Origin of the sequence: Clostridium sp. AF34-10BH (assembly GCF_003478095.1) — a bacterium.
Taxonomy (GTDB): Bacteria; Bacillota; Clostridia; order Lachnospirales; family Lachnospiraceae; genus Acetatifactor; species Acetatifactor acetigignens.
Genome location: NZ_QUEC01000010.1, coordinates 57,672 through 109,737, shown reverse-complemented (window position 1 = coordinate 109,737; position 52,066 = coordinate 57,672). Strand labels below are relative to the sequence as shown.

Annotated in this window: 49 protein-coding genes and 3 tRNA genes (1 of these 52 running past the window's edge); 42 read left to right on the top strand and 10 right to left on the bottom strand. The window is 45.4% G+C overall.

What is annotated here, in order from left to right:
• Positions 1 to 275 precede the first annotated feature (275 nt).
• The 9 genes from DWZ61_RS08975 to DWZ61_RS08935 all read left to right on the top strand — a co-directional run bounded on the left by DWZ61_RS08975 (position 276) and on the right by DWZ61_RS08935 (position 9,888).
• Positions 276 to 1,076, top strand: coding sequence for a FlxA-like family protein (locus DWZ61_RS08975; protein ID WP_117918503.1), 801 nt, complete (start codon positions 276 to 278; stop codon positions 1,074 to 1,076).
• A 21-nt stretch (positions 1,077 to 1,097) separates the two neighbouring features.
• Positions 1,098 to 1,853: a hypothetical protein gene (locus DWZ61_RS08970; RefSeq protein ID WP_227061396.1), complete on the top strand. Its 756-nt coding sequence runs from the start codon at positions 1,098 to 1,100 to the stop codon at positions 1,851 to 1,853.
• A gap of 95 nt (positions 1,854 to 1,948) precedes the next feature.
• Complete coding sequence (locus tag DWZ61_RS08965) at positions 1,949 to 2,716, top strand: hypothetical protein (protein WP_117465020.1); 768 nt, start codon at positions 1,949 to 1,951, stop codon at positions 2,714 to 2,716.
• A 75-nt stretch (positions 2,717 to 2,791) separates the two neighbouring features.
• Positions 2,792 to 3,823, top strand: coding sequence for a DUF4885 family protein (locus DWZ61_RS08960; RefSeq protein ID WP_118538121.1), 1,032 nt, complete (start codon positions 2,792 to 2,794; stop codon positions 3,821 to 3,823).
• Positions 3,824 to 3,885: 62 nt separating this feature from the next.
• On the top strand, positions 3,886 to 4,521 hold the full coding sequence (locus tag DWZ61_RS08955) for a DUF6033 family protein (protein ID WP_243026378.1): 636 nt from the start codon (positions 3,886 to 3,888) through the stop codon (positions 4,519 to 4,521).
• Positions 4,522 to 4,631: 110 nt separating this feature from the next.
• Positions 4,632 to 5,300 (top strand): DUF3879 family protein, encoded by a 669-nt coding sequence (locus DWZ61_RS08950; protein ID WP_117465022.1) that lies wholly within the window; start codon positions 4,632 to 4,634, stop codon positions 5,298 to 5,300.
• A gap of 152 nt (positions 5,301 to 5,452) precedes the next feature.
• On the top strand, positions 5,453 to 6,994 hold the full coding sequence (locus tag DWZ61_RS08945) for a hypothetical protein (protein ID WP_118538119.1): 1,542 nt from the start codon (positions 5,453 to 5,455) through the stop codon (positions 6,992 to 6,994).
• Positions 6,995 to 7,124: 130 nt separating this feature from the next.
• Positions 7,125 to 8,450: a diguanylate cyclase gene (locus tag DWZ61_RS08940; RefSeq protein ID WP_022312763.1), complete on the top strand. Its 1,326-nt coding sequence runs from the start codon at positions 7,125 to 7,127 to the stop codon at positions 8,448 to 8,450.
• Between the two features lie 85 nt (positions 8,451 to 8,535).
• On the top strand, positions 8,536 to 9,888 hold the full coding sequence (locus DWZ61_RS08935; RefSeq protein WP_022312764.1) for a replication-associated recombination protein A: 1,353 nt from the start codon (positions 8,536 to 8,538) through the stop codon (positions 9,886 to 9,888).
• A 22-nt stretch (positions 9,889 to 9,910) separates the two neighbouring features.
• Here the strand turns inward: DWZ61_RS08935 and DWZ61_RS08930 are convergent, their stop codons facing one another.
• Genes DWZ61_RS08930 through DWZ61_RS08920 form a run of 3 tightly spaced genes read right to left on the bottom strand, consistent with a single transcriptional unit; the run spans position 9,911 to position 12,570 of the window.
• On the bottom strand, positions 9,911 to 10,426 hold the full coding sequence (locus DWZ61_RS08930) for a DUF4364 family protein (protein ID WP_022312765.1): 516 nt from the start codon (positions 10,424 to 10,426) through the stop codon (positions 9,911 to 9,913).
• Between the two features lie 18 nt (positions 10,427 to 10,444).
• Positions 10,445 to 11,419: a TIGR01212 family radical SAM protein gene (locus DWZ61_RS08925; protein WP_118538118.1), complete on the bottom strand. Its 975-nt coding sequence runs from the start codon at positions 11,417 to 11,419 to the stop codon at positions 10,445 to 10,447.
• A complete protein-coding gene (locus DWZ61_RS08920) occupies positions 11,419 to 12,570 on the bottom strand; it encodes an NADP-dependent malic enzyme (protein ID WP_118538117.1) in 1,152 nt (383 codons plus the stop codon). Before DWZ61_RS08920 ends, DWZ61_RS08925 begins: the two co-directional genes overlap by 1 nt.
• 306 nt (positions 12,571 to 12,876) lie before the next feature.
• On the opposite strand from DWZ61_RS08920, the gene rho reads away from it, so the two are divergent.
• The 18 genes from rho (at position 12,877) to DWZ61_RS08825 (ending at position 26,743) form a co-directional block, all read left to right on the top strand.
• A complete protein-coding gene (rho, locus tag DWZ61_RS08915; protein WP_118504273.1) occupies positions 12,877 to 14,451 on the top strand; it encodes a transcription termination factor Rho in 1,575 nt (524 codons plus the stop codon).
• 103 nt (positions 14,452 to 14,554) lie between these two features.
• Positions 14,555 to 14,818, top strand: coding sequence for a type II toxin-antitoxin system Phd/YefM family antitoxin (locus tag DWZ61_RS08910; RefSeq protein WP_118538116.1), 264 nt, complete (start codon positions 14,555 to 14,557; stop codon positions 14,816 to 14,818).
• Positions 14,811 to 15,113: a type II toxin-antitoxin system RelE/ParE family toxin gene (locus tag DWZ61_RS08905; RefSeq protein ID WP_118538115.1), complete on the top strand. Its 303-nt coding sequence runs from the start codon at positions 14,811 to 14,813 to the stop codon at positions 15,111 to 15,113. The genes DWZ61_RS08910 and DWZ61_RS08905 overlap by 8 nt, the downstream gene beginning before the upstream one ends.
• Positions 15,114 to 15,233: 120 nt before the next feature.
• On the top strand, positions 15,234 to 15,434 hold the full coding sequence (gene rpmE / locus DWZ61_RS08900) for a 50S ribosomal protein L31 (protein WP_022153877.1): 201 nt from the start codon (positions 15,234 to 15,236) through the stop codon (positions 15,432 to 15,434).
• A 100-nt stretch (positions 15,435 to 15,534) separates the two neighbouring features.
• On the top strand, positions 15,535 to 16,530 hold the full coding sequence (locus DWZ61_RS08895; RefSeq protein WP_118538114.1) for a DUF1385 domain-containing protein: 996 nt from the start codon (positions 15,535 to 15,537) through the stop codon (positions 16,528 to 16,530).
• Position 16,531: 1 nt separating this feature from the next.
• Positions 16,532 to 17,410 carry a peptide chain release factor N(5)-glutamine methyltransferase gene (prmC, locus tag DWZ61_RS08890; protein ID WP_118538113.1) on the top strand — a complete coding sequence of 293 codons (879 nt, stop codon included), beginning with the start codon at positions 16,532 to 16,534 and terminating at the stop codon, positions 17,408 to 17,410.
• 151 nt (positions 17,411 to 17,561) lie between these two features.
• Positions 17,562 to 18,638, top strand: a complete 1,077-nt coding sequence (gene prfA / locus DWZ61_RS08885) for a peptide chain release factor 1 (RefSeq protein ID WP_118538112.1) — start codon at positions 17,562 to 17,564, stop codon at positions 18,636 to 18,638.
• A gap of 342 nt (positions 18,639 to 18,980) precedes the next feature.
• A complete protein-coding gene (locus DWZ61_RS08880; protein WP_118538111.1) occupies positions 18,981 to 19,229 on the top strand; it encodes a hypothetical protein in 249 nt (82 codons plus the stop codon).
• A gap of 52 nt (positions 19,230 to 19,281) precedes the next feature.
• Positions 19,282 to 20,448, top strand: coding sequence for a GDSL-type esterase/lipase family protein (locus DWZ61_RS20460; protein WP_337537286.1), 1,167 nt, complete (start codon positions 19,282 to 19,284; stop codon positions 20,446 to 20,448).
• Between the two features lie 171 nt (positions 20,449 to 20,619).
• A complete protein-coding gene (locus DWZ61_RS08865; RefSeq protein WP_172594764.1) occupies positions 20,620 to 21,123 on the top strand; it encodes a CarD family transcriptional regulator in 504 nt (167 codons plus the stop codon).
• Positions 21,124 to 21,509: 386 nt separating this feature from the next.
• Positions 21,510 to 23,273: a threonine--tRNA ligase gene (thrS, locus tag DWZ61_RS08860; protein WP_117465031.1), complete on the top strand. Its 1,764-nt coding sequence runs from the start codon at positions 21,510 to 21,512 to the stop codon at positions 23,271 to 23,273.
• Between the two features lie 347 nt (positions 23,274 to 23,620).
• Positions 23,621 to 23,941: a DUF1540 domain-containing protein gene (locus DWZ61_RS08855; protein ID WP_117465143.1), complete on the top strand. Its 321-nt coding sequence runs from the start codon at positions 23,621 to 23,623 to the stop codon at positions 23,939 to 23,941.
• Between the two features lie 390 nt (positions 23,942 to 24,331).
• On the top strand, positions 24,332 to 24,826 hold the full coding sequence (gene infC / locus DWZ61_RS08850; RefSeq protein WP_022153560.1) for a translation initiation factor IF-3: 495 nt from the start codon (positions 24,332 to 24,334) through the stop codon (positions 24,824 to 24,826).
• Between the two features lie 66 nt (positions 24,827 to 24,892).
• Positions 24,893 to 25,090: a 50S ribosomal protein L35 gene (gene rpmI / locus DWZ61_RS08845; RefSeq protein ID WP_022153561.1), complete on the top strand. Its 198-nt coding sequence runs from the start codon at positions 24,893 to 24,895 to the stop codon at positions 25,088 to 25,090.
• A 23-nt stretch (positions 25,091 to 25,113) separates the two neighbouring features.
• The gene (rplT, locus tag DWZ61_RS08840) at positions 25,114 to 25,470 is read left to right on the top strand and encodes a 50S ribosomal protein L20 (protein ID WP_022153562.1); all 357 of its coding nucleotides are present in this window, start codon (positions 25,114 to 25,116) and stop codon (positions 25,468 to 25,470) included.
• 86 nt (positions 25,471 to 25,556) lie between these two features.
• A complete protein-coding gene (locus tag DWZ61_RS08835) occupies positions 25,557 to 25,787 on the top strand; it encodes a hypothetical protein (protein WP_172594763.1) in 231 nt (76 codons plus the stop codon).
• A complete protein-coding gene (locus tag DWZ61_RS08830) occupies positions 25,784 to 26,572 on the top strand; it encodes an HAD family hydrolase (RefSeq protein WP_118538110.1) in 789 nt (262 codons plus the stop codon). The genes DWZ61_RS08835 and DWZ61_RS08830 overlap by 4 nt, the downstream gene beginning before the upstream one ends.
• A gap of 100 nt (positions 26,573 to 26,672) precedes the next feature.
• Positions 26,673 to 26,743 (top strand) — tRNA-Gly (locus tag DWZ61_RS08825).
• Between the two features lie 112 nt (positions 26,744 to 26,855).
• Here the strand turns inward: DWZ61_RS08825 and DWZ61_RS08820 are convergent.
• Both DWZ61_RS08820 and DWZ61_RS08815 read right to left on the bottom strand, forming a co-directional pair.
• Positions 26,856 to 27,251, bottom strand: coding sequence for a type II toxin-antitoxin system HicB family antitoxin (locus tag DWZ61_RS08820; RefSeq protein WP_118538109.1), 396 nt, complete (start codon positions 27,249 to 27,251; stop codon positions 26,856 to 26,858).
• Between the two features lie 23 nt (positions 27,252 to 27,274).
• Positions 27,275 to 27,463, bottom strand: a complete 189-nt coding sequence (locus DWZ61_RS08815) for a type II toxin-antitoxin system HicA family toxin (protein WP_118538108.1) — start codon at positions 27,461 to 27,463, stop codon at positions 27,275 to 27,277.
• A gap of 415 nt (positions 27,464 to 27,878) precedes the next feature.
• Here DWZ61_RS08815 and DWZ61_RS08810 point away from each other — a divergent pair, with 415 nt between their 5' ends.
• From DWZ61_RS08810 to DWZ61_RS08785, 5 genes are all read left to right on the top strand, one after another.
• Entirely contained in the window at positions 27,879 to 28,355 is a 477-nt protein-coding gene (locus DWZ61_RS08810) for a MarR family transcriptional regulator (protein WP_118538107.1), read from the top strand.
• A 110-nt stretch (positions 28,356 to 28,465) separates the two neighbouring features.
• Positions 28,466 to 29,797: an MATE family efflux transporter gene (locus tag DWZ61_RS08805; RefSeq protein ID WP_118538106.1), complete on the top strand. Its 1,332-nt coding sequence runs from the start codon at positions 28,466 to 28,468 to the stop codon at positions 29,795 to 29,797.
• Between the two features lie 127 nt (positions 29,798 to 29,924).
• Complete coding sequence (locus tag DWZ61_RS08800) at positions 29,925 to 31,379, top strand: aminoacyl-histidine dipeptidase (RefSeq protein ID WP_118538105.1); 1,455 nt, start codon at positions 29,925 to 29,927, stop codon at positions 31,377 to 31,379.
• Between the two features lie 137 nt (positions 31,380 to 31,516).
• Positions 31,517 to 32,560: a low specificity L-threonine aldolase gene (locus tag DWZ61_RS08795; RefSeq protein ID WP_118538104.1), complete on the top strand. Its 1,044-nt coding sequence runs from the start codon at positions 31,517 to 31,519 to the stop codon at positions 32,558 to 32,560.
• A 443-nt stretch (positions 32,561 to 33,003) separates the two neighbouring features.
• Positions 33,004 to 33,855, top strand: coding sequence for an alpha/beta hydrolase (locus DWZ61_RS08785; RefSeq protein ID WP_347475428.1), 852 nt, complete (start codon positions 33,004 to 33,006; stop codon positions 33,853 to 33,855).
• Positions 33,856 to 34,363: 508 nt separating this feature from the next.
• Here the strand turns inward: DWZ61_RS08785 and DWZ61_RS08780 are convergent.
• Together DWZ61_RS08780 and DWZ61_RS08775 are read right to left on the bottom strand one after the other, a co-directional pair.
• Positions 34,364 to 34,438, bottom strand: a tRNA-Pro gene (locus tag DWZ61_RS08780).
• Between the two features lie 147 nt (positions 34,439 to 34,585).
• A tRNA-Pro gene (locus tag DWZ61_RS08775) sits at positions 34,586 to 34,665 on the bottom strand.
• Between the two features lie 275 nt (positions 34,666 to 34,940).
• On the opposite strand from DWZ61_RS08775, the gene DWZ61_RS08770 reads away from it, so the two are divergent.
• From DWZ61_RS08770 to DWZ61_RS08740, 7 genes are all read left to right on the top strand, one after another.
• Positions 34,941 to 35,510 (top strand): TetR/AcrR family transcriptional regulator, encoded by a 570-nt coding sequence (locus DWZ61_RS08770; RefSeq protein ID WP_118504311.1) that lies wholly within the window; start codon positions 34,941 to 34,943, stop codon positions 35,508 to 35,510.
• A 151-nt stretch (positions 35,511 to 35,661) separates the two neighbouring features.
• Positions 35,662 to 37,641, top strand: coding sequence for an oleate hydratase (locus tag DWZ61_RS08765; RefSeq protein ID WP_118504313.1), 1,980 nt, complete (start codon positions 35,662 to 35,664; stop codon positions 37,639 to 37,641).
• A 341-nt stretch (positions 37,642 to 37,982) separates the two neighbouring features.
• Positions 37,983 to 40,607, top strand: a complete 2,625-nt coding sequence (gene ppdK, locus DWZ61_RS08760) for a pyruvate, phosphate dikinase (RefSeq protein ID WP_118538103.1) — start codon at positions 37,983 to 37,985, stop codon at positions 40,605 to 40,607.
• Between the two features lie 280 nt (positions 40,608 to 40,887).
• Complete coding sequence (locus DWZ61_RS08755) at positions 40,888 to 42,435, top strand: InlB B-repeat-containing protein (RefSeq protein WP_118538102.1); 1,548 nt, start codon at positions 40,888 to 40,890, stop codon at positions 42,433 to 42,435.
• Between the two features lie 272 nt (positions 42,436 to 42,707).
• Complete coding sequence (locus tag DWZ61_RS08750) at positions 42,708 to 44,003, top strand: ATP-binding protein (protein WP_118538101.1); 1,296 nt, start codon at positions 42,708 to 42,710, stop codon at positions 44,001 to 44,003.
• 360 nt (positions 44,004 to 44,363) lie between these two features.
• Positions 44,364 to 44,741: a TRAP transporter substrate-binding protein DctP gene (gene dctP, locus DWZ61_RS08745; protein WP_227734025.1), complete on the top strand. Its 378-nt coding sequence runs from the start codon at positions 44,364 to 44,366 to the stop codon at positions 44,739 to 44,741.
• 7 nt (positions 44,742 to 44,748) lie between these two features.
• Positions 44,749 to 45,066: a hypothetical protein gene (locus tag DWZ61_RS08740; protein ID WP_182427038.1), complete on the top strand. Its 318-nt coding sequence runs from the start codon at positions 44,749 to 44,751 to the stop codon at positions 45,064 to 45,066.
• A 53-nt stretch (positions 45,067 to 45,119) separates the two neighbouring features.
• Here DWZ61_RS08740 and DWZ61_RS08735 read toward each other — a convergent pair whose 3' ends face one another.
• Positions 45,120 to 46,022: an AraC family transcriptional regulator gene (locus DWZ61_RS08735; RefSeq protein WP_118538099.1), complete on the bottom strand. Its 903-nt coding sequence runs from the start codon at positions 46,020 to 46,022 to the stop codon at positions 45,120 to 45,122.
• Positions 46,023 to 46,147: 125 nt separating this feature from the next.
• Between DWZ61_RS08735 and DWZ61_RS08730 the strand changes: the two genes are divergently transcribed.
• Together DWZ61_RS08730 and DWZ61_RS08725 are read left to right on the top strand one after the other, a co-directional pair.
• Positions 46,148 to 47,302, top strand: coding sequence for a Gfo/Idh/MocA family oxidoreductase (locus DWZ61_RS08730; protein ID WP_118538098.1), 1,155 nt, complete (start codon positions 46,148 to 46,150; stop codon positions 47,300 to 47,302).
• 13 nt (positions 47,303 to 47,315) lie between these two features.
• Positions 47,316 to 48,176 carry a sugar phosphate isomerase/epimerase family protein gene (locus tag DWZ61_RS08725; RefSeq protein ID WP_118538097.1) on the top strand — a complete coding sequence of 287 codons (861 nt, stop codon included), beginning with the start codon at positions 47,316 to 47,318 and terminating at the stop codon, positions 48,174 to 48,176.
• 25 nt (positions 48,177 to 48,201) lie between these two features.
• Here DWZ61_RS08725 and DWZ61_RS08720 read toward each other — a convergent pair whose 3' ends face one another.
• Both DWZ61_RS08720 and DWZ61_RS08715 read right to left on the bottom strand, forming a co-directional pair.
• Positions 48,202 to 49,725: a response regulator gene (locus tag DWZ61_RS08720; protein ID WP_172594762.1), complete on the bottom strand. Its 1,524-nt coding sequence runs from the start codon at positions 49,723 to 49,725 to the stop codon at positions 48,202 to 48,204.
• On the bottom strand, positions 49,700 to 51,490 hold the full coding sequence (locus DWZ61_RS08715; RefSeq protein ID WP_118538095.1) for a sensor histidine kinase: 1,791 nt from the start codon (positions 51,488 to 51,490) through the stop codon (positions 49,700 to 49,702). Before DWZ61_RS08715 ends, DWZ61_RS08720 begins: the two co-directional genes overlap by 26 nt.
• Positions 51,491 to 51,829: 339 nt before the next feature.
• On the opposite strand from DWZ61_RS08715, the gene DWZ61_RS08710 reads away from it, so the two are divergent.
• On the top strand, positions 51,830 to 52,066 hold the 5' portion of the coding sequence (locus tag DWZ61_RS08710) for an ABC transporter substrate-binding protein (RefSeq protein WP_117465049.1). It continues 1,098 nt past the right edge of the window; the window shows 237 of its 1,335 coding nt (coding positions 1-237); it begins with the start codon at positions 51,830 to 51,832; its stop codon lies beyond the right edge, outside the window.

Below are 52,066 nucleotides of genomic sequence, written 5' to 3'. Positions count from 1 at the left end.
TCAAAATGTGAAACTCGTTTACAAAACGGGAAACTCGGGTGACTATTGAGCACAAAAAGCACCTTCGAGGTGTTTTTTATTTGCTTCACAACAAAAAAAGGGCGGTTCACAACATCGCTGTTTATTGTAAAGAAAGATATGCCGAAAAATCAGTAAAGAGAAATCATGTTGTACGATTTTTAAGGAAACGGATTTCAGAATTTAAGCTCAAGGAGGCCAAATCATCTCCTCGCCATGGGGCTCGGATTTTGCTTCGCAAAACAAGGAGGATTAGAATGAGAATCAATGGATTTAGTGGGACAAATACGCAGACAGGAACAATGGGAATGACACAGGGGAATGATTCTGTAAGTAAAAATATTCAGAATCAGATTGCAAATGCACAGCAGAAGCTACAGGATTTATCATCGAATGAAGAAATGTCATTAGAGGATAAGATGAAAAAGCGTCAGGAGATACAGCAGGAGATTAACAATCTCAATCAGCAGTTAAGACAGCACCAGATCGAGCAGAGAAAGGAACAGCAGAGTAAAAATTCGTCATCTATGGATGATATGGTGGCTGGAACAAGTAACACTTCAAAAAAGAAAGACACCGGATTGTCACAGGCAAGTATGCAGGCGATGATCTCCGCAGATTCTTCCATGAAACAGGCAAAGGTGCAGGGAAGTATGGCAACACAGATACAGGGACGTGCCAGTGTGCTTGAATCTGAAATCAAACAGGATGCCGGAAAAGGAAATACTGAGAAGAAGGAAGAAGAACTGGCAGAGCTGCAGGCAAAGGCACAGTCTGCGACAGCAGCACAGATGTCTACACTTGCAGATGCAAATAAATCAGTAGAAGAAGCTGCAAAAGCGGAGAACAGCAATACAGAAGACACTGCAACAAAGAACAATACTGATAAATCCGAGAAAACACAGGAATCTGCGGGGGCTGCGGCAGAGGAGACAGACAGCGTAAAGAATACGGATATCAAAGGGGAAACACAGGTGACAGTAGAAACACCGACTCTGGAAAATGCACAGAATGCAACACAGCAGGCAGTGTATACACCGATTGATATTCGTTTATAGTTGGTAAAGGAGAATGGTATTATGTCAGAGATTAAGAGTTTTAGTGATTACACAAGTAAATATAACAGCAATGTAGATTATTCCGCATTATTTGGAGGAACTTCCGACAGTTCATCCGTAGGAAACACCAATATGCTTTCTGATTATGCTGCGATTAAAAACGGAAGCTATGGAAAACTTATGAAAGCATATTATGCAAAGCAGGATGCAGAAAAATTATCGGGGAAAGGCGATACTTCACAGAAGCTTACACTGATGAAAACAAGTGCGGATTCCCTGAAAAAATCAGCAGATGCACTAAACGATGCGTCACTCTGGGAAAAAAAGAAAATAAAAAAGAAGGATGAAAAGACCGGGGAAGAAACAGAGGTAGAGGATTATGACTGGGATGCAATTACCAAAAAAGTGAAATCTTTTATTGATGATTATAATGATGTTGTTAAGGAGGCAGGAGAATCCAATACAAAAGATGTCCTTAGAAATGCTTCATGGATGACAGGCATGACAGACAAAACCAGTCATTTACTTTCTAAAATAGGTATTACCATAGGAAAGGGTAACAAGCTGGAGCTGGATGAAGATGAATTGAAGAAAGCAGATATCAGTTCATTGAAAACGGTTTTTACAGGTTACAATTCCTTTGCAGGCAAAACAGCCCAGAAAGCAACTGGTATATCAAATGCTGCGAACCGCGCAAGTGCGACTTATACAAACAATGGTACATATTCTAAAAAGGATTCCTCTCTAACGTCAAGTAAGATAGATAAGGAAGTATAGGAATATTGTATGAGTGACTAATTTGAGCAAATGTATATCACTAATTAGTAAACATGAAAGTGAATAGGCGATTGCGAAATGTGAAAGGAGCGGATATGAAAATATTTCAAACACCTTCTTACGATAGGTTTTGTTTATTCGAAATGGAAAGAAAGAGTAAAGATTTCAGAGGTATGGATGACAATGTTGCTTATAAAAATAAGCAGATAGACAATGTAGAAATATCGAATGAAGGAAGGCGGGCATTGCGGGAAAAATTAAGAGAAGTAAAGCCAAAGGTTGAGGAACCGATAGGATATGAATTAACAATACAAGATACAAATGAGGTTGAATGGGAACATTATACTTCTATGAGAGAATATAGTGGACTGACGTTAAAAGACGGAAAATACAATCTAGAAGATGTGATGAAGTCTATGATGGATGCTTATGAAACGCGTTACAATTATATTGTGAAAGAACATGAGAATGGAGAACGTCGGATTTCTTATGATCTCACAGGAGAAAATTCATTAACACTTGATGAAGACTTGGCAGGTTTAGACAGGGCATATAATAAGCGATTAGCAAATCTGGCGGGATATATTGTATGTCAGCAGACAAATGACGGTTCTAAATTCTTTCAAACAACTAATGTGAAGAAGAATACAGCAGAACAAAAAGAATATATAGATACTGCGGTATCCATGATGGAGAAAGCACAAAAAAGATTTTTAGAAATGCGTGAAGAACCGAAATACACAGCAGGAATTGCAAAGAGTGTAATTGGGGATATTATGAGTAGCGATAAGAACTTTATGGAAACGACTCAGAGGTTATTTGCTAAAACAATATATCACAATGCTAAAAAAAATATTTTCTAGAGACATGAAAGGTTGTTTAATGTTGTAAGAGAATGTTGGCAGTTGTTATGAGACTTATATAAGGTAGGGGATAGTATGGTTACGGTAAATAATTATTACAACAATATACCAGTAGGCAGGGATTTAAATAATCTGCCAAACACTTCCAGTGCAGGTACAACTGTAGGTTATCAATATGATGGACTTACCGAGGAAGATCGTTTCGTACAAAAAGTTTTGCAGGAGCATTATGATAAAGTGTACAAAGAAAATTTGTCTCATTCTGATCCAATGGCATATATCGAATCAAAATATTGTGATGTGACCTCACCTAATTTTTGCTCATATATGACAGAAGATCAGCGTTCCATAGCTTACCGCAATGAGAAAAGAATGTTACAAACAGGGGGAAAATATTCGGCTGGATTTGCCCGGTATGATTATGCATTAAGAAATTACAAGGATGTATATACAGGTGCTTCAAGAAGTACAGGTTATATACGCAATACTGACAAGGAAAAGCAATATGCAAGAAGTGTTGTAAATCAGCAAATTTCAAATCTGTTTTCAAAAAATGGAATATCATTATCAAAACAAGCAGATTTGACATTTTCTATTGATCCATATACATATCAATTAACTGTGTCAGGAAATGCAGATAGAGACACATTATCGCAGATAGAAAAATTGCTGAATGAAGGAGATAATGCAAAAAATATTTGGACGCATGCGTGGATTTGTATGCATGATTCAGACAATGAAATTGTTAATTCGCAAGCAAATAGGACAAAGGCGAACCAATATTCTTTATGGCATGAAGTGTATGAGACAACAGGGTATGATGCACGCAATGCGACATATAGAAATGGTACTTTTATTGCAGAGGATGGCACAGATTTACTTGCCTTGTTTAAGGCAAAGGCTAAAAATGGCGCAGGGTATGAACTTTATTCTAATAGATGGTTGGAATATGCTAAGAATGGCTGGAAAAAAGAAAATGATTTAGTATTGAAAATAGGATTTGACAGCAGTGGATTGTATGATATAGGGCAGGAAAGAGGGTATGGAGCAACGCAGAATATGTGGATGAAAGGTATTAGTCAAAGTATATTTGAAGCTAGCGTGTGATCAATATTATATTGATTCTGAGAGAAATCCAACAGGTGGCATAGTTGGAAGGACTCCGAATAATGAAAGGAGTTAATATGGCAGTTACAGGAATAGGAACATATTCGTCATATACGAATAGTTATGGCAATACACAAAATGCTGGAAACAAAACGGGCAGGACATATAAGAATGCTCATGAATATAAGAACTATTTAACACAAAAATACGATTGTTTACGAAGCAGGGATTATTCTGTAAATATAAACAGTTCTCTTTTGTCAAAGGCTATGGGAGATGAAAAGACAAAACAATGGTTGGAGTACAATTTATCGCTAATACCAAAAACAATAGAACAGTCAAGAGCTTATGTGGCAGCAAGAGGAGCAAAGATACTGAGTTATAGTATTACTATAGATGGATATGATAGTATGAGTTCTGTAATGTGTACTCAAGATGAAGTTGATCCTGGAACAGAAAAAGCAAGGAAAGAACTTGAAGAAAGACTCGTGAAAAGGAAAGCAGAAAAGAAAGAGACAGAGGAAAGACTGGAAAAACAGCGTGCCGAAAAACAGGAGCAGGAAGAACGGCAATATAATCTGAAAATTGATGGAAAAGATGTAACTGACCTGACAGGAAAAATGGTGGAATTGCTAGGTACTTCAACTTCTATAGGAGTGATGGAAAATGGAGTTTCGACATTTGATGTGCTGGCATAGGAACTTTGATATGAAACCGTAAGGTGTGCAATTAAAATAATGACTTATGCTAGAACATAAAATAGACAAAAATAAATTTGCAATGTGGAAACAGACAGGGAGGCTGTTTTATGTCAAGGATAACGGATTATGCTTTTTTATTTCAGAAATCATTTGGAACATCAGGAGTAAATGCAATAGGTAGTTTTCAGTTGTCACAGCTTAATAGCAGTTCTGTTCAATCACAGCTAAAAGCTGCTGGAATTAATACGAACAGTAAACAGTATAAAGCAGCTATTAAGAAGATGATGTCTGCCGGAAATGGTGCGATGTATGGCAATATTCAGGGAATAAAAAATCTGATGAGTCATTATGATAAGGATGGAGATTATATTAATCCTGTAAATGGATTGGCAGGACTTTTGGTGACAGATGACAACGAGAATTCGAGAAGAAGGATCATATCAATTCCGGATAGCAGCAAAGAAGAAATGTATGAACTGACAAAAAAAGAATTTCTGCGTGAAAATGGTGTATGCAATGGTGATACAACAAAACGAACAGATGTGTATAACAATTTGTATCGCAAAATGTCCAAAAAGGACAGGCTGGCTGCCGGGTACACCCTTGAAAAATATGAGAGAATTTACAGACAGGCTTTTTATGATGCCGCAAAAAAGGCTGATCCTAACTGGGAAATTGGTAAGCCAATCAAAGCTGGAGCACTTGATGATGTTACAAGAGAGACTGCAGAGACAGGAAAATCCCCTGCACAGGCAACACTTGATACTAAAATCTAAAGCGTATAAACTATTCTTTTTGAGAAACAAAGGTAATCAGCTATATTGAATTAACAGATGGTATAAAAGTAATGGAAGGCTCTCTTATGAAAATAGAAGCAATTTCATAAAATCTTACTTACACACTTGACAATATCCCTCTGAGGAAACAGATGAAAAAGATATTACAGAGAATCGGACTGCTGGCAGCGGCGGTGCTGCTGCTGTGGGGTTGGCAGGGGATGAATGCTAAGGCGGACGATTATACGGGAAACTGGACAGTTGATAGAACCGGATTAAAAAACTGTCATATAATGCTAAGTACTATGATAGATAGTAAAATGTATGATTGTTTTTCTATATACCCGGGAGATGACAGTTATAATGGAAAAGAATATTGGTTTTTGACAGCACCGAAAGTTGTATATTCTACGGATGATGTTAATGAAATAGAAGCAAGTGCAACCTATGACAGCGTTCAACAATGTTATTATTATCGGCTTCCAAATCATGGAACAGGTAAAATAGTTATGACAGGTGAAGCAGTCAATCTGGAATTTCATTCTAGCTTGTCGGAACCGGCACAGTTGGTTTCAAATGATGAGAAATCTTATTTTTTGTATGATTTAAAAATAAATTCATATTATGATTTTTCTAAAGTAAATGTTTCATTTAATTTCTATGATGGAGCGGGTTACCGTGCAGATGACATTTTTCTTGCTAAAATCATAAATTATAGTGAAGATAACAGAACTGCAACAGTGAAGATTAGCTATAAAACAGAAAACTGTGCCAAAGTGGCGGGATATAAGGTGTATGCAAAAGCAGTATATGATGATCCACAAGGGGATGAACATAGGAAAACAGATATAATGTCGTTTAATGTTGGCACAGTTGATCGGACAATCTCCAGTCTGGACATGGTAGTCACCCCACCGGTAGCCGGACAGCCCTTACCTAAAAAATGGCAGATTAATACGGAAGGAATTACTGATGTTACGAAGAACAGTATTTTGTGGTTGAAAGAGGGAAATGAGAATGAGGCGGCAATCGGCAATGCTGAACCGAACACAACGTATTATGCAATTCTGACCTTGGTTGCAGAACGTGGCTATAAATTCAATCATGACAGCATCTGGATTGTCACAAATCCACAAGTGGAGTATACGTCAATTGACTTAGCTGAGGGACGGTATCTGACATTGAAATATACCTTTACAACGGGAGAGATTACAAATACTACAGATAATACAGATACATCAGCTTCTGACAGTGGTACCGATGACAGCCAGGAAGATCCCTATAAGATCATCGAAGGCACCAAGGGTACCTGGAACGGCAGCACCACGGAAGGCCTGACCATCCGCGGCGATGGTGATTTTGCTAAATTCGCCGGTGTCCGTGTAGACGGCAACTGGATCCCCAGTGCCCACTACGAAGCAAAATCAGGTTCCACTATCGTGACCCTGAAGCCTTCCTACCTGGCATCCCTGTCAGAGGGTGAACATACTGTGGACACCATGTGGATCGATGATTCCGCCAGCACCACATTTACAGTAGCTGCAAACACCGCAGCTGCACAGCCGGAGCTGGACAGCGTGCCCAAGACCGGAGAAGGTGTGATGGGATGGATGCCCGAGGTACTGCTGTTTGCAGCTGCAGGTCTGGTGACATTCGGCGGACTTCTCTGCAGACGTAGTAAAATTCAACTTTAAAGGGAAAAACCACATAAAGATTGTGTAAAAAGTAGATATATTTTTAAATTGACGAGCACATGGCTGTTGGATATACTATAACTGTATCGCGTTTTAAACGACGTGATACGGAAAGCAGGATCCGACAGCCATGAGCAGTTTACAAAAGAAAGAAACATTATTAATCGTTGATGATTCAAAATTTCAAAGAGTAGTGATCAGACAGTCTCTCGGGGAGCATTTTAACTTCGCAGAGGCTGTTTCCGGTGAAGAATGTCTTACGATCATGGAGAAGGAAAGCGATGCCATTGATCTGGTGCTGCTGGATCTGGTCATGCCGGGGATCGACGGCTTTGAAGTACTGCGCCGCAGACAGAATATGGAGGGCTTCAAGGACACGCCGGTTATCGTTCTGACGAATACGGAATCGGTGTCTTCCCAGTCGGAAGCATTTGCACTGGGGGCGGATGAATTCATTATCAAACCGGTAGATACCCGGATAGCGCTTACCCGCATCAACAATACACTGGGGGTAAAACGCAGGTTGCAGAATAGCAGAGATGAGCAGAAGGCCTGGAAGACAAAGTCGCAGATCGACGAGATGACCAGTCTGTTCAACAAGATGACAGTAGAGAAGCTGATCACGAAGACTCTGACAGAGCATGAGAATGGCCTGCATGCTCTTATGGTGATAGATATCGATAATTTCAAATCCGTAAATGATGTATACGGTCATACTATGGGAGACCATGTGATCAGCGTCATTGCAGGAGTCATTTCTTCACAGTTCCGCAGCACAGATTATGTGGGACGTATGGGTGGAGATGAGTTCGCAGTATTGATGGGAGACATTCCGTCCAAAGAGATCGCACTGATCAAGGCAGAGAATCTGGTCAACCTCGTAAAATATAAAGAGAACTTATCCATACCGGAAAATATATCCATCAGTGTGGGAATAGCATTTTCCGATCCAGAGGATCATTGCTACTATGATCTTGCGGCAAAAGCAGATCAGGCATTGTATGTATCCAAGAAGTCGGGAAAAGGACGCTACAGCGTGTTCGGTGAGGAAAATCAGACCCCTGATCAGAAATTACAGGCTTTTGTGTGGTCATCCTCCCGTAATGTTACCAGCATGCTGGAGTTTGCACTGCCGGAGTTTGTTCATCTGAAGAAAGTAATCTCGGTGGAAGAGATCAGAGAGAACATGGGAGAGAAGACCGGCGAAGACATTCTGGGACTGTTCGTGGATGTATCAGAAGAAGAGGACGGAGGACAGGCACGCTGGCAGGAACTTGGAGAATTACAGAGAGAACATGCGCTTCCCATGATCGCCATCTGCAAGGAGGGGAATCTTGTACAGATGAAATGTGCGTTGGAGACGGAAGTAATCCAGGATCTTTTGCTGGCTCCGCTGGAAGCAAATGCATTGAAGCGGCGTGTGAAGATCTGGATGCAAAATTGCAAGCTGCGATAAACTTTGTTATAATTGACTGGAGCATATCTTAGAATGTGCTTCAGTCTTTTGGTATCTTTGCAATAGAAACAGAGGATGTAATATTATGGATTTGTTTGAATACATGAGAAGCACCAATATGGAAAAGGAAGCTCCACTGGCGGCCAGAATGCGTCCCAGAACCTTGGATGAGGTCGTGGGACAGGAGCATATTATCGGCAAGGACAAGCTTCTGTATCGTGCCATCAAGGCGGACAAGATCAGCTCCATCATTTTCTACGGACCGCCCGGCACCGGCAAGACGACGCTGGCGAAAGTCATCGCCAATACTACCAGTGCTGAATTTCAACAGATTAATGCCACAGTGGCGGGCAAAAAGGATATGGAAGAAGTGGTGGCAAAGGCGAAGGAACTGCAGGGAATGTACAGGAAGCGTACAATTCTGTTCATTGACGAGATCCACCGTTTCAATAAAGGACAACAGGATTATCTGCTCCCGTATGTGGAGGACGGTACGATCATTCTCATAGGAGCTACCACAGAGAATCCCTATTTTGAAGTCAACGGCGCTCTGATCTCCCGCTCGGTGATCTTTGAATTGAAGCCGATTCCGAGGGAAGCCATCAAAGAGCTTTTGAAAAAAGCAGTCTACGATACAGACCGGGGAATGGGAGCCTACAACGGCACCATAGACGAGGATGCACTGGATTTTCTGGCAGATATCTCCGGCGGCGATGCCAGGCATGCACTGAATGCTATTGAACTGGGCATCATGACCACAGAACCGGGACCGGATGGCAAGATCCATATTACGCTCGACGTGGCACAGCAGTGTATTCAGAAGAGAGCGGCGAGATACGATAAAAACGGTGACAACCACTACGATACGATTTCTGCATTTATCAAGAGTATGCGGGGGTCAGATCCGGATGCGGCAGTATATTATCTGGCAAGGATGTTAAATGCTGGCGAAAGCGTTACTTTTATTGCAAGACGTATTATGATCTGTGCATCGGAGGATGTGGGCAATGCGGATCCCCAGGCACTGGTGATGGCAGTGAATGCTTCTCTGGCGGTGGAGCGGGTAGGCATGCCGGAGGCGCAGATCATTCTGGCGCAGGCAGTGACTTATATTGCTACAGCACCCAAGAGCAATCGTAGCTGCGAAGCGGTATTTCAGGCGATGCAGGAAGTACAGGCCACAGGAGATCTGCCGATCCCCGCACACTTGCAGGATGCACATTATAAAGGAGCAGCAAAATTGGGACACGGAACAGGATATAAATATGCACATGATTACCCGAATGACTATGTGGAACAGCAGTATCTGCCCTATGAATTAAGTGGCAGGGAGTTCTATCAGCCCTCGGGTAACGGTTATGAGGTGAAGATCAGAGAGCATATGGCGAGAATCAAAAAAGAAGCCGCAGAGGCTTCTTCTAAAAACAAAGAATCATAAAATCAGGTACCTGATTGCGGGATTAGAACAACTCCGTAATCAGGTATTTGTATATTTCCTGATTTTTTTTCTGCCAGTTGTCGCAGATAGCAGCCGCAGTTTCTTCCACGGGAACGGATAATGTGATGTCCACCAGATTGATACCGCGGTCTTTTGCTACCAGATGAGCCTCGTATTCACCGGAGGTGGATTTATAATAATCCCCCAGCACAGAGACTTCGTTGCGCAGGGTGAACTCGTTTTCCTGAAAATAGCTGTCAATTTCCTGCTTGATGGTATCACCGATGCGGTTCTCGAAGAAATTCAGAGTTTCCTTGCCCTCGGCAGTGATGGACAGGTGGGTCCGGTTGCGGATCGACTGGGTGGCGATCATTCCGGCATCCGTCAGTTCATTGATGACCTGCTGCAGGGTCAGGAAGTTCGTGTATTCCTTTCCAAGGATAAAATCGCTGACCTGTGCGGCCGTGAGAGGGAAAGTCACACGGTTCAGCATGTAGAGAACGATAAGTTTATATAAAGTAAGCGGATCTTGTAACATAATGGGATAACAGCCTTTCTAATGTTTATCTTTATTTATTGCTTCATAAAGGTCACCCTGACGGATGCCCTGTTCTTTCATACGGTGGTGCAGTGAGTTCAGTACCTTTCGTTTGTCCAGACTCCATTTCGGAGCGATCAGCAGATCTTTTGGCCCATCACCGGTGACCCGGTGGATCACGATATCCGGAGACAGGTGGGCGAGGCAGGAGACCAACAGATCCAGATAATGTTCCGGAGTCAGTGCCTCAAATATTCCCTTTTCATAATCCTCTGCCAGATCGGTATTTTTTAAAATATGTAGTAACTGGAGCTTGATGCCAAAGGGAGCAATATGGTTTAAGTATTTCATGGTTTCCAGTACCTGTCGGTCGGTCTCTCCGGGGAGTCCCAGAATCGTATGGACGATAAAAGGGATTTTGAGTGTCTTCAGATTGGTACAGGCTTTCTCAAAGCAGGACAGGGGATAGCCTCTGCGGATATAGTGGGCAGTCTCTTCGTGGATTGTCTGTAATCCCAGTTCGATCCAGAGGAATTTGTCCGGATATTCACCTTTTAATTTTGCAAGCAGAGCCAGTACTTCCGGCCCCAGACAATCCGGCCTGGTGGCAATGGAGATGCCGCAGACTTTGGGATGGCTCAGGGCAGAACGATACACCTCTTCCAGATAGGGGAGAGGTGCATAAGTGTTGGTGTATGCCTGAAAATAGGCGATCAGGTCATGACCGGTCACTTTATCACCGAATTTTGCCATGCCTTCCGCAATCTGTTCCTCCATAGTCTTCCCGGCAATGTCCACAGCAAAGTCACCGCTGCCGCCGGAGCTACAGAAGATACAGCCCCGAGTGTCCAGAGTTCCGTCCCGATTGGGACAGGACATCCGGGCATTCAGGGCTATTTTATAGCATTTATGGTGAAACATATTTTTGCAATAGGAATCCAGAGAGTAGTAGGGCTTGCCGTGCCAGTCTCTCACAATGCTGTCCGAACACATTAGCGGATGTGGCTCTTTACAGCGTTTGCCACAACTTCGGCTACCTGGGGATCAAATGCTTCCGGCATGATATTGTCATCGGAGAGCTTGTCTGCGGGTACCAGACCGGCAATGGCTTCGGCAGCGGCCAGTTTCATCTCTTCGGTGATCTGGGTAGCACGACCTTCCAGAGCACCCTTGAAGATACCGGGGAAAGCAACCACATTGTTCACCTGATTGGGAAAATCACTGCGTCCGGTTCCTACGACACGGGCACCGGCAGCCTTGGCTACATCCGGCATGATCTCGGGAATGGGATTCGCCATGGCAAACAGGATGGAATCGCGGTTCATGGAAGCTACCATCTTGGGAGTGACGATGTTCGGAGCGGAAACACCGATGAAGATATCGGCACCTTTCAGAGCATCGGCCAGAGAGCCGGTCTCGTTGTTTAAGTTAGTCACTTCGGTCATCTTTTTCTGCATCCAGTTCAGGCCTTCGGTATCTTTGGAGACAATACCTACCTTGTCACACATGATGATATTGGGGAAACCGTAGGTCAGAAGCAGTTTGGTGATAGCCACCCCGGCGCTTCCGGCACCGTTTACCACTACGCGGCAGTCTTCCTTTTTCTTACCGACTACCTTCAGGGCGTTGATGACACCGGCCAGAACGACGATGGCAGTACCGTGCTGGTCATCATGGAATACGGGGATGTCCAGAATCTCCTTCAGACGTTCCTCAATTTCGAAACAACGGGGAGCACTGATGTCTTCCAGATTGATGCCGCCGAAGCCGGGAGCCAGATAGGTCACAGCCTTGATGATCTCTTCGGTATCCTGGGTGTCCAGACAGATGGGGACAGCATTTACATTACCGAATTCTTTGAAGAGGACTGCCTTGCCTTCCATAACGGGCATGGCTGCGTAGGGACCGATGTTGCCAAGACCAAGAACCGCGCTTCCGTCGGAGACAACGGCTACGGTGTTGGCCTTCATGGTGTATTTGTAAGCAGCTTCCTTGTCCTGGGCGATTACTTTGCAGGGCTCCGCAACACCGGGAGTATAAGCAATAGCCAGATCCTCACGGGTCTTGACGGGAGTCTTGGACACGGTCTCCAGTTTACCGTTCCATTTTTCATGCATCAGTAACGCTTTTTCATTGGTTGTCATGACAATACCTCTCTTATTTTTTGTTTGGTCATTACTTCATATAATCATGGATGATTTGCCGGATACGAAATCCGGACGCTATTCATAATGATATAATAGAATCGATATCTTCGCAAGGATTTAGCACCACTTTTACAAAAAATAAAATTTTTATTTTGGGACTTCCTATTTGGAAAGAAATGTATTATAATGGCTTCAGATGCAGTTTTAATATCTTTTTATTCAACTGACATGTCGAATGTAAATCGGATGTAATTCCCCTTAGTTAACAGCTATATAGTAAATCTTATTTCCATAGGAGGGTATATGAGAGAAAAATATGAATCACTTGCATTAGTTCAGTTAAAGGAGCTGGCAAAAGTACGTGGCCTGAAGGGAACTTCCACAATGAAAAAGGCAGATCTGGTAGAAGCTATGCTTGCAGAAGATGAGCGCCTGAAAAAAGAGGAAGAAGCTAAGGCAGCGGAAGAGAAACAGGAGGCTGCTAAGAGCGAAGAGGCAGAGAAGCCGGAGAGAACAGAACGCCCTGTCAGACAGGAGAGGAATTACAGACAGGACAGATATGATAGACAGGATAGAAATGACAGAAACTATCGGACAGACCGTACCGAGCGTACGGATCGTGCAGAACGCACTGACCGTTCCGAAACCGGTACAGAGATGGTCGGCGTAAGAAGTGAAGCTTACACCAGAGAGCGTACCTTCAATCCGAATAACGTGGCATACGATGAGAGCCAGTATCCCAAGGAACTGGACAGCGGTATCGAAGCCAGCGGTATCTTAGAGGTTATGCCGGATGGTTACGGATTTATCCGTTGCGAGAATTATATGCCCGGTGAGAACGATGTGTATGTGGCTCCCAGCCAGATCCGCCGTTTCGGACTGAAGACCGGTGATATCCTGAAGGGCAACAAGAGAATCAAGACCCAGCAGGAGAAGTTCAGTGCACTGCTGTTCGTCAAGAGCATCAACGGTTATACAGTGGAAGAGTCAGCCAAGAGAATGGCATTCGAGGATATGACGCCGATCTTCCCGGATGAGCGCATCAAGATGGAGACTCCCGGCTGCAGCGTGGCTATGAGAGTCATGGATCTGGTAAGCCCTGTCGGTAAGGGACAGCGTGGTATGATCGTATCCCCGCCCAAGGCTGGTAAGACCACACTGTTGAAGGAAGTGGCAAAGTCTATTTTGAACGGTAACCCCAAGATGCACATGCTGATCCTGCTGATCGATGAGCGTCCCGAGGAAGTTACCGATATTAAGGAAGCAATCCACGGAGACAATGTGGAAGTGATCTATTCCACCTTCGATGAGCTTCCCGAGCACCACAAGAGAGTATCAGAGATGGTGATCGAGCGTGCAAAGCGTCTCGTAGAACATAAGAAGGATGTCGTGATCCTGCTTGACAGTATCACCCGTCTGACCAGAGCGTACAACCTGGTGGTTCCCCCCAGCGGACGTACTCTGTCCGGTGGTCTCGATCCCGCCGCACTCCACATGCCCAAGAGATTCTTCGGTGCAGCCCGTAATATGCGTGAGGGAGGAAGCCTGACCATTCTGGCCACCGCACTGGTAGAGACCGGAAGCAAGATGGATGATGTGGTATACGAGGAATTCAAGGGAACCGGTAATATGGAAATGGTTCTGGACAGAAAGCTGTCCGAGAAACGTATTTTCCCGGCTATCGATCTGGCAAAATCCGGCACCAGAAGAGAGGATCTGTTGCTGACACCGGAAGAACTGGAAGCCATCAATATCATGCGTAAGGCCCTGAATGGCTTAAAGCCCGACGAAGCTACCGACCGCATCCTTGATATGTTCTCCCATACCCGCAATAATGTGGAATTTGTGAATATGGTGAAGAAGAACCGGTTTATCTAGGCAAGAGATAGAAAATTGACAAAAATTGGAAATGATGGCAGAATATATACCTTTACGATGTGCCATAATTGTGCTACAATTATGGCATAAAGGAGGTGCTATTATGCCATTGATCATGCCAATCAGAGATTTGAGAAAAACAAGTGAAATATCCGAATTAGCACATACAAAGCAGGAACCGATTTTTATTACTAAGAATGGCTACAGCGATCTGGTAGTGATGAGCGCAGAACTTTATGAGCATTTTGCACGAATTCATAAAATCGACCAGGCCATCTGTGAGGCGGAAGAGGAAGTTGCTGCGGGTGCGGATACGATGGATATGGATGTCGCAATGGAACGGCTAGACAAAAAATATTATGGTTAAATACCATATAAAGTTGTATCCGAGAGCATATCGTGATATGGAAGAAATCTACAGGTATATCGCCATAGAAAAACAGGTTCCGGAAAATGCAAAAGCACAAACAGACAGAATTTGGAGAGCGATAAAAAAACTGGAGACTTTTCCCGGTTCACATCAGGATAGATTAGAGGGAAAGTATGCCGGAAAGGGGTATAAACAGCTTCTGGTCGATAATTATATGGCAATTTATAAGATTGATGAGACTGAAAAAACAGTTTATGTCATTACAGTGCAATATCAGAGGAGAAATATGTAAAAATAGGTCTTGCGTCGTGTAAACTCTTATGGTACAATAATACCGCTGTTTGTGGTTCCATAAGCAGTGAGGATGAGAACAAGAACTTATACACGACATTTTTATAGAGAGGTGAAAGAAATGAAAGAAGGAATCCATCCCGCTTACTACCAGGCAACTGTAACCTGCAACTGTGGTAACACATTTGTAACCGGCTCCACCAAGCCCGAGCTTCACGTAGAAGTTTGCTCCAAGTGTCATTCATTCTACACTGGCCAGCAGAAGTCTGCAAGAACCGATGGCCGTATTGATAAGTTCAATAAGAAATACGGTGTTAAATAAGATTGCAAGCGAAAGGTTGAGGTATTCTTATCTCAACCTTTTCTTGTCGTATAGGAAACTATGTTCCTATTTAATACTGCATTTATAAGGATGAGGTTTTATGGCTAGAAGAAAGAGTCGTTATTCCGGTATCGGCGGACAGGCCGTGCTGGAAGGCGTTATGATGAAAAATAAAGAGAAGTATGCGGTAGCGGTCCGCAAGCCGGACGGCGAGATTGAAGTGGAAGTGGAGACCTATCAGGGTCTGGCTCACGGAAGTAAGTTCAAGGAGCTTCCCTTTATCCGTGGTATCTTTAATTTCCTGGATTCCCTGATCCTGGGAACCAGAGCATTGAATTATTCCGCTTCCTTCTATGAAGAAGAGGAAGGCAAAGAAACGAAATTCGATAAGGCAATGGACAAGATGAGCGGTGGCAACGGAGAAAAGCTGCTGTCCGGTATTGTGACGGTGATCTCTATTATGTTGGCAGTAGGCATCTTTATCGTATTGCCGTATTTCATTTCCTCTCTGTTTGAGAGCTTTATCCGCAACCGCTCCCTGATGGCGATTATTGAGGGTGTGATCCGTATTGCTCTGTTTTTGCTGTATGTATGGGGCATCAGCGCCATGAAGGATATCCGCAGGCTGTACCAGTATCATGGGGCGGAGCACAAATGCATCAACTGTATCGAGAAGGGCAGACCCCTTACGGTGCACAATGTGATGCGCAGCTCCAGACTGCACAAACGTTGCGGTACCAGCTTCATTTTCTTTGTTATGCTGGTAAGTATTGTGCTGTTCTTCTTTATCCAGGTGGATAATGTGGCGGAGAAAGTGATCCTTCGTATTCTGCTGATGCCGGTTGTGGCCGGAATTTCCTACGAGATCATCCGTCTGGCCGGACGCACGGATAATGTGTTTATTAAGATCCTGTCTGCTCCCGGTATGTGGATCCAACGTATGACCACCAGGGAACCCGATGAGAGCATGGCAGAGGTAGCCATCGCTTCCGTAGAAGCTGTGTTCGACTGGAAGAAATATTTACAGGATACCTTCGGTTACGAAGTGGATGAGGGCTGGATGAAGGACGATGCATCCGCAGAACCAGAGGATTAAGATGACCTATCGGGAATGCTATGAAAAGGGCTGTCTGGCTTTACAGACAGCGGGAATCGAAGAAGCCACACTGGATGCGAGACTTCTGCTGGAAGCGGTATGCGGTACGAATCGTAATGATCTGCTGGTGCACGGGGAACAGTCGGTGACACCGGAAGCGGAAGAGAAATATCTTGGCTGGATCGGACAGCGGGCGGAGCACATTCCGCTGCAGCAGCTGACCGGGGAGCAGGACTTTATGGGACTGACCTTTGCTGTCAATGAGCACGTACTGATCCCGAGACAGGATACGGAGATTCTGGTGGAGGAAGTATTGAAGGAACTCCATGACGGAATGCGGGTGCTTGACATGTGTACGGGATCCGGATGTATTCTGTTAAGCCTTCTGCATTACAGCAATGCCTGTGAAGGACTGGGTGTGGATTTGTCTGCAGATGCGCTGGAAGTGGCAGAGCAAAATGCGGAGACGCTTTTGGATGCGGTGAACGCAGATCGGGTTCATTTTTTACAGAGTGACCTGTTTGACAAGGTGGAGGGAAAATTCGAGATCATCGTGTCGAATCCGCCTTATATCGCCAGTGCGGAAGTGGAGAAGCTGATGCCGGAGGTACGGGATCATGAACCCAGGATGGCACTGGACGGTACGGAGGATGGTTTACATTTTTACCGCCGTATCATCGAAGAAGCAGGAAAACATCTGGTGAGCAGTGGAATGCTCTTTTTTGAGATCGGATATGACCAGGGACAGGCTGTATCGGAACTGATGCGCACCGAAGGGTACCGCGAGGTACAAGTGGTGCAGGATTATGCCGGTCTGGACCGGGTAGTTTTTGGAACGTATGTAACAGTTCAGCCCGCACCATTCGCAAAGTCGCGCTGACACGCTTTCCGTCACTTCGTGACTATCTTTGCTCATAAACCTGGCGCTTAGTTCATGAACATATTCGTTCACAAAATCATGCAAGCATGATTTTTGCTCTCCAATATGTTCATGGCTGAACTGTTACAACTTATATTGAGAGGAATTAGTTATGTTTGACAAGTTAGAAGATTTATTGATTCGTTTTGAAGAGATCATGGGCGAACTGCATGAACCCACGGTCACGAATAACCAGGAACGTTTCCGCAAGCTGATGAAGGAGCAGAGTGATCTGACACCTATCGTGGATGCGTATACAGAGTACAAAAAGTGCAAGCAGGATATTGAAGATTCTCTTTCCATGCTGGAAGAGGAAAAAGACGAAGAAATGCGCGAGATGATCAAGGAGACGTTAAACGACAGCAAGAAGCGCGTGGAAGAGCTGGTGCAGGAACTGAAGATCCTGTTACTGCCCAAGGATCCTAATGATGACAAGAATGTAATCGTGGAGATCCGTGCCGGTGCCGGCGGCGATGAGGCTGCACTGTTTGCAGCGGAGATCTATCGTATGTATGTGCATTATGCCGAGAAGCAGCGTTGGAAGGTAGAGCTGATCAACGTGGATGAGATTGGTATCGGCGGTATGAAGGAAGTACAGTTTACCATCAGCGGACAGGGTGCTTACTCCAAGATGAAGTATGAGAGCGGCGTACATCGTGTACAGCGTGTGCCGGAGACCGAGAGCGGCGGACGTATCCATACCTCCACCATCAGTGTGGCAGTTATGCCGGAGGTGGACGATGATATTGATATCGTCATCGAGGACAAGGATATCCGTATTGATGTCATGAGAGCATCCGGTAACGGTGGTCAGTGTGTCAACACCACCGACTCCGCAGTACGTCTGACCCACTATCCTTCCGGAATCGTGGTATACAGTCAGACTGAGAAGTCTCAGATCCAGAACAAGGCTAAGGCATTCGCACTGTTAAAGTCCAAGCTGTATGACATCGAGCAGCAGCAGAGACACGATGCGGAAGCAGAGATGCGCCGTAGCCAGATCGGTACCGGAGACCGTTCTGAGAAGATCCGTACCTACAACTTCCCGCAGGGTCGTGTCACCGACCATCGTATTGGTCTGACCCTGTACAAGTTAGACAAGATCATGAACGGAGATATCGAAGAGATCATCGATGCCTGCATCGCAGCCGACCAGGCAGCCAAGCTGGCTAAGATGAATGAAGAATAAGAGAAGAAAATGATGAAGGGCGGACTTTGGCGGTGCCAGGGTTCGCCTTTTATGATATAATGAGCGCAAGAGAGCCAACATGCTTGCATGATTGGCGAACGGCGAATTTGATCATGATAGTTGCGAAGCAACGTCAAGTACCGAAGGTGCGAATCATGATATAATGAGCCTCAAGGAAAAACAAGTGGCTGCAAGCAGACATTTGTTTTTCTGGGCTCATTAGCGAACGAATATCCTGCGAAGCAGGATGTAGAGTGCGATAGCACGAATTCGTGAGCTTATGATACAATAAAGAGAAGCAGCAAATATGAACAAAGGAACAGTAGAAGGAGAAAAAATCAAATGACCATAGCAGAAGCAATACGTGAATATGTCAATGAAACCGAAGGTCTGGAGTTCTATGAGCAGGAGCCGGAAAAAGGTCTGGGGATCCTGGTAAAGGGAGATAATTCCTATATGGAGACGATCATGAACCTGACCAAATATTTCGACGATCACAATGTGGATGATGTGAACCTGGAACTGGAGGGCATGTATGTGGAATGCCAGGGGGATGATGTTATTGTATTTTTCCCTAATATTGAAGCCTGACGTATTGATCCTGGATGGTTACAGACTGAAATAGAAAACGGAGAGTTAAACAGTGAAAAAACATATTTTGTGCATCGGAGATTCCAATACCCACGGGCTTTGCACCGATCCGTCGGAGAGTGCCGACCACGGCAGCAGATATAATGAAGAGGAACGTTGGACCTGCCTGTTACAGAAGGCATTGGGAGCGGAGTATCTGGTCATTGAGGAAGGCTTAAGCGGCAGAACCTGTGTGTATGATGATCCGGACATGGATTCCGTGAATCTGCTGCCGGTATTGCATGTCCTGTTGAACAGCCACGAGCCGTTAGACCTGCTGATCCTGATGTTAGGTACCAATGATTCCAAGGTGAAATTCAATACGGATGCGCGGAAGATTGCAAAGGGCATGCATATCCTCTTGGAAGAGGCGAAATCGGTTCCCTGTTGGGGAAAGAATGGACCGAAGATCCTGATCGTGGCACCGGTTCCCATCGAAGAGGGTGTGATTTATCCTGATTTTAATGAAAAAAGCGTGGAGACAACGAGAGCACTGGCAAGAGAATATGCTTTCCTGGCAGTGGCTGAACGGGCGGATTTCTTAGATGCAGGAGGCTGTGAACTGACGAAGGCGGATCATGTGCACCTGACAGCGAAGGGCCACAGACAGCTGGCAGAGCGGATGGAGACCGCCGTGAGGGACATTCTGGGGAAAACGGTACCGGAGGCAGTGGAAGAGAGGAAAGATGGCGACGGGATGGAGGAGATCGTAACGGCAAAAGAGGCAGATCTGCCCAGAATCCTGGAGATCTATGACATCGCCAAGGCTTACATGCGGGCAAACGGGAATCCGAACCAGTGGAACGGCGCTTATCCGGATCCGGAGACGCTGCGGTCAGATATAGAGAAACAGCGGCTGTATGTGTATAAAAAGGACGGACGCATCCACGGGGTATTCATGCTTCTGCTGGAGGAGGAACCGACCTATGCTTATATCGAGGACGGCAGCTGGAGGGAGGAGACACCTTACGGCACGATCCATCGCCTGGCAGGAGACGGGGAAGTGAAGGGACTGTTTGCAAAATGTGTTGCCTTCTGTGAGAAGAAAGTACCTTACCTGCGTGCGGATACCCATTTTGACAATCACACCATGCAGCACTTATTAGAGAAGAACAGCTTCGAACGCAGAGGCATTATTTACCTGAAAAACGGAGATCCACGCATCGCCTATCAGAAATAATGCACAACACCTGACCAATTTCTTATGAGCAATATTCACGAAAATAATCAGAAACGCCGAAAGATACTGACATTTCGGCGTTTTTTCTGTTAAAATATGGGTATACTATTGGTAGTAAACGGAAATTGTGTTTTCAATTTTCTGCAATGGGCAGAGGAAAGGAAGGTCAAGGTGTTTCAGAAGGGCGAACGTGTAGTATGTGGCAGTAAGGGCGTTTGCGTGGTGGAAGAGATCACGACATTGGATATTGCAGGAGTGGACAAGAAGAGAGAGTATTATATTTTAAAACCTCTGTATCTGTCTTCCAGTACGGTATATATTCCGGTGGATACGGCAGAAGGTTCCATGCGGAAAGTGCTTGCACATGAGGAGGCGGAGAGTCTGATCCGACAGATTCCGGAGATCCCGCTGATCACCATTGCCAATGACAAACTGCTGGAGCAGGAATATAAGAATTGTCTGAAGGCCTGTAACTGCCAGGATCTGATCCGGATTATCAAGACCATCTACCTGCGCAAGCGGGCCAGAGAAGAGGCGGGACGCAAGGAGACGGCGGTGGATGCCAGATATTTTCGGATCGCAGAGGACCAGTTGTACGGAGAGCTGGCGGTGGCACTGGATATGTCCAGAGAAAATGTGGAAAGCTATATAAATACCTCTTTACAATCCGTGTGAAAAGGTCTATTATATCAACATAAGTCCTAAAGCAACAGAAATTTATGATTATTTAAGATCAGAAAACGTTGAAGAGAAGAGTAGGAAGCAGTGAAGGCACCAGAGAGAACCGCCCTGTCGGAGACAGGCGCTGTGAGCGGTTTTGCCGGATGCGGACGAAGACCGTCTCGGAGTGGCTTTAATACAGCCCGGCAGCTCCCGTTACGAGCAAATGAGTGGCAGTTATCTTTAGATAATTGCAATCAGGGTGGAACCGCGTGTGATACGTCCCTTGCAGATCGTTGCAAGGGACTTTTATTTTGCGACTATTCAGAGTAGCATCGCAGATGCGATTTTGCGAATGAAGGTGCTGAATAGTTTAGAAAACAACAAAAAGGAGAACAAAAATGGTTAATTTTAAGGAAGACGAAAGACTGACAACTCTGAATCATTCCTGTGCCCATGTTATGGCACAGGCTGTCAAGCATCTGTACCCTCATGCAAAATTCTGGGTAGGACCTGTGGTAAAGGAAGGATTCTATTATGATATCGATCTCGGCAACGATGTAGTCAATGATGAAGTGATCGCTGCCATCGAAAAAGAGATGAAGAAGATCTGTAAGGAAGGCAAGAAAATCTACAGAAGAGAAGTTTCCAAGGCAGAAGCCATGGAAATGTTCAAGGATGATATGTACAAGCTGGATCTGATCAGCAATCTGGAAGACGGCAACATCACTGTATACGATCAGGGTGATTTCACCGATCTGTGCCGTGGACCTCACGTAGACAACACCAAGCTGTGCAAGAACTTCAAACTGGTAAAACACTCCGGAGTATATTGGAAGGGCGATGCCAACAACCACGTAATGCAGCGTATCTACGGTGTCTGCTTCCCTACCGCAGAGGAACTGGAAGCACATCTGAAAGAGCTGGAAGAGGCCAAAGAGCGTGACCACAGAAAGATCGGCAAGGAAATGGAACTGTTCATGACTGATGATCTGGTAGGCCGCGGACTTCCCATGTTCCTTCCCAAGGGTTACACCGTATGGCAGGAGCTGGAGAATTATATCAAGGATAAAGAGAGAAGACTGGGCTATCTGCATGTTATGACCCCCTGTGTCGGTACTGTGAATCTGTACAAGACTTCCGGTCACTGGGATCACTACAAGGAGAACATGTTCCCTCCCATGGAAATGGAAGGAGAGTCCTTCGTACTGCGTCCCATGAACTGCCCTCACCACATGATGATCTACGCTAACACACAGCACTCCTACAAGGATCTGCCTATCCGTATCGGTGAGATCGCCCATGACTTCCGTTTTGAAGCCAGCGGAACCCTGAAGGGTATCGAAAGAGGCAGACATTTCTGCCAGAATGATGCCCATCTGTTCGTAACACCGGAGCAGATCGAGTCCGAGTTCTCCAAGGTAGTAGACCTGATCTTCAATACCTACAAGGATTTCGGTATTACCGATTACAGATGTGTCCTGTCTCTGAGAGATCCGGAGGACAAGGTAAAATATCACGATGATGATGAGATGTGGAACAATGCGGAGAATGCTCTGCGTAAGGTTCTGAATGATCTGGGCATCGAGTACACCGAGGAGATCGGTGAAGCTGCATTCTACGGACCGAAGCTGGATGTAAACGTAAAGCCCGCTGTAGGTAATGAGTACACCCTGTCTACCTGTCAGCTGGATTTCTGCCTGCCTGCAAAATTCAATCTGACCTATGTGGACAAGGACGGTCAGAAGAAGACTCCCGTGGTTCTGCACAGAGCAATCCTGGGATCTCTGGACAGATTCATGGCTTATATCCTGGAGGAGACCAAGGGCAACCTGCCTCTGTGGCTGGCTCCCGTACAGGCTATGATCCTGCCGGTCAAGAACGATGACGAAGAGCTGAATGCTTATGCCCATGATCTGTACGGTTATCTGCTGGACAATAACATCAGAGCGGACATCGATGAGAGAGCAGAGAAGCTGGGTTATCGTGTAAGAGAAGCACAGGTGAAAAAAATCCCTTACCTGATCATCTTAGGAAAACAGGAAGCACAGGACGGCACCGTAAGCTATCGTCTGCACGGACAGCAGAACACCACTACGGTATCCAGAGACGAATTCCTGGCTATGTTAAAGGATGAGATCGCAACCAAGAAGCTGAGCAAGTAAGCTGATTGCCGGATAAAATCAAGTAGGAAAATATGAAAATCGCCGTTTCCTTATAAAAATAAAAAGGGAGACGGCGATTTTTTGAATGGTATGACAAGAAACAGTATTTCGATATTAGTTTTTACGAGCAACGAGATGGGCACGCATTTTTGCCTGTGCCTCGAAAGAAACCACTTCAAAACCGGCAGTTTCCACAAATGAATAATTTTTTTAAATCTGCACAGACTATCCATGACGCGTGGCGGGACTGCATCGGCTCTTTTGCCGCGTGTCCTCTTTTAAAATTTTTAAAAATCAGAAAAAAGAAGACGAAGAGCCGCGGGACGGCGGCAGAAGGCGAGGGAGACATGGCAGATTTAAAATGTGTTGTGGAAAATTGTTCCTATAATAAGGATTGTCTGTGCAGCAAGGGAGACATCATGGTGGGAGGTAAGCATGCCTGTGATTGTGACGGCACCTGCTGCGAGAGCTTTGCGCAGAAGAGAGAGGGAAGAGAGTCTTTCAGTAATTCCCTGTCTCATCCAAGCCATACCATCAGTATCGACTGTGAGGCGGTAAAATGTATTTATAACAGCAATTACAAGTGTGTGGCGGATCATGTGGATATCAAGGGCTGCGGAGCCAGCGACTGCAGAGAGACCGCCTGTGCTACTTTTTCGGAAAAGTAAATCACGGAAAAGTAAATCAGTATTCCGGCTTGACAAATGTTCCGAAACTGCGGATAATAGAGCAAGTGATCGGATTCGGCGGGAGACCGCCGGTACATAGATTCTAGGGTAAAATAAAAAATAGAAAATATCGGAAACGGGGTTGACATCAGGAAAACTTCGTGGTATTCTATTTAAGCGTGTGAAGAACACGACACAACAAGCAGAGTATCCACTCTCACCTTACGGCGCAGGCTGGTAAGCGTTCAGATTTTTCATAGACAGAGAACTCGTTTGGAATTTGTTTGAATGAGGGCAGTCCGTGAAGGGAACAGGTGGATAGTTATGCTATCTGCTTTTTTTATTGTTTAACACATTTTCTTATGGAGGTACACAACCATTAGCGATTTAATGATTAATGAACAGATCAGAGACAAAGAAGTACGACTGATTGGAGAAGACGGAGAACAGCTCGGAATCGTTTCTTCCAGAGATGCTCTGAAGATGGCAGAGGAAGCGGGACTGGACCTGGTAAAGATTGCTCCTACGGCAAAGCCTCCTGTTTGTAAGATCGTGGATTACGGTAAGTACAAATACGAGCAGGTGAGAAAAGAGAAGGAAGCAAAGAAGAAGCAGAAAGTCATCGATATCAAGGAGATCAGACTTTCCCCCAATATCGATACTAACGATCTGAACACCAAGATCGGTGCAGCCAGGAAGTTCCTGACCAAGGGAGACAGAGTGAAGATCACCCTGAGATTCCGCGGCAGAGAGATGGCACACATGAACAACAGCAAGCATATCTTAGATGATATCGCACAGAGCCTGTCCGATATTGCGGTAGTGGAAAAAGCTCCCAAGGTAGAAGGCAGAAGCATGACCATGTTTTTAACTGAGAAGCGTTAATTCGTACAGTTAAAAAGTGCCGGGATCCGGCACGATAGATTAAGTAAAGTTTAGGAGGAACTCGTTATGCCCAAAATGAAGACAAGCAGAGCAGCAGCTAAGCGCTTTAAAGCAACAGGAACCGGTAAGTTAAAGAGATCTAAAGCTTACAAGAGCCATATCTTAACCAAGAAATCTACCAAGAGAAAACGTAATCTGAGAAAGCCTGCAATTACGGATGCAACTAATGTTAAGAATATGAAGAAGATTTTACCTTATTTATAATTCAGGCGAGGAGGAAATAAGACATGGCAAGAATTAAAGGTGGCTTAAATGCCAAGAAGAAACACAATAGAGTATTAAAGCTTGCAAAGGGCTACAGAGGCGCAAGAAGCAAGCAGTACAGAGTAGCAAAGCAGTCTGTTATGAGAGCTCTGACCAGCTCTTATGCAGGTAGAAAAGAGAGAAAGCGTCAGTTCAGACAGCTGTGGATCGCTCGTATCAACGCAGCAGCCAGAATGAACGGTTTATCCTACAGCAAATTCATGTATGGTCTGAAGCTTGCAGGCGTTGATATGAACAGAAAGATGCTGGCAGACCTGGCAGTTAACGATGCAGAAGGTTTCAAGACCCTTGCAGAGCTGGCTAAGTCCAAGATCGCGTAAATAATAGCAACTGTTAAGGCTGGACACACTGTTTTCGGATGGTGCGGACAGCCTTTCTTTTTGCAACTATTTGGAAGGAGACCATTATGATAAATCCCGGAATGATGATGAAACTGATGAATGCGAAGAATACCTTCGAGAGTAATCATCCCAAATTTGTAGCGTTTGTAAGCAGATTTTTTATGGGTGGAGCGATCACGGAAGGAACCATTATCGAGATCACGATCACAAGACCCGGTGAAGAGCCTGTGTCCACGAATCTGAAGGTACAGAAATCCGATCTGGATCTGGTAGAGGAGCTTAAGAATCTGAGATGAAGATAATATTTTTTGATATTGACGGAACCTTAATATGCGGAGGAAGTGAACTGATGTCAGAGAGCACGAAGGAAGCCATCCGCATCGCCAGAGCCAACGGTCATATCTGCATGATCAACACCGGGCGTACGAAACGGCTGGTAGGGGAAAATCTTACCGGACAGGTGGAATTCGACGGATTGTTATTGGGCTGCGGAACGGAGATTGAATTTCATGGAAAACAGCTGATGCACAAGACATTTTCCATGGAGGAGTCTAAGGCAATTCTGACAGCAATGAAAAAATATCATGTGGATGCGGTTCTGGAAGGCAGCAGGGAAGACTATGCTCCCAGAGGAGAAGAAGTATTTACCGAAACTTTCCGCCATATGGCACGTGAGATTGAGAATCGAAAATACGATCGCTATGCCAATGCACCGGGCAACTATGATAAATTATATGCCTATGCAGAGACTCCGGCGGGAATGGATGGAATGAAGCGTGACCTGTCGGAAATACTGGATTTTATTGATAGAGAACAAGGGTTTTACGAGATTGTCCCCAAAGGATATTCCAAGGCAACAGCAATCCGTTACATTACGGACTATTTGAAAATCCCCATGGAAGACACTGTGGCCATCGGAGACAGCAATAACGACCTGCCGATGTTAAAGTATGCCCACACCAGCATTGCTATGGGTAATTCCAGTAAACAGGTGTTGGAAACAGCAGATTATATCACCACGGACGTGGATAAAGACGGCATTTGGAACGCTCTGAAGTGGTTGGGAGTCTTGGATAAGTAAAAAGGATAAGCAAATAAGTAAAATGGTAAAAATGTAAAAATAGTAAAAATTAGGACTGGCAAAATAAAGGAACATGGAGTATAATATCTTATGTTCCTTTGCAGATATGGTTCATCGGTAGAACGCTAGCTTCCCAAGCTGGAAAGGCGGGTTCGATTCCCGTTATCTGCTTTTATATTTATAGAAAATGCGCAAAAACCTGTAGAAATGGGTCTTTGCGCATTTTGATTTTTTGTATTTTGACGTAATAGTTTGCAAAATGCAACATGGAATGCAACATGTTTTATTGGTTCAATTTTTGAAGAAGAGCATCCTGCAATACCTGTGAAAAATTTACATTCATGTCTGTAGCAGCTTCATTCAGCCATTCAGGAATGGAAAGAGTTTTTTTGATGGCTTTGGAGTTATGCTTTTTCTGGTATGCTATGAGGTCAAAGGGCACAATTATACAGAAGGTATCGGAAACTGCGGTGATGGCGTAGGGCTCTGTGGCGGGGGGAAGAGATTCCCTATTCTCTATACGGGAGACTACGGCAAGACCAAGCGCATCCCATGCCATTTCGTAGGCGTTCTGCATATTTTCCCCCTGCGTCATGCATTCGGGAAAATCTGGGAAGGTGATCCAAAATCCTCCTTCTTCCGCTTTATGGAAAAGTGCTGGATAAAAAAGTTTTTTCATTCTTATTCTCCTTACTGTGGCTGTTATTTTAAGCCGGCCTGTTTTAGTATTGCCTGTTCCAGGCCTTTTTTTATGCCTCTGCAATGATAAGGAACGATAACGGTTTTATGAGTGTCTGTGTTCTTCAGTTTTACATGGGAGCCATTTTGGCTGGTAACCGTAAAACCGTTTCTTAGTAGGAGTTTGATCATCTCCTGTGAGGTCATTGGCATCTTTGGTATCTCCTTTTCAACCTCAAAACCATTGTAATATGTAATATTACGTATGTCAATAAATAATACGTAATATTACATATAAAAAGAAAGAAGTAATAGTAGTGTGTTGGGGTAATATAAAACAGTAATTTTGAAAAACAGAATATTTCAGAATAGCATCAGCCGCCGAGTGTTCTACGGGATATTCAATAAGGTGAACCTAGACACTGGCGATACGGGCGAACCGCACTCCTCCCGGAACTGATGCCAAAGTTATTATATAACGATACGCTCAAGGACACAATGAGAAGTGTCAGTTTTGCGTATTTTTTTATGGGTTGACAATAATCCGATTTCGGATTATAATGCCGCTTAGTCCGATTTCGGATAAAAACAAACAGATGCAACGATGTAGTTACAGGAGGAAAGCGATATGGAAGAGGAAAGCAGAAAATCTTTTGCGCAGATCACATTGTACAATCAGCTGATCAAAGAGATGGATGACCTGTACCGGGTCTATGCAAAAAACTGTAATCTGTCGGAGACGGCTTTCTGGATTCTGTATTGTATCCGGGAACGGGAAAAAGAGGCGTTTACCCAGAGGGAGATCTGCGACTATTGGTTCTACACGCCCCAGACAGTGAATTCCGCACTGAAAAATATGACGGAGGAAGGTCTGCTTATTCTGCGGGCGGAGGAAGACAACCGCAAGAATAAGAGGATATATCTCACAGAGAAGGGGAAAGAGACTGTGGAGAGGATCGTGGTTCCGCTGATGGATGCGGAGCGCCGGGCATTGGCGGCGATAGGAGAGCAGGAGGCAGAAATATTACTGAAAACTATGAAAAAACATACGGAATTTTTCCGAGAAGAAATAGAGGAACTGACAAGACAAGGGGATCCCGCGTGATCGCAGGAACCTCCGATGATGACACGAAAACGATGCCTGCATAATGCGCAGAAGTATCTGTTGAGAAAGTGCCGGAAGGCATGCGGGTAATAGTAAGGCATGAGGTTATTATGAAAATACAGTTATCTGATCATTTTAGTTATAAACGGCTGCTGCGTTTCGTGGCACCTTCCATTTTAATGTTGTTATGTACTTCGGTGTACAGTATCGTCGATGGCTTTTTTGTATCCAACTATGTGGGAAAGACGCCTTTCGCCGCCCTGAATCTGGTGATGCCGGTGCTGATGGGTGTGGGAACTCTTGGATTCATGGCAGGTACCGGAGGAAGCGCCGTGGTCTCCATGACGCTGGGAGAAGGGAAAAAGGAACTGGCTAACGAATTTTTTTCGCTGATCGTATATGTGACACTGGCGGTGTCAATCGTGGTGGGATTCATCTGTTTTGTTTTGGCACCGCAGATCGCACTGGCACTGGGAGCAAACGGAGAACTGGAAGCGGACTGCGTGCGTTATTCCAGAATCTTGTTTTTGTCCTCCCCGGCATTTGTTATGCAGTATTTGTTCCAGAGCTTTTTTATCGCAGCGGAGAAGCCGACTTTGAGTTTAAAGGTAAATGTGATCGCAGGACTGACCAATGCGGTGTTAGACTATGTGTTGATCGTGGCATTTCCTTTGGGACTGGTGGGAGCAGCACTGGCTACCGCAGCGGGACAGCTCGTCGGCGGAATCATCCCTGTAATCTATTTTTCCAGAGAGAACGGCAGCTTACTGCAGCTGGGGAAGGCGAAGTGGCATGGAAAAGTCATCTGGCAGACTGTGACCAACGGATCTTCTGAGCTGGTGACAAATATCTCTACCTCTATCGTTAGCATCCTGTATAACTTCCAGCTGATGGAAGCAGCAGGCGAGAATGGTGTGGCGGCTTACGGCATCATCATGTACGTGGACATTATTTTCATGACCTTGTATCTGGGATATTCCCTGGGATCTGCTCCTATCGTCAGCTTCCATTACGGTGCGGGCAATCATGCGGAACTGAAAAATCTTTGCCGGAAAAGTCTGGTCATTATCTCGGCCGGCGGTGTGATTCTGCTGACCGCTTCTCAGATTCTGGCCGGACCGTTAGTAAAAATCTTCGCAAACTACGATCAGGAGTTATTGGAGATGACCACCTGGGGATTTCGGATCTATGCCATTGCTTTCATGGTCCGCGGCATGAACGTGTGGGGTTCCTCCTTCTTCACAGCCCTGAACAACGGAGCCGTATCCGCAGCAATCTCTTTCCTGCGTACCTTCGTGTTCCAGATCGTCATCGTGCTGATCCTGCCGAAACTGATCGGCATTACCGGTGTATGGCTGTCCATCGTACTGGCAGAGTTCCTGGCACTGTTTGTGACAATAGGATTCCTGATCGCCAAGAGAAAAAAATATCATTATGCATAACTATTCAAAGCCATGCAAACTGCGTTCTGCGAATGCTTCGGATTGTTTCCTTGACAGAAAAATGACAAATATTTATACTGAAAGTGCACTTTGTTCTCTATAAAAGCGCAGAAACGAGGAAATGAAAATGGGTGTTTTATCGAACTTAGAACCGAAGAAAGTATTTTACTATTTTGAAGAGATCACGAAGATCCCTCACGGCTCCGGCAATGTGGATCAGATCAGCGATTTCCTGGTGGACTTTGCGAAAGCACATAAGCTTTTCTATATACAGGATGCTATGAAAAATGTCATTATGGTCAAGGAGGCAACTCCCGGATACGAGAAGGAACCGGTGGTGATCCTGCAGGGACATATGGACATGGTAGCGGTGCAGACACCGGATTGCACCATGGATATGAAGACGGAAGGACTGAAGGTAGGGATCGACGGAGACAGCGTCTATGCGGAGAATACCAGCCTCGGCGGCGATGATGGTATTGCTGTGGCTTATGCACTGGCATTATTGGATTCCGAGGACATCAGGCATCCCCGTTTGGAAGTCATCATTACGGTGGATGAGGAAGTCGGTATGGACGGAGCCAGAGAGATTGACCTGTCTATGTTACAGGGTCATCGTATGATCAATCTGGATTCCGAGGACGAAGGCATTTTCCTGACCAGCTGTGCCGGTGGTGCCAGAGTGAACTGCCGTTTCCCGATGAAAAAACAGGAGCTTACGGGCGTGCGCTATGAGGTGGAAGTCTCCGGCCTCTTAGGAGGACATTCCGGCGGAGAGATACATAAGGAAAGAGGCAATTCCAATTGTATCCTGGGAAGACTTCTGTGGAAGCTGTCTGAGAAAATGCCTGTAGGACTGGTATCTGCGGACGGAGGACTGGCAGACAATGCCATCCCCAGACAGACGAAAGCAGTAGTCGTAGTAGAGGAAAAAGATACAGAAAGCTTAGAGCAGCAGGTAGCAGCTTTGGAAGCAGAACTGGGTGACGAACTTGCCACCAAGGATCCGGACGTAAAGGTAACCGCAAAAAGATTAGCAGACACTGCAGAGACAATCACCTGTGCTGCGCCGGAAGCTACAAAACGTGTGGCAGCCTTTTTGCAGGCGACTCCCAACGGCGTACAGGCGATGAGCGCAGATATGCCGGGGCTGGTACAGACTTCTCTGAATCTGGGTATACTGAAAGCAGATGTGGAAGTTTTGCGGGCAGAGTATTCTGTCAGAAGCAGCGTGGAAAGTGAGAAGGATAACCTGATCGCAAAGCTTTCTGCACTGGTGGAACTGACAGGCGGCGATTACGTGGTGACCGGAGATTATCCCGGCTGGAAATACCGTGTGCATTCTCCGTTGCGGGAAAAAATGGTGAAGCTGTATGCGGAAATGTACGGCACTGAGCCCAGGGTGGAGGCTATCCATGCAGGACTGGAGTGCGGACTGTTAGGCAGCAAAATCTCAGACCTTGACTGTGTATCCATGGGACCGGATATGAAGGATATTCATACGACCGAGGAGACCTTAAGCATATCTTCCACGAAGAGAGTGTGGGAATATCTGGTAAGGGTTCTGGAGACAAAGGACTGACTGAATTTGAGTAACAGAAAGTCTGGAGAATCAAATAAGATAGAAACAATCGAAAATGTAAAGAGTTAGCAAATAGAAAAAGCTAAAATATAAATAACGTTGGAGGAAATACACTGTCACGGCGGTGTCAATAAAAAATGAGCGATAAGATTTTATTTCAGTGTGACTATAATGAGGGAGCACATCCGAAAGTGTTGGAACGTCTGGTGCAGACCAATATGGAGCAGACACCGGGCTACAGTGAGGACAAATACTGTGAAGAGGCGCGCAAGAAGATCCGTAAGGCCTGTGGGGATGACAGCCTGGCAGTACATTTTCTGGTAGGTGGAACCCAGACCAATGTCACTGTGATCAATGCGGCACTTCGCAGGCACCAGGGCGTACTCTGCGCTGTTACAGGACATATCAATGTCCATGAGACCGGTGCGGTGGAAGCCTGCGGACATAAGGTACTGGGATTAGAAAGCCCTGACGGTAAGATCACGGCAGCGCAGGTAGCAGAGGCTTATGAAGCCCATATTCACAACGGTAGCTTTGAGCATATGGTACAGCCGAAAATGGTATATATTTCCAATCCTACCGAGGTGGGAACCATTTACAGTAAAGCAGAGCTGACCGCTCTGTCCGAGACCTGTCACAAATACGGACTGTATCTGTTCTTAGACGGTGCCAGACTGGGTTACGGACTGGCAGCACCGGACAACGATCTGACATTGCCGGATATCGCTGCGCTTTGTGATGTGTTTTATATTGGTGGAACCAAGGTCGGCGCATTGTTCGGAGAAGCAGTAGTGATCAAAAACCCGGAGCTTGCACAGGATTTCCGATATCTCATCAAGCAGAACGGCGGCATGCTGGCCAAGGGAAGACTGCTGGGGCTGCAGTTTGATGCGCTTTTTACAGATGGTCTCTATCAGGAGATCTCCGCCCATGCCATTGCCATGGCGGAGAAGCTGCGGGAAGCATTTACGGCAAAGGGTTACACATATCTGGCACCCAACCGGACGAACCAGATCTTCGTCATTGTTCCGGATGCACACCTGGCAAAGATTTCAGAACAGTTTGAGTACAGCTATGACCAGCGGATCGATGCCACACACAGCTGCGTGCGATTCTGTACCGGTTGGGCCACGAAGGAAGAAAATGTGGATGCACTGATCCGGTGCGTGGAAAAATTATAATATGTTTGGAAGATTCCGCAAGCCGGGAAAGGTTTGCGGAATTTTAAAAATCAGTAATCAATGAGGTATAGAACAGAGGAGAAAACACATGGATAAAGAAATGACCAATGCCATTCAGTTAAGCATCATTTCAGTGGTTATTGGGCATTGTTTGTTAGTTTAACGATTATAGGAATTGTAAAAATACTGATGGTCTATTTCAAATTTGAACAAGGTAAAAAGATAATTACCGCTTTGTCTGTAGGACTTAGTATAATTGCTGTTTTGTTTTTGGCTATGGCAAGAGAGCCGTATGCGATAACCGTAATGTTCTTATTATTGTTTATTAAAAGCGGTCTGCTTTATAAACAAGCTAAGGCAGGTCAATGCGATATCCAATGAGGTCTTCTGTTAATCGGTCAATGAAGGTGGCATATGAAGGATAAATCATTGGGAAATGGTTTATGGAAAGGGGACGGGAAATGACAGAAAACAGTTATAATACACCCTGTGGCTGCATTCATTATTTTGTAAATATAATAGACAAGCAGAAAATTACGTTAGTGTTTTTACCGGGACTTACGGCAGACCATAGGCTTTTTGAAAAGCAGACAGAATATTTTGAGAAGAGACAGAATGTGTTTGTATGGGATGCACCATCACATGCATTATCCAGACCATTTACGAATAATTACAGTCTGTCTGACATGGCAGAATGGCTTTATGAAATCTTAGTAAAAGAAGAAATTTATAATCCCATAATTATCGGTCAGTCTATGGGGGGATATCTGGCTCAAATGTATATGGAATTATATCCGGATAAGATAAAAGGCTTTATCTCCATTGATTCCGCACCTCTTCAAAAGTCTTATATGACCGCAGTGGAAATATGGCTTCTTGAAAGAGCAGAGCCATTATATAAGATATATCCATGGAAAGTGCTTCTTAGGGCAGGGTCAAGAGGGTGCGCAGAGACGGATTATGGTCAGAATCTTATGCGGAAGATGATGATGTCCTATGATTCAGATCCTGAAGAATATGCAAGGCTCGCCGGTTTTGGTTACAGGATGCTTGCTGAGGCAATCAAAGCAGATCTGCCATATCGTATCAGTTGTCCGGCACTTCTTATCTGTGGAGAAAAGGATAAAGCAGGTTCAGCAAAAAGCTATAATAAGAAATGGCATCAGAGAGAAGGTTTACCGCTTAAATGGATAAAAAATGCCGGTCATAATTCCAATACTGACCAACCGGATGAAGTAAACAGACTGATAGAAAAATTTTTCAGCGAGGTAGATGGGAAAGGAGTGTCTGGATGATTAAGTGGAGCTCATAAGCATGCTGAAATTGTGTTTGTTAAGCCCCGCTAAATCTTGAGTACTAGGGCTTAATTTATAATTTCTTTGTGCTAAGCCCCGTTGAAACTTAGAAAGTGGGGCGTAAATTTTTAAAATGTTTCAGATAAGCCCCGTTGGCGTTCTGAAAGCGGGGCGTAAATCTTAAAATGTTTCAGATAAGCCCCGTTGGCGTTCTGAAAGCGGGGCGTAAATCTTTAAAATGTTTCAGATAAGCCCCGTTGGCGTTCTGAAAGCGGGGCGTAAATCTTTAAAATGTTTCAGATAAGCCCCGTTAGTGTTTCGATAGTGGGGCGTAATCTACCAAAATTCTACAGTATACCCCGATGACTTCCAAGCAGAAAGATTCAATACGCATATGTGGCTATAGGGAAACACCAAAAGGAAACATAGAGGAAATCAGAAAAGTACCATGATACAACATGAAATGTAACACAAAAAAGTCCTTGAAAATCAAGGACTTTACAATGAATCGGAGTGGCGGGATTCGAACTCGCGACCTCCGCCTCCCTAAGACGGCGCTCTAACCAAGCTGAGCCACACCCCGGAACGAAGACTATCATAGCATAGAATTTTATAAAAAGCAAGCCATTTTTTAAATTTTTCAAATTTTTTCTACAATTTTCCAAAGCAGCAAATAAAATACAAAACAAAAGACGTCAAAACCTCGTAAAAAGATTTTGACGCCTATACATGGATCGGAGTGGCGGGATTCGAACTCGCGACCTCCGCCTCCCTAAGACGGCGCTCTAACCAAGCTGAGCCACACCCCGAAACGCAAGTAAGATAATACCATGGAATTTTACAAAAAGCAAGAGTTTTTTTATAAAAAGTTAATTTGCCCATTTTGAGTCTATTGTCGTACAATATAATGAGTATAAGGAAGTCTACATGTTTACATGATTGACGAACGACAACCTTAGCGAATGAATATCCTGTGAAGTAAGATGTAGAGTACGATGGTACGAATGCGTGAGCTTATAATAGAATTACATAAGCTATATCGAGGAAGAACAGAAAATAATACATAAAACAGTGGAGGACAGGCTATGGCCAATACAACGAAACTGGCGTTGGAAGCAGCTTTGAAAAAAGAACTTCTCACGAAGTCTCTGGATAAGATCACCATTAACGAACTTGCAGAGGATTGCGGCATCAGCCGGATGGCTTTTTACTATCATTTCAAGGACATCTATGATCTGGTAGAGTGGGTCTGCGTGGAAGACGGCACGAAGGCACTGCAGGGGAAGAAGACCTACGAGAACTGGCAAGAAGGCTTCTGCCAGATTTTCGAGGCAGTGCAGGAGAATAAACCTTTCATTATGAATGTCTACCGCTGCGTGGATCGCCAGAAGATCGAAAGCTACTTAAACAAGTTGACCTACCAGCTCATTGCGGACGTGGTGGAGGAAAAGTGCACCGGCATGCAGGTAGCGGAGGAACACAAGGAATTCATTGCCGGATTTTACAAATACGGTTTTGTGGGTGTGATGTTAGACTGGATTGATCGGGGAATGAAGGACGATTATCATAAGATCGTTGAAGAACTGGCAATCACTCTTTACGGAAACATCAGCCGCTCCATCGAGAATTTTGAGCACACGGAAAAGAAATTCTGAAATAGTATAAGTACTTTACAAAAAGGGCAGGATGATAAAAACTTTATCATTTATCCTCTTTTGTAAATTGGTTTTCTTATAAAAAAGAAGTAGGATACTACTTGTAAACAGAAAAACATTTGAGAGTCATCAAAGAAAGGTGGTAATCATTATGGCAAAAAAGAATAATATCGGACTGGGACTGGCAGCGCTGGCAGTAGGTGCAGGCGCAGTGGCAGCAGTAACCAAGGGACATAAGGCAGAGGTGAAGAAAGAAGAGAGAAAGGCAGCCGTCAAGGCAGCAAAGCAGGACTACCGAAACACTGAACTTGGCAGATATGACAAAAACAGCAAAGGCATCTATTATTCCAACGGTAACTACGAAGCCTTCGCACGACCTAAGAAGCCCGCAGGAGTGGATGAGAAGAACGCTTACATCGTAGGCAGCGGTCTGGCATCTTTAGCAGCAGCGTGCTTCCTGGTACGTGACGGACAGATGCCCGGTTCCCATATTCACATCTTAGAGGCAATGGATATCGCAGGCGGTGCCTGTGACGGTATTTTTGATCCTGCCAGAGGCTACGTCATGCGTGGCGGACGTGAGATGGAGAACCATTTTGAATGTCTGTGGGATCTGTTCCGCAGCATTCCCTCTCTGGAAGTACCCGGAGCCAGCGTGCTGGATGAGTATTACTGGCTGAACAAGGAAGATCCCAACTATTCCCTGTGCCGTGCAACGAAGGATTGTGGACAGGATGCCCATACCGATGGCAAATTCAATCTAAGCCAGAAGGGCTGCATGGAGATCATGAAGCTGTTCATGACCAAGGACGAGGATCTGTATGACAAGACCATCGAAGATGTTTTCGATGATGAAGTATTTAACTCCACCTTCTGGTTATATTGGAGAACCATGTTCGCTTTCGAGAACTGGCACAGCGCACTGGAAATGAAGCTTTACTTCCAAAGATTTATCCATCATATTTCCGGATTGCCTGACTTCAGTGCCCTGAAGTTCACCAAGTACAACCAGTACGAGTCTCTGATCCTTCCTATGAAGAAGTATCTGGAGGCAGCAGGTGTGGACTTCCAGTTCAACACCGAAGTGACAAATGTTATTTTCGATATCAATGACGGCAAAAAGGTGGCAAAGGCTATCGAGTGCAAGGTAAAAGGTGTAGAGAAGGGCATTGTCCTCACCGAGAACGACCTGGTATTCGTTACCAACGGAAGCTGTACCGAGGGTACTATCTACGGTGACCAGAACCATGCACCCAACGGTGACGCGGAGGTTCGCACCAGTGGCGTATGGAGCCTGTGGAAAAATATCGCAAAACAGGATCCTTCCTTCGGACATCCCGAGAAGTTCTGTTCTGATGTCTCCAAGACTAACTGGGAATCCGCTACCGTGACCACACTGGATGACAAGATCATTCCTTATATCACCAATATCTGCAAGCGTGACCCCAGAAGCGGTAAGGTCGTAACCGGCGGTATCGTAAGCTGCCAGGATTCCAAGTGGCTCATGAGCTGGACAATCAACCGTCAGGGACAGTTCAAGGAACAGGACAAAAATCAGGTATGTGTATGGGTATACGGTCTGTTTACCGACGTACCCGGCGATTATATTAAGAAGCCCATGAAGGATTGTACCGGTAAAGAGATCACCGAAGAGTGGCTGTATCACTTAGGTGTGCCCGTAGAAGATATCGAGGATCTGGCAGAGCACAGCGCAGTCTGCGTACCTACCATGATGCCTTATATTACCGCATTCTTCATGCCCAGAACCAAGGGTGACCGTCCCGATGTCATTCCCGACGGCTGTGTGAACTTCGCTTTCTTAGGCCAGTTTGCAGAGACCCCGAGAGACACCGTGTTCACCACAGAGTATTCCGTGAGAACCGCTATGGAGGCTGTCTACGGACTGTTAGGTGTAGACAGAGGTGTGCCTGAGGTATGGGGAAGTGTATATGATGTCAGAGAGTTATTGGACAGCAGCGTGAAGCTGATGGATGGCATGTCTCCTCTGGAGATTGAACTGCCCGGACCTTTAAATGCACTGAAGAAGCCGCTGCTTCGCGTAGTGAAGGGCACTGTAGTGGAAAAACTGCTGCGTGACCACAATGTGATCAAAGACGGCATGCTGGATTAGAATTGTATATGGAATAAAAGTGCAAAGACTCCCATCGGAAAAAACCGGTGGGAGTTTTTTATGCAAAAAGCTTCTGTAAAAACCATGTAAAGAAAGTTGAACAATTGTAAGCGGTTACATAATACTAAAGTACTAGATAAAACATACAAAAACGCAACTACAAAATTTTACAATATGCACGAAAATCGGTAGTCTGTCAAAAAATTATCAATTTCGGCTTGATATTCTATTGGTAGATTGTTACAATATCAAAGTACTAAAAACCGAGGCCGAAATGCTCCGGTAATGGTTTGGGTTACAAAGTTTTGTCAAAAATATTATAAAAAGGGAGACAAAGAAGTATGAAGAAATGGGTATATTTGTTTACCGAAGGTAATGCAAACATGCGCGAACTGCTTGGTGGTAAGGGCGCGAATCTGGCTGAGATGACCAACATTGGTCTGCCGGTTCCTCAGGGCTTCACCATTACAACAGAGGCATGTACACAGTATTATGAAGATGGACGCGAGATCAATGAAGAGATCCAGGGTCAGATCAACGAGTACATTACTAAGATGGAAGAGATCACCGGCAAAAAGTTCGGCGACCACGAGAATCCTTTGTTAGTATCCGTTCGTTCCGGCGCGAGAGCATCCATGCCCGGTATGATGGATACCATTCTGAACCTTGGTCTGAATGAGACCGTTGTTAACGTAATCGCTGAGAAGTCCGGCAACCCTCGTTGGGCTTGGGACTGCTATAGAAGATTTATCCAGATGTATTCCGACGTTGTTATGGAAGTAGGTAAGAAGTACTTCGAGCAGCTGATCGATGCAATGAAAGAGAAGAAGGGTGTTAAGCAGGACGTTGAGCTTACCGCTGATGATCTGAAGGAACTGGCTGGCCAGTTCAAGGCTGAGTACAAGGCTAAGATCGGTGTAGACTTCCCTGATGATCCCAAGGAACAGCTGATGGGCGCTATCAAAGCTGTATTCCGTTCTTGGGACAACCCGCGTGCAAACGTTTATCGTCGTGACAACGATATCCCTTATTCCTGGGGTACTGCTGTTAACGTTCAGTCTATGGCATTCGGTAACATGGGTGATGACTGTGGTACCGGTGTTGCATTTACCAGAGATCCGGCTACCGGTGCTAAGGGCCTGTTCGGTGAGTTCCTGACCAACGCACAGGGTGAGGACGTAGTAGCAGGTGTTCGTACACCTATGAAGATCGCTGAGATGGCTGACAAATTCCCTGAGGCATTTGCTCAGTTCCAGGAAGTATGTAAGACTCTGGAAGATCATTACAGAGATATGCAGGATATGGAGTTCACTGTTGAGCATGGTAAGTTGTACATGTTACAGACCAGAAACGGTAAGAGAACCGCTCAGGCAGCTCTGAAGATCGCTTGTGATCTGGTAGATGAGGGCATGAGAACCGAGGAAGAGGCAGTTGCAATGATCGATCCTCGTAACCTGGATACTCTGTTACATCCTCAGTTCGATACCGCTGCTCTGAAGGCTGCAACTCCTATCGGTAAGGGTCTTGGTGCTTCTCCCGGAGCTGCATGTGGTAAGATCGTATTCACCGCAGAAGATGCAGAAGAATGGCATGCAAGAGGAGAGAGAGTTGTTCTGGTTCGTCTGGAGACCTCTCCTGAAGATATCACCGGTATGAAGGCTTCCCAGGGTATCCTGACCGTTCGTGGTGGTATGACCTCTCACGCAGCAGTAGTTGCTCGTGGTATGGGTACCTGCTGTGTATCCGGTTGTGGCGATATCGCTATGGATGAGGAGAACAAGCAGTTCACTCTGGCTGGCAAGACCTTCCATGAAGGTGACTGGCTGTCCATCGATGGTACTACCGGTAACATCTATGATGGCGAGATCAAGACTGTTGATGCTACCATCGCCGGTGAGTTCGGCCGTGTAATGGCTTGGGCTGACAAATATCGTAAGTTAAAAGTTCGTACCAATGCAGATACTCCTGCAGACGCTAAGAAGGCTCGTGAGCTGGGCGCTGAAGGAATCGGTCTGTGCCGTACTGAGCATATGTTCTTCGAAGAGGACAGAATCGCAGCATTCCGTGAGATGATCTGTTCCGACACTGTAGAGGAGAGAGAAGCAGCACTGGAGAAGATTCTGCCTTATCAGCAGAACGACTTCAAGCAGCTGTATGAGGCTCTGGAGGGCAACCCTGTTACCATCCGTTTCCTGGATCCGCCTCTGCATGAGTTCGTTCCTACCGAGGAAGCTGACATTGAGAAGCTGGCTAAGGCACAGGGCAAGAGCGTAGAGACCATCAAGACCATCATCGCTTCTCTGCATGAGTTCAACCCTATGATGGGTCACAGAGGATGCCGTCTGGCTGTTACTTATCCTGAAATTGCCAAGATGCAGACCAAGGCTGTTATCCGTGCGGCAATCGAGGTTAAGAAGGCACATCCCGATTGGAATGTAGAGCCCGAGATCATGATCCCTCTGGTATGTGAAGTGAAGGAGCTTAAGTTCGTTAAGAAGGTAGTTGTCGAGACAGCTGATGCTGAGATTGCAGCTGCCGGTGTAGATATGAAGTACGAAGTAGGTACCATGATCGAGATCCCCAGAGCAGCTCTGACTGCTGATGAGATCGCTAAGGAAGCTGATTTCTTCTGCTTCGGTACCAACGACCTGACCCAGATGACCTTCGGCTTCTCCCGTGATGATGCAGGTAAGTTCCTGAACGCTTACTATGATACCAAGATCTTCGAGAACGATCCGTTCGCTAAGCTGGATCAGACCGGTGTCGGCAAGCTGATGGAGATGGCTATCAAGCTTGGTAAGCCTGTAAATCCTAAGCTGCACGTTGGTATCTGTGGTGAGCACGGTGGAGATCCTTCTTCCGTAGAGTTCTGCCACAAGATTGGTCTGGATTATGTATCCTGCTCACCTTTCCGTGTACCTATCGCAAGACTGGCTGCAGCACAGGCTGCTATCGCCGATAAGTAATTTGGCGGTAAACACGCAGATCTGAGAGGGTATTGCGCAAGCAATAAATTGGGGTATATGAGAATAAGATGAGAACCTCATTACTGATAGAAATATCAGTAATGAGGTTCTTTTTTGTTACTATTTCGTCTGAATTAAAGCACGATATTTCCGTCCCGGTCGATTGATGTCGTTTTTGGGTCGATTGGTGCAATCTGCCGCTTATTTTCTGGAAATGCTGTTATAATAAACACAACTCAGATTTATAGAAATCGGAAGTACAGAAGAAAGGGGAAAGAGAATGAGAAAAACAAAATTTTTAGGAAAGGTGCTTAGCCTGGCGCTTGTTGTTACATTGATAGCAGGTATGGTGCCGGAGATGCGCACGAAAGCAGCAGAGGGTGAAAACTCGGGCTGGATACAGGTGACGGAGGACAATAAAGACGACTTGGACACAAAGGTAGCCGTTTTGGACAATTTGAGCCAGACTACATATGATAATTTTATTTTTAATGCTGAATGGGCTCATAGTTATATTAAGTCAAGTAAAAACGAGTATTACATATTAGGAAAAAAGGGTGGAAAATATATATGCCTTTATGGTGCGGACATTGAAGTTCGTTCTAAGACTCTTGATACTATAGATATTTCTGTAGCTAATCATTACTTTTTCCCTTCACAGGAAGTTAAATTAAATCTTGACGGCGGTGAGTGGAAGACAGATACTATAACAACGGTAGCAGGAGTATTTACAGATCTTCCGATACCTACGAAAGAGGGCTATATATTTACTGGGTGGTATGAAGATCCTCAGAGTGAAGACCCCCAAAGTAATAAGGAGGACATATCATTAAGAAGCGTATATAATGGAAGAACGGAAATTAATGCGCACTGGTGCAAAAAATGGCCTGAAGGAAGTAAAGACTGGGTGAAAGCAACGACCATAAAAGAACTGGAAAGTGCTGACCTGCCTTTCTTTACCTTGTCAGAAGCAAAAAAGTTTGCGAATGAATATCTTGTGCAACATCCGTACCCAAATGATGCATATGCTGTTATTATAGGAAGAATTTATAATTTTGATACCGTATGTTATATTACTTATAACACCGCAAAAGGAGGTGTAGGCTATAACCCGGTTCCGGAAAGTCTGGAACAAAACTGGATGAGTAAGTATACCTATTATGTTTTGAGAACTCCGGGCACAACATCGGATGATTCTGAAAATCCATCGGTAACCCCGACTCCGGCACCTGCTCCTGTGACCCCGACAACTGCACCGTCCGCCGGAGACACCAGCAGTGATTCCTCTGACTCCGGCTCATCAGCTCCTGAACCGGTACTGACCACCACAAATATCGCAGGAGAGCAGATCACCGGATGGGATGCCATTACAAAAGTGATCTCTACCCAGACAAAAGACAAGCAGCAGAATGTATCCGGTGCCAACCAGGATCTGCTTCATGTAGATGCCAGCGGCTTTGACAAGACAATTCCTGCAGCAACAGTGAAAGCAGTGTCCACCTCAGCTCTGCGTGGCCTGCATGTATTCATCAGCAACTCAGATGCAGTAACCTTCCTTGCAAAGAGCAAGTTGTCCGGTTACAAGGAAACCAACTTTGAACATAAGGATACTGTTACAGAGCATTCCAGAACCATCGACTTTACCAACAAACAGGCATTGGGTACAAACGTTGTATTCCATACCACAGTACCTGTGAAAAACGGAGAAGTGACGGTTTACAAGGTAGATGCCAACGGCAGAACCCGCATTGTCAAGACAGTTTCGAATGCAGGCGGACAGGTATGCTTCCCGATTACCGAGACAGCAACCTATGTATTGGAATACTGATCTGCGATAGTTGAATCCCATATTTTACAGCACCCCCCGCTACAGGAATAAAAACCTGTGGCGGGGGGTGCTTTTACTGCAAACGCGATTCCTTGTAAAAAAATGTAAAAACGTAAAAAATGTAAAAATGTAAAAACCATAGCAAACATGTCGGAAAATGATGATTTCATAAAAATATTCATGCATTTTAATGCAAAAACGGCACAAAAACATATTGAATTTTACATGAATAATAATTATACTATATTCAGGACCTTTAAGGAGGATGGATCATGTATAGAAAAATCATGGGTTTTCTGGAAGCATGGAAAGAAAATGAACACCGCAAACCTCTTATTTTGCAGGGGGCAAGACAGGTGGGGAAGACTTATTCTATTTTAGAGTTCGGGCGAATTCATTATGAAAATGTAGCCTATTTCAATTTTGAAACGAATCCAAAACTGAATGAAACCTTTGAGGAAAAGATCAGTCCTGATTATTTGATACCGATTTTATCTCATATTGCAGGTCAGACGATTGTAAAAGAAAAAACATTGATTGTATTTGACGAGGTACAGCTTTGCGAAAGGGCTTTAACGTCATTGAAATATTTTTGTGAGGATGCCCCGGATTATCATATTATTGTGGCAGGCAGCCTGTTGGGCGTTGCCGTCAACAGAGCAAAATTTTCATTTCCCGTTGGTACGGTTGATATGAAAACGCTGTATCCGATGGATATGGAAGAATTTATGATTGCTGTGAGAGAGGATGAACTTGTAGAGCAGATTAAAAAATGTTTTGAAACGAATCGGCCGATGCCATCCGCACTCCATGATGTAGCCATGCAGCTTTACCGTCAGTATCTTGTGGTAGGCGGTATGCCAGAGTGTGTGATGCAGTTTGTCCAGACAGGGGATTATATCCTGATCCGCCATACGCAGGATACCATTCTGACAAGTTATCTGAATGATATGGGCAAATACAATAATCTGAATGAAATTAAGAAAACCAGACTTGCCTATGATAATATTACGGTTCAGCTTTCCAAGAAAAATACCCGCTTTCAATATAAGCTGATCAAAAAGGGTGGACGTGCTTCTGAATTTGAAAATGCGATTGAATGGCTCTGTCTGTCGGGAATTGCGTCACAGGTCTATAGGGTAGAGCAGATCAAGAAGCCTTTGGAAAATTATCGGGATATTGATGCGTTTAAGATTTACGTTTCGGATCTGGGGCTGCTTTGCGCCAAGAAGGATTTGGCTGCAAACGATATTCTCTATATGGTGGAGGAACTGAATGATTTTAAAGGTGGCATGACAGAAAATTATGTCAATGTACAGCTTGCCATCAATGGTTATAACACTTACTACTGGGAATCCGAGCGTGGGGCTGAAATAGATTTCGTTATCCAGCGGGATGGTCAGCTGATCCCGATTGAGGTGAAATCCGCCGATAATACCAGAGCCAAAAGCTTAAAGGTCTATATGGATACCTATAAGCCGGCTTACGCGATCAAACTTTCCGCGAAAAACTTTGCGTTTGAGGACAACAAAAAGGTGGTTCCGCTTTATGCGGCATTTTGTATTTGAACCGTGGGCATACTGATAAGAATTCAAGAACCGCATTACTGATAGAAATATCGGTAATGTGGTTCTTTTTTGCATAGAACATGAAGGAGAATCCGTTGCATTGAATTTGAGGTGAAGTCTATAATGAAACTAACTATATTTCGTGATGACTGAAAAATATAAAAAATTATATAAGAACAGAGGGATTGCGATGGGGATTTCACTGGTGGGAACGTGGAAGGTAATATTGACGGATGGAACGGCAGCGCAGATGCATCTGCCGGGAACTTTGGACGAGAGCGGCATCGGTCACAGAGACGTCGGAGCGAATCAATGGCACCCGGATGCGGCGCTGGGTAACGCTGAGGTTTTGCAGAACTGGTGCAGGAGCGTACCGGAGGACGGATCCACATCATCGTGGAGAGTGAAGCAAAACTGGGTTCGGAAAGCGAAGTACTGGAACAGATCAAATACGGCGGGATCGCTTTTGCAAGAGTTTCCCTGTCGCAGATCGCAGAACAGGCACCGGAGATGAATGTACTGCAATTGCCGTATCTGTACAGAGATTCGGAGCATATGTGGAGGGTATTGGACGGAGAAATCCTGCGGGAATGTGCCAGAGAGTCTGCGGAATATGAAAGAGTACTCTGGAAAGACAGAGAGGAACAGTCCAGACAGACCGCCATTGCCAACGGAACTTGTGTGAGCACCCTTTCTGCGGAAGAAAAAGAACGAGGGAATCAAGTTCCAGCGTATTGATGCGGATGTGACCGATGCCCTGAAGTCCAAGACTTCCAAGAAGGCCGAGAAAGAGATGGAAGAGCAGGCGGAGAGCATCAGCAAGCTGTATTCCATGCCCGGTATGGACATGAGTGCCTTCGGCGGTGAGGGAGAGACCCTGATCCTGAATGCCAGCCATCCTCTGGTACAGTACATTACTGAGCACCAGGATGGTGAGAATGCAGAAATGATCTGCGAGCAGCTGTACGATCTGGCAAAGCTTCAGCACGCACCTCTGTCTGCCGATGCCATGACCAAGTTCGTGGCAAGAAGCAATGACATTATGATGCTGCTGACTAAATAATAAGATAGCTTGTGAAGTAGACAGGTAAAAGCAAAAGGAACTGCAATGTGTGTTTATACACAGGCTACAGTTCCTTTTTTGGAATGTGGAGACGGAGAATGCGACAGAGGCATAGTGTTATCTTTACGATATTGACTGGGAGAGATCCCGGTCATTTTTTTGAAAAATTTAAAGAAATAGGCATAGCTGGAGAAGCCGAGAAGTTCCTGTACCTCGGTGACGGTCCGGCCCTCTGCCAGCATCGTCTGGGCGAGGTTAGCCCGCTGCACGGAGATATAATGCCCGATGGTGGCATGGGTATGTTCCTTGAACAGGCGCCCGAGATAGTCCTTGTTTAGGTAGAATTCTGCAGCAATGCTTTCCAGGGTCAGTGGCTCTGTCAGATGCCGGTTGATAAAGGCCATGACCTCATTGATGTTTTTCTGGGACTGGGAAATAGAACGCTGTCCGGTAGAAGATGCCTGTAGGCCGTGCTGGATCCGGCTATCCAGTATACTTAGCAGAGAGAAAAAATCCGCATAGGCAGAAAGGGAGGGCTGAGGATGCAGCTGCAAATAGTGATCCAACTGACTGCAGAGCCCGGTAAGCCCGGTGGGAGAAAGCCGGAGGATCGCAGGAGAGAAAGCCGGATCTGCATAAGGCATGAGTCCGGAACCGGCTCCAAGGACAGTATACAGCCAGTCGCTGTTAATATTCAGGACGTAGCGCTCATAGATGGTCAGCTTCTGATTGAACAGCTGATGCACATGGTGAGGCGGAATGATGATCAGAGATCCTTTCGAAACACTGGAGACAGTGTCGTCTAAGAGGACATCCGGGAGATCGGACATTGTAAGATATATTTCCAGAGCGTTGTGCGTATGCGGTCTGGCAGGAGAAGAGGTTCCGTTGTTGCGGTAAGCCAGTTCATAGGGTGCATCAATTGTAAAATAGGGAATAGTCATTTGGGTTTTCATAGGCACTCCAAAGGTCGTTATCTTGCATAAAATTAGTATTTTATATACATATTATTACAACCGTAGAGAAGTTACAATAAGAACATCAAAGAAATACATCAGAGAATGAAAGGAAAGGTGTCTAAATGGAAAAGGTAAGACTGGGCATTATTGGTATTGGGAGTATGGGAACCGGTCATGCAGGCAATGTGTTGAAAGGGATGGTGCCGGATATGGAACTGACCGCCGTAGCGGATATCTGGCAGAGCCGCCTGGACTGGGCAAGGAACAATCTTCCGGAGACGGTCAAGGTATTTGATGATGGCAGGAAAATGATTGATTCGGGAAGCTGTGATGCCGTTCTGGTGGCAACACCACATTATCTGCATCCGGAATTCGTCATCTATGCATTGGAGCATGGACTGCATGCGATCAGCGAAAAACCGGCAGGAGTCTACACGAAACAGGTACGGGAGATGAATGAGGCAGCGGAAAGGTCTGACAGATCCTTTGCCATCATGTTAAATCAGAGAACCAACTGTGTATACAGAAAACTTCACGAAATGATCCAGAGTGGCGAACTTGGGCAGCTGCGACGTGTCAACTGGATCATCACCGACTGGTATCGTAATCAGAGCTATTATGATGCGGCGGGCTGGAAGGCAACCTGGGACGGAGAAGGTGGCGGCGTGCTGTTGAACCAGTGTCCGCACCAGCTGGATCTGCTGCAATGGCTGTGCGGCATGCCTGTGAAGGTGAGAGCCTTCTGCCACGAAGGAAAATGGCATGATATCGAGGTCGAGGATGATGTGACGGCTTATATGGAATTTGAAAACGGAGCCACCGGTGTCTTCGTGACTACCACGGCAGATGCTCCAGGAACCAACCGGCTGGAGCTGACCTTCGAGATGGGAAAAATCGTGTGCGAGGAAGGCAGACTATTTTTTGATAAACTGTCCACCAATGTGAGCGATTTCTGCAAAACGGAGAAGGAAGGATTTAAAAAGCCGGAATATTCCAGAATTGAGATTGAGACGGATGGACAAAACGAGCAGCATATTGGTGTATTGAAAGCATTCGCAGGTCATATTTTAAGAGGAACTCCATTGGTGGCAGAGGGAACGGAGGGAATCCGGGGGCTCACTCTGTCCAATGCCATGCATCTGTCCAGCTGGCTGGACCGCACCGTGGAACTGCCGTTGGATGAAGAATTGTTTTTACGAGAATTGAACAAAAAACGTGCCACTTCCAGAAAAAAGGAAGACACTGATATTGTATTTGATATGACAGGAACATATTAAGGAGGACAAAAGAATGACAGTAAAAATCACAGGTTTTGCAGATGAAATCGCACCGGAGCTGACAGCTCAGATCGCAGGTCTGAAAGGACTGGGAATGTCTTATGTGGAGATGCGCGGAGTGGATGGAGAAAATCTGATCTATCACACGGATGAAAAAGTGGCGCAGATCAAGAAGACACTGGATGAAAATGGAATCCGGCTTTCTGCCCTGGGATCTCCCTTGGGTAAAATTCTGATCACGGATGATTTCACTCCCCATTTTGAAGAGTTCAAGAGGGCAGTGGAGATCAGCCATAAGATGGAATGCCCGACGATCCGGATGTTCAGCTTCTATCTTCCGCAGGAGAGTGATCCGGCAGCCTATGAGGGCGAAGTCTTCGACAGGATCGGTAAATTCGTGGACTATGCCTCTGCGAATGATACACTGCTCCTGCATGAAAATGAAAAAGATATCTATGGAGCAATGGCTCCGGAATGCAAAAAACTCATGGATACCTTTTACGGGGATCATTTTAAAGCTATTTTTGACTTTGCCAACTTTGTACAGTGTGGGCAGGATACGCTGGAAGCCTATGAGATGCTAAAATCCTACATCGCTTATATCCATGTAAAGGATGCCTTGAAGTCAGACCAGAGTGTAGTTCCGGCAGGCTATGGTGACGGAAATGTGGCGGTGATCCTGAAGCGTCTGTCAGCCTCCGGATTTGATGGATTCCTGTCACTGGAACCGCACCTGTTTGAGTTTGAGGGTTTCCATGCACTGGAAAAGGACGGCAGGAGCATTGCTGTCAAAGAAAAGAAGGTACTCAGCGGTCTTGAGACATTTACCATAGCGCATGATGCTTTGATGAAGCTTCTGGACAACTGCATGTAATTCCCTTACGATGAGGGAGACTGCATCAGGAGGGCGCAGAGGCACCCACCTTCTCAATATACTCTGTGGGAGTATAGCCGGTATATTTTTTAAATACCTGGCTGAAATACTGTGGATTATTGCCGAATCCCACAGACCTGGCAATAGTTTTGATATTGTCATTATGATAGTACACCATAAGGCGGATGGCTTGTTCCATCCGCTTTTTGTTCAGGTAATCGGAAAAGCGGATGCCTTCCTCCTTTACAAATTGCTTGCTCAGGTAGCCGACACTGACAAAGAGATAGTTCTCTGCCAGCCATTTTAAAGACAGGGTCTCACAATCCAGATGGGCTTCCACGTAAGCTTTTAAGAGGCTGATGTTGGCACCGCCCTTAGAGGAGGCAGCCTCGTCCTTCTCCTGCAGCAGTACGATCTCCGCCAGCTTCCGGATTTCGGAGGTCTGGGTACAGGAATACAGGCGGCGGAAAAAGTCACAGGCAATATCCAGCGGCGGCTCTTGTCCGGAGTTATCGGGATTCAGGAAAAGTCCCAGGGCGATATTCTTCGCAACATCCGGAGTCATGGAAGGAGTGAAGACGGAATCCAGCAGAGATGGAATATCTGTTTCGGCCGGGGAAGCGGTAAATGCTTCACGCAGCCTGGAAATCCGCCAGGGAGCGGCCATGTTGTTATGGAATTCCCTGGTTTCTCCGGTTTCGGGGCGGATCAGCAGGATCCGGTCATAGCGGGCTATCTTGGATATGATCTGCGCAAACAAATCTTCCGAAGTGTCACCGTGGAGAAAAGAGGCTTCAAAGGTTACACACTGTTGCGGATAATGCAGCTCCTCCAAAGACTGGCGGATCGTTTCCTGATGGACCAGGGTGGGAGAGGACAGGACCAGAAGCGCACTGTTTTTTACATAAATAACAGAAAAGACACTTTCTGCTCCGCAGGAAAGCAGAATCCGCACGATATCCTTTAGAAAGCTTTTCAGATAGGTTTCTTCTACAAAGGAACAGATACAGGCATATAGTCCCTTTTCGGGAAAGGACAGAAGCCCCTGATACTTTTTGAATACCTGGGGAAAATTGTCAGGCTGATCCAACGCTTCCATAACCAGCCCCTGTTCTAATGGTGACTGCATATCCTTCAGCAGAAGTTCTTGCTCCGCCTTCTGCTGTATCTCTTTTTGCTTTTTTTCTTCACGGATTGTATTCAGACAGCTGATCAGCTCCTGCTTGTCCGTGGGTTTTAAGAGATAATAGCGGACCCCGTATTTCATGGCCTGCTTGGCATATTCGAATTCACCGTAACCGGATAACAGGATAAAAGTGATCCGGGAGTCGATGTGGGAGGCACGTTCGATCAGTTCCAGCCCGTTCAAAATAGGCATTTTGATATCCGTGATCACAACATCGGGATAGTCATCACGGATCCGGTCATAGGCTTCCATTCCGTTTTTGGCGGTGGCAATCACCTTGTAGCCGAGGGAGGTATAATCGATCATGGAAGAAAGTGCTTCACGTATGATCTGTTCATCATCTACAATCATCAATCTGAGCATAAGAATCCTCTCTTTCTTTGGGAATGGACAGCAGTACAATGGCCATTCCGTCTTCATTGTATATAGATAAGCCGTACCGGTCGCCGAAGAGCAGCTTCAGGCGGGAGTTGATATTCACCAGTCCCACACCGGAACCCTGGGGAGTGACCTGCCTGTGTTCCAGCTTCCAGATGAGATCATCCTCGAAATGGGAACCGGTATTTGCTACGGTAATCTGGTAGACGGTGTCTTTTTCGGAAATGGTGACGGTGATATGACAGACATCGTCACTGAATTCCAGAGCATATTTTAATGCGTTCTCTACCAGAGGCTGGATACAAAGTGTCGGGACATAAATATGGGAAATGTCATCCGGTACGTGCAGCTGGAAGTCCAGCCGGTCTCCGAAACGGATCTGCTGGATCCGGATATAATCCTTTAAAACGTCCAGTTCCTTTTTTAAGGGGATCAGGTCTTCTTTGCTGTTGACAGCAGCGCGGAACAGATTCCCCAGGGACCGGACCATGGTGGAGATGTCATCGGCACCGTATTTTTGCGCCATCCAGTTGATGGTATCCAGGGTATTGTAGAGAAAATGCGGGTTGATCTGCTGCTGCAGCATCTTGATATTGGTATCCCGGAGCAACAGCTGCTTTTCATAGTTTTTATCCCGCAAAGTCTTTACATTGGATTTCATTTCGTCAAAGCTGACATGCAGCTGCCCGATCTCATCGGTACGGAGACTGTAATCGTAGTGAGCGGTGTCCTCCGGATCCGGGAGTCCCTGTCCGAAGCGGCGGATCTTCTCTACCAGAAGATCCAGATGGTGCAGTATCCTGCGCAGAAGCAACAGTGCCAGAAACAGAGCGATCATCACGACCACGGCGGAGAACAGGATCATCCGGATCAGAACGGTATGGATCGCAGAAAAGAGCGGATCGTAATCCTGAAAATACAGATAATTCCATCCGGTACGTGGAAAATCTCCCTGGATGACAAAGGTCTTTCGTTTATCTATGGAAAGAATAGAATAATGGCTGCTGCCATGATTCAGCGACTGCAGCAGGCTGGAATACTGTTCCGGATGGTAAGTCTCCTGTGGGTAAAACTGCGCATTTCCTGCAAACAGGATAAAACGGGAATGCGTGGAAAGAGAATATCCGGCATTCTCCAGGGCATCACTGATCAGCTGGTCCAGGTCGATCACTATGTACAGGTAAGCCAGATGATCCAGGGTCAGATGGCGAAGCTGCCGGATATCCCGGTAAAGTACGATGGTATTCCCGGGGGAAGCCGGTGCACTCCAGCTGGCACGCCCCTGGCAGGCTGCTGCATTTTCTGCCAGTTCCTCCAGAGGAAAAGCATCCAGATCGGAAGTATTTCCCATACAGATCAGTGTGTCGTCAGGAAGTACCAGACTGATGGATTTGATATAGTCGTCATCAAAAATATAAGGATAGAGAGCCTGATATATCGTCTGCTTTCTCTGGGCATTACGGATACTGGTGGGAGCATCCATGATATCGGTGAGATTCGTCTGAATGATGGTATCGGACAGGATCCGGGCAGAACCGGATTCCACGGTCTCCATTCTTGCAGAGACGAAGGAAGATACATAATTCAGAGACTGTGCATTGGAAGTATACAGCTCACGGGCATAATACTGGGAAAGAAGCTGAATGCCCACAACAAAAGCAAAGAACACAAAAAGCAATGTCGTTGACAGGATCAGTAGTATTTTCTTATATAAAGACAGATTATTAAAACGCTGTGATAAATTGCTCATGGAAAAACCTCCGTATCATGGTTATTATATAGTAAAAATATGGGAAGTTCAATTTTCATCCGTGGGAAGAAAACAAAAAGCCGTTTTTTGAACACTCAGAAACCTTTTTTTGAACACGAAATTATGCAAAATGCCATATGGAATATGGAAAAACTGAAAAAAGTATGAAAATGTGACGAAAAAAATGTAAGATTATGGTTAAAAAGCCATTTTTTTGCATCGACAGAACCGTTATTTAACTTTACCATTATGCAAAATGGACATAAAATAAATTCATCAAAACAACAACGAGGGATGTGCAGGACACATACCCGACAGATTGTATGGGAGGTATAACAAATGAAGAAAAGAATGATTGCAGGTCTTATGGCTGTATTGATGACCATGTCTCTGGCTGCATGTGGAAGCAGCGCAGGCAGTTCTGATGCATCTGGCACAGGCTCCGCTGCCACAGGTGATAACAGCGCAGCACAGGCAGCCAGTGGTGACAAAGTAACCCTGAGCCTTTGCTGGTGGGGCAACCAGACAAGAAATGATGTAACCAAGAAGGCAGTTGACCTTTACATGGAACAGAAC

Bases quoted from the DNA above. Each gene is read 5' to 3' on its own strand.
- DWZ61_RS08815 (WP_118538108.1), bottom strand. From the start codon at position 27,463: ATGCCAATGACCTCACAGGAGATGATCAAACTCCTACTAAGAAACGGT.
- DWZ61_RS08910 (WP_118538116.1), top strand. From the start codon at position 14,555: ATGCCATTGATCATGCCAATCAGAGATTTGAGAAAAACAAGTGAAATA.
- DWZ61_RS08805 (WP_118538106.1), top strand. From the start codon at position 28,466: ATGAAAATACAGTTATCTGATCATTTTAGTTATAAACGGCTGCTGCGT.
- DWZ61_RS08935 (WP_022312764.1), top strand. From the start codon at position 8,536: ATGGATTTGTTTGAATACATGAGAAGCACCAATATGGAAAAGGAAGCT.
- DWZ61_RS08940 (WP_022312763.1), top strand. From the start codon at position 7,125: ATGAGCAGTTTACAAAAGAAAGAAACATTATTAATCGTTGATGATTCA.
- prmC (WP_118538113.1), top strand. From the start codon at position 16,532: ATGACCTATCGGGAATGCTATGAAAAGGGCTGTCTGGCTTTACAGACA.
- DWZ61_RS08960 (WP_118538121.1), top strand. From the start codon at position 2,792: ATGGTTACGGTAAATAATTATTACAACAATATACCAGTAGGCAGGGAT.
- DWZ61_RS08905 (WP_118538115.1), top strand. From the start codon at position 14,811: ATGGTTAAATACCATATAAAGTTGTATCCGAGAGCATATCGTGATATG.
- DWZ61_RS08925 (WP_118538118.1), bottom strand. From the start codon at position 11,419: ATGTGTTCGGACAGCATTGTGAGAGACTGGCACGGCAAGCCCTACTAC.
- DWZ61_RS08750 (WP_118538101.1), top strand. From the start codon at position 42,708: ATGTATAGAAAAATCATGGGTTTTCTGGAAGCATGGAAAGAAAATGAA.
- DWZ61_RS08945 (WP_118538119.1), top strand. From the start codon at position 5,453: ATGAAAAAGATATTACAGAGAATCGGACTGCTGGCAGCGGCGGTGCTG.
- DWZ61_RS08955 (WP_243026378.1), top strand. From the start codon at position 3,886: ATGAAAGGAGTTAATATGGCAGTTACAGGAATAGGAACATATTCGTCA.
- DWZ61_RS08835 (WP_172594763.1), top strand. From the start codon at position 25,557: ATGATAAATCCCGGAATGATGATGAAACTGATGAATGCGAAGAATACC.
- DWZ61_RS08785 (WP_347475428.1), top strand. From the start codon at position 33,004: ATGGAAAGGGGACGGGAAATGACAGAAAACAGTTATAATACACCCTGT.
- thrS (WP_117465031.1), top strand. From the start codon at position 21,510: ATGGTTAATTTTAAGGAAGACGAAAGACTGACAACTCTGAATCATTCC.
- DWZ61_RS08735 (WP_118538099.1), bottom strand. From the start codon at position 46,022: ATGAAAACCCAAATGACTATTCCCTATTTTACAATTGATGCACCCTAT.
- DWZ61_RS08720 (WP_172594762.1), bottom strand. From the start codon at position 49,725: ATGCTCAGATTGATGATTGTAGATGATGAACAGATCATACGTGAAGCA.
- DWZ61_RS08970 (WP_227061396.1), top strand. From the start codon at position 1,098: ATGTCAGAGATTAAGAGTTTTAGTGATTACACAAGTAAATATAACAGC.
- DWZ61_RS08975 (WP_117918503.1), top strand. From the start codon at position 276: ATGAGAATCAATGGATTTAGTGGGACAAATACGCAGACAGGAACAATG.
- prfA (WP_118538112.1), top strand. From the start codon at position 17,562: ATGTTTGACAAGTTAGAAGATTTATTGATTCGTTTTGAAGAGATCATG.
- ppdK (WP_118538103.1), top strand. From the start codon at position 37,983: ATGAAGAAATGGGTATATTTGTTTACCGAAGGTAATGCAAACATGCGC.
- DWZ61_RS08755 (WP_118538102.1), top strand. From the start codon at position 40,888: ATGAGAAAAACAAAATTTTTAGGAAAGGTGCTTAGCCTGGCGCTTGTT.
- DWZ61_RS08770 (WP_118504311.1), top strand. From the start codon at position 34,941: ATGGCCAATACAACGAAACTGGCGTTGGAAGCAGCTTTGAAAAAAGAA.
- DWZ61_RS08765 (WP_118504313.1), top strand. From the start codon at position 35,662: ATGGCAAAAAAGAATAATATCGGACTGGGACTGGCAGCGCTGGCAGTA.
- DWZ61_RS08895 (WP_118538114.1), top strand. From the start codon at position 15,535: ATGGCTAGAAGAAAGAGTCGTTATTCCGGTATCGGCGGACAGGCCGTG.
- DWZ61_RS08810 (WP_118538107.1), top strand. From the start codon at position 27,879: ATGGAAGAGGAAAGCAGAAAATCTTTTGCGCAGATCACATTGTACAAT.
- DWZ61_RS08880 (WP_118538111.1), top strand. From the start codon at position 18,981: ATGACCATAGCAGAAGCAATACGTGAATATGTCAATGAAACCGAAGGT.
- rpmE (WP_022153877.1), top strand. From the start codon at position 15,234: ATGAAAGAAGGAATCCATCCCGCTTACTACCAGGCAACTGTAACCTGC.
- DWZ61_RS08820 (WP_118538109.1), bottom strand. From the start codon at position 27,251: ATGAAAAAACTTTTTTATCCAGCACTTTTCCATAAAGCGGAAGAAGGA.
- DWZ61_RS08800 (WP_118538105.1), top strand. From the start codon at position 29,925: ATGGGTGTTTTATCGAACTTAGAACCGAAGAAAGTATTTTACTATTTT.
- infC (WP_022153560.1), top strand. From the start codon at position 24,332: ATGATTAATGAACAGATCAGAGACAAAGAAGTACGACTGATTGGAGAA.
- DWZ61_RS08920 (WP_118538117.1), bottom strand. From the start codon at position 12,570: ATGACAACCAATGAAAAAGCGTTACTGATGCATGAAAAATGGAACGGT.
- DWZ61_RS08965 (WP_117465020.1), top strand. From the start codon at position 1,949: ATGAAAATATTTCAAACACCTTCTTACGATAGGTTTTGTTTATTCGAA.
- rpmI (WP_022153561.1), top strand. From the start codon at position 24,893: ATGCCCAAAATGAAGACAAGCAGAGCAGCAGCTAAGCGCTTTAAAGCA.
- DWZ61_RS08830 (WP_118538110.1), top strand. From the start codon at position 25,784: ATGAAGATAATATTTTTTGATATTGACGGAACCTTAATATGCGGAGGA.
- DWZ61_RS08730 (WP_118538098.1), top strand. From the start codon at position 46,148: ATGGAAAAGGTAAGACTGGGCATTATTGGTATTGGGAGTATGGGAACC.
- DWZ61_RS08795 (WP_118538104.1), top strand. From the start codon at position 31,517: ATGAGCGATAAGATTTTATTTCAGTGTGACTATAATGAGGGAGCACAT.
- DWZ61_RS08725 (WP_118538097.1), top strand. From the start codon at position 47,316: ATGACAGTAAAAATCACAGGTTTTGCAGATGAAATCGCACCGGAGCTG.
- rho (WP_118504273.1), top strand. From the start codon at position 12,877: ATGAGAGAAAAATATGAATCACTTGCATTAGTTCAGTTAAAGGAGCTG.
- DWZ61_RS08715 (WP_118538095.1), bottom strand. From the start codon at position 51,490: ATGAGCAATTTATCACAGCGTTTTAATAATCTGTCTTTATATAAGAAA.
- DWZ61_RS08950 (WP_117465022.1), top strand. From the start codon at position 4,632: ATGTCAAGGATAACGGATTATGCTTTTTTATTTCAGAAATCATTTGGA.
- DWZ61_RS08855 (WP_117465143.1), top strand. From the start codon at position 23,621: ATGGCAGATTTAAAATGTGTTGTGGAAAATTGTTCCTATAATAAGGAT.
- rplT (WP_022153562.1), top strand. From the start codon at position 25,114: ATGGCAAGAATTAAAGGTGGCTTAAATGCCAAGAAGAAACACAATAGA.
- DWZ61_RS08930 (WP_022312765.1), bottom strand. From the start codon at position 10,426: ATGTTACAAGATCCGCTTACTTTATATAAACTTATCGTTCTCTACATG.